The 57671-nt window shown below is 62.3% G+C and carries 44 protein-coding genes, 7 pseudogenes and 1 CRISPR repeat array (2 of these 52 cut by a window edge); of the genes and pseudogenes, 15 read left to right on the top strand and 36 right to left on the bottom strand.

Annotated elements, in window-relative coordinates; translation table 11 throughout:
- A CRISPR array of direct repeats spans window positions 1–5537; the repeat unit is 29 nt; unit sequence CGGTTCATCCCCGCGCCTGCGGGGAACAC (it extends 166 nt beyond the left edge of the window).
- A 49-nt stretch (window positions 5538–5586) separates the two neighbouring features.
- The 12 genes and pseudogenes from cas2e to APM_RS16600 form a co-directional block, all read right to left on the bottom strand.
- On the bottom strand, window positions 5587–5913 hold the full coding sequence (gene cas2e / locus APM_RS19915; protein ID WP_050807217.1) for a type I-E CRISPR-associated endoribonuclease Cas2e: 327 nt from the start codon (window positions 5911–5913) through the stop codon (window positions 5587–5589).
- Window positions 5894–6856, bottom strand: coding sequence for a type I-E CRISPR-associated endonuclease Cas1e (gene cas1e, locus APM_RS19910; protein WP_007424557.1), 963 nt, complete (start codon window positions 6854–6856; stop codon window positions 5894–5896). The genes cas2e and cas1e overlap by 20 nt, the downstream gene beginning before the upstream one ends.
- Window positions 6849–7526 (bottom strand): type I-E CRISPR-associated protein Cas6/Cse3/CasE, encoded by a 678-nt coding sequence (cas6e, locus tag APM_RS16650; RefSeq protein ID WP_007424556.1) that lies wholly within the window; start codon window positions 7524–7526, stop codon window positions 6849–6851. Before cas6e ends, cas1e begins: the two co-directional genes overlap by 8 nt.
- Before the next feature lie 5 nt (window positions 7527–7531).
- Window positions 7532–8281, bottom strand: a complete 750-nt coding sequence (cas5e, locus tag APM_RS16645) for a type I-E CRISPR-associated protein Cas5/CasD (protein WP_011942507.1) — start codon at window positions 8279–8281, stop codon at window positions 7532–7534.
- 1 nt (window position 8282) lies between these two features.
- Complete coding sequence (gene cas7e, locus APM_RS16640; RefSeq protein ID WP_007424554.1) at window positions 8283–9395, bottom strand: type I-E CRISPR-associated protein Cas7/Cse4/CasC; 1113 nt, start codon at window positions 9393–9395, stop codon at window positions 8283–8285.
- On the bottom strand, window positions 9395–9934 hold the full coding sequence (gene casB, locus APM_RS16635; protein WP_007424553.1) for a type I-E CRISPR-associated protein Cse2/CasB: 540 nt from the start codon (window positions 9932–9934) through the stop codon (window positions 9395–9397). Before casB ends, cas7e begins: the two co-directional genes overlap by 1 nt.
- A complete protein-coding gene (gene casA / locus APM_RS16630; RefSeq protein ID WP_007424552.1) occupies window positions 9931–11520 on the bottom strand; it encodes a type I-E CRISPR-associated protein Cse1/CasA in 1590 nt (529 codons plus the stop codon). The genes casB and casA overlap by 4 nt, the downstream gene beginning before the upstream one ends.
- 289 nt (window positions 11521–11809) lie before the next feature.
- Complete coding sequence (locus APM_RS16625; protein ID WP_007424551.1) at window positions 11810–14488, bottom strand: CRISPR-associated helicase/endonuclease Cas3; 2679 nt, start codon at window positions 14486–14488, stop codon at window positions 11810–11812.
- A 226-nt stretch (window positions 14489–14714) separates the two neighbouring features.
- Window positions 14715–15050: pseudogene (locus tag APM_RS16620) on the bottom strand (IS3 family transposase); the annotation flags it as partial.
- A gap of 141 nt (window positions 15051–15191) precedes the next feature.
- Window positions 15192–17180: an AAA family ATPase gene (locus APM_RS16615; protein ID WP_007424549.1), complete on the bottom strand. Its 1989-nt coding sequence runs from the start codon at window positions 17178–17180 to the stop codon at window positions 15192–15194.
- A gap of 4 nt (window positions 17181–17184) precedes the next feature.
- The gene (locus APM_RS16610; RefSeq protein WP_007424548.1) at window positions 17185–17898 is read right to left on the bottom strand and encodes a group I intron-associated PD-(D/E)XK endonuclease; all 714 of its coding nucleotides are present in this window, start codon (window positions 17896–17898) and stop codon (window positions 17185–17187) included.
- Between the two features lie 1873 nt (window positions 17899–19771).
- Window positions 19772–20098, bottom strand: coding sequence for an NIPSNAP family protein (locus APM_RS16600; protein ID WP_011942514.1), 327 nt, complete (start codon window positions 20096–20098; stop codon window positions 19772–19774).
- Between the two features lie 246 nt (window positions 20099–20344).
- Here APM_RS16600 and APM_RS16595 point away from each other — a divergent pair, with 246 nt between their 5' ends.
- The 3 genes from APM_RS16595 to APM_RS16585 all read left to right on the top strand — a co-directional run bounded on the left by APM_RS16595 (window position 20345) and on the right by APM_RS16585 (window position 24936).
- The gene (locus APM_RS16595) at window positions 20345–22150 is read left to right on the top strand and encodes a recombinase family protein (protein WP_050807216.1); all 1806 of its coding nucleotides are present in this window, start codon (window positions 20345–20347) and stop codon (window positions 22148–22150) included.
- 106 nt (window positions 22151–22256) lie between these two features.
- A complete protein-coding gene (locus tag APM_RS16590; protein ID WP_083818704.1) occupies window positions 22257–23549 on the top strand; it encodes an IS701 family transposase in 1293 nt (430 codons plus the stop codon).
- 136 nt (window positions 23550–23685) lie between these two features.
- On the top strand, window positions 23686–24936 hold the full coding sequence (locus tag APM_RS16585) for an IS701 family transposase (protein ID WP_007424543.1): 1251 nt from the start codon (window positions 23686–23688) through the stop codon (window positions 24934–24936).
- Window positions 24937–25064: 128 nt separating this feature from the next.
- On the opposite strand, the pseudogene APM_RS20730 reads toward APM_RS16585, so the two are convergent.
- The 16 genes and pseudogenes from APM_RS20730 to APM_RS20720 form a co-directional block, all read right to left on the bottom strand.
- Window positions 25065–25819 (bottom strand): annotated as a pseudogene (locus APM_RS20730) (IS5 family transposase).
- 416 nt (window positions 25820–26235) lie between these two features.
- Window positions 26236–27353: pseudogene (locus APM_RS20725) on the bottom strand (IS110 family transposase).
- Between the two features lie 111 nt (window positions 27354–27464).
- Window positions 27465–27773 carry a DUF2274 domain-containing protein gene (locus APM_RS16565; protein WP_007424538.1) on the bottom strand — a complete coding sequence of 103 codons (309 nt, stop codon included), beginning with the start codon at window positions 27771–27773 and terminating at the stop codon, window positions 27465–27467.
- 19 nt (window positions 27774–27792) lie between these two features.
- Entirely contained in the window at window positions 27793–29073 is a 1281-nt protein-coding gene (locus APM_RS16560) for a TrbI/VirB10 family protein (protein WP_039889036.1), read from the bottom strand.
- The gene (trbG, locus tag APM_RS16555) at window positions 29070–30050 is read right to left on the bottom strand and encodes a P-type conjugative transfer protein TrbG (RefSeq protein ID WP_007424536.1); all 981 of its coding nucleotides are present in this window, start codon (window positions 30048–30050) and stop codon (window positions 29070–29072) included. Before trbG ends, APM_RS16560 begins: the two co-directional genes overlap by 4 nt.
- On the bottom strand, window positions 30047–30757 hold the full coding sequence (gene trbF / locus APM_RS16550) for a conjugal transfer protein TrbF (RefSeq protein WP_007424535.1): 711 nt from the start codon (window positions 30755–30757) through the stop codon (window positions 30047–30049). The genes trbG and trbF overlap by 4 nt, the downstream gene beginning before the upstream one ends.
- Window positions 30754–32094: a P-type conjugative transfer protein TrbL gene (trbL, locus tag APM_RS16545; RefSeq protein WP_007424534.1), complete on the bottom strand. Its 1341-nt coding sequence runs from the start codon at window positions 32092–32094 to the stop codon at window positions 30754–30756. Before trbL ends, trbF begins: the two co-directional genes overlap by 4 nt.
- A complete protein-coding gene (gene trbK-alt / locus APM_RS16540; protein WP_007424533.1) occupies window positions 32087–32437 on the bottom strand; it encodes a putative entry exclusion protein TrbK-alt in 351 nt (116 codons plus the stop codon). Before trbK-alt ends, trbL begins: the two co-directional genes overlap by 8 nt.
- Window positions 32434–33213 carry a P-type conjugative transfer protein TrbJ gene (trbJ, locus tag APM_RS16535; RefSeq protein ID WP_007424532.1) on the bottom strand — a complete coding sequence of 260 codons (780 nt, stop codon included), beginning with the start codon at window positions 33211–33213 and terminating at the stop codon, window positions 32434–32436. Before trbJ ends, trbK-alt begins: the two co-directional genes overlap by 4 nt.
- Entirely contained in the window at window positions 33210–35912 is a 2703-nt protein-coding gene (gene trbE, locus APM_RS16530) for a conjugal transfer protein TrbE (protein WP_007424531.1), read from the bottom strand. The genes trbJ and trbE overlap by 4 nt, the downstream gene beginning before the upstream one ends.
- A gap of 18 nt (window positions 35913–35930) precedes the next feature.
- A complete protein-coding gene (locus APM_RS16525) occupies window positions 35931–36203 on the bottom strand; it encodes a VirB3 family type IV secretion system protein (RefSeq protein WP_007424530.1) in 273 nt (90 codons plus the stop codon).
- Entirely contained in the window at window positions 36200–36604 is a 405-nt protein-coding gene (locus tag APM_RS16520; RefSeq protein WP_007424529.1) for a TrbC/VirB2 family protein, read from the bottom strand. The genes APM_RS16525 and APM_RS16520 overlap by 4 nt, the downstream gene beginning before the upstream one ends.
- Window positions 36601–37608 carry a P-type conjugative transfer ATPase TrbB gene (gene trbB / locus APM_RS16515; RefSeq protein ID WP_007424528.1) on the bottom strand — a complete coding sequence of 336 codons (1008 nt, stop codon included), beginning with the start codon at window positions 37606–37608 and terminating at the stop codon, window positions 36601–36603. Before trbB ends, APM_RS16520 begins: the two co-directional genes overlap by 4 nt.
- Window positions 37595–38131, bottom strand: a complete 537-nt coding sequence (locus APM_RS16510; protein WP_007424527.1) for a hypothetical protein — start codon at window positions 38129–38131, stop codon at window positions 37595–37597. Before APM_RS16510 ends, trbB begins: the two co-directional genes overlap by 14 nt.
- 3 nt (window positions 38132–38134) lie before the next feature.
- Window positions 38135–40150, bottom strand: a complete 2016-nt coding sequence (locus APM_RS16505; protein ID WP_007424526.1) for a conjugal transfer protein TraG — start codon at window positions 40148–40150, stop codon at window positions 38135–38137.
- A 228-nt stretch (window positions 40151–40378) separates the two neighbouring features.
- Window positions 40379–41378, bottom strand: a pseudogene (locus APM_RS20720) (IS630 family transposase).
- Between the two features lie 190 nt (window positions 41379–41568).
- On the opposite strand from APM_RS20720, the pseudogene APM_RS20715 reads away from it, so the two are divergent.
- A pseudogene (locus tag APM_RS20715) lies at window positions 41569–42002 on the top strand (KUP/HAK/KT family potassium transporter); the annotation flags it as partial.
- Between the two features lies 1 nt (window position 42003).
- Here APM_RS20715 and APM_RS22770 read toward each other — a convergent pair.
- Both APM_RS22770 and APM_RS16485 read right to left on the bottom strand, forming a co-directional pair.
- Window positions 42004–42718 (bottom strand): annotated as a pseudogene (locus tag APM_RS22770) (IS481 family transposase); the annotation flags it as partial.
- Window positions 42719–42741: 23 nt separating this feature from the next.
- Window positions 42742–43287 (bottom strand): annotated as a pseudogene (locus APM_RS16485) (recombinase family protein).
- Between the two features lie 269 nt (window positions 43288–43556).
- On the opposite strand from APM_RS16485, the gene APM_RS16480 reads away from it, so the two are divergent.
- The 5 genes from APM_RS16480 to APM_RS16460 are packed head-to-tail and all read left to right on the top strand — an operon-like array spanning window position 43557 to window position 48685.
- Complete coding sequence (locus tag APM_RS16480; RefSeq protein ID WP_007424518.1) at window positions 43557–44042, top strand: MerR family DNA-binding protein; 486 nt, start codon at window positions 43557–43559, stop codon at window positions 44040–44042.
- Complete coding sequence (locus APM_RS16475; protein WP_007424517.1) at window positions 44039–44254, top strand: heavy-metal-associated domain-containing protein; 216 nt, start codon at window positions 44039–44041, stop codon at window positions 44252–44254. Before APM_RS16480 ends, APM_RS16475 begins: the two co-directional genes overlap by 4 nt.
- On the top strand, window positions 44251–44940 hold the full coding sequence (locus APM_RS16470) for a cytochrome c biogenesis CcdA family protein (protein WP_007424516.1): 690 nt from the start codon (window positions 44251–44253) through the stop codon (window positions 44938–44940). Before APM_RS16475 ends, APM_RS16470 begins: the two co-directional genes overlap by 4 nt.
- Window positions 44941–44964: 24 nt before the next feature.
- The gene (locus APM_RS16465) at window positions 44965–47415 is read left to right on the top strand and encodes a cation-translocating P-type ATPase (RefSeq protein ID WP_007424515.1); all 2451 of its coding nucleotides are present in this window, start codon (window positions 44965–44967) and stop codon (window positions 47413–47415) included.
- A gap of 10 nt (window positions 47416–47425) precedes the next feature.
- Window positions 47426–48685 carry an MFS transporter gene (locus tag APM_RS16460; RefSeq protein ID WP_039889068.1) on the top strand — a complete coding sequence of 420 codons (1260 nt, stop codon included), beginning with the start codon at window positions 47426–47428 and terminating at the stop codon, window positions 48683–48685.
- Between the two features lie 222 nt (window positions 48686–48907).
- Here the strand turns inward: APM_RS16460 and APM_RS16455 are convergent, their stop codons facing one another.
- The 3 genes from APM_RS16455 to APM_RS22085 all read right to left on the bottom strand — a co-directional run bounded on the left by APM_RS16455 (window position 48908) and on the right by APM_RS22085 (window position 50845).
- On the bottom strand, window positions 48908–49201 hold the full coding sequence (locus APM_RS16455) for a hypothetical protein (protein WP_007424513.1): 294 nt from the start codon (window positions 49199–49201) through the stop codon (window positions 48908–48910).
- A gap of 27 nt (window positions 49202–49228) precedes the next feature.
- On the bottom strand, window positions 49229–50602 hold the full coding sequence (locus APM_RS16450) for an NRAMP family divalent metal transporter (protein WP_007424512.1): 1374 nt from the start codon (window positions 50600–50602) through the stop codon (window positions 49229–49231).
- A gap of 69 nt (window positions 50603–50671) precedes the next feature.
- Window positions 50672–50845, bottom strand: a complete 174-nt coding sequence (locus tag APM_RS22085; protein WP_158005009.1) for a hypothetical protein — start codon at window positions 50843–50845, stop codon at window positions 50672–50674.
- 284 nt (window positions 50846–51129) lie between these two features.
- Between APM_RS22085 and APM_RS16445 the strand changes: the two genes are divergently transcribed.
- Window positions 51130–51405, top strand: a complete 276-nt coding sequence (locus APM_RS16445; RefSeq protein ID WP_007424511.1) for a metal/formaldehyde-sensitive transcriptional repressor — start codon at window positions 51130–51132, stop codon at window positions 51403–51405.
- A 186-nt stretch (window positions 51406–51591) separates the two neighbouring features.
- On the opposite strand, the gene APM_RS16440 is transcribed toward APM_RS16445, so the two are convergent.
- Together APM_RS16440 and APM_RS16435 are read right to left on the bottom strand one after the other, a co-directional pair.
- Complete coding sequence (locus tag APM_RS16440; RefSeq protein ID WP_007424510.1) at window positions 51592–53010, bottom strand: ATP-binding protein; 1419 nt, start codon at window positions 53008–53010, stop codon at window positions 51592–51594.
- Complete coding sequence (locus tag APM_RS16435) at window positions 53010–53735, bottom strand: response regulator (RefSeq protein WP_007424509.1); 726 nt, start codon at window positions 53733–53735, stop codon at window positions 53010–53012. The genes APM_RS16440 and APM_RS16435 overlap by 1 nt, the downstream gene beginning before the upstream one ends.
- Window positions 53736–53909: 174 nt before the next feature.
- On the opposite strand from APM_RS16435, the gene APM_RS22080 reads away from it, so the two are divergent.
- The 5 genes from APM_RS22080 (at window position 53910) to lgt (ending at window position 57238) form a co-directional block, all read left to right on the top strand.
- Complete coding sequence (locus APM_RS22080; RefSeq protein WP_158005008.1) at window positions 53910–54047, top strand: hypothetical protein; 138 nt, start codon at window positions 53910–53912, stop codon at window positions 54045–54047.
- Window positions 54048–54114: 67 nt separating this feature from the next.
- Complete coding sequence (locus APM_RS16430; protein ID WP_007424508.1) at window positions 54115–55038, top strand: MBL fold metallo-hydrolase; 924 nt, start codon at window positions 54115–54117, stop codon at window positions 55036–55038.
- Window positions 55039–55070: 32 nt separating this feature from the next.
- Window positions 55071–55634, top strand: coding sequence for a hypothetical protein (locus APM_RS16425; protein WP_007424507.1), 564 nt, complete (start codon window positions 55071–55073; stop codon window positions 55632–55634).
- A gap of 157 nt (window positions 55635–55791) precedes the next feature.
- Window positions 55792–56355, top strand: coding sequence for an OsmC family protein (locus tag APM_RS20710; RefSeq protein WP_083818703.1), 564 nt, complete (start codon window positions 55792–55794; stop codon window positions 56353–56355).
- 55 nt (window positions 56356–56410) lie between these two features.
- Window positions 56411–57238, top strand: a complete 828-nt coding sequence (lgt, locus tag APM_RS16415; RefSeq protein ID WP_039889030.1) for a prolipoprotein diacylglyceryl transferase — start codon at window positions 56411–56413, stop codon at window positions 57236–57238.
- 151 nt (window positions 57239–57389) lie between these two features.
- On the opposite strand, the gene APM_RS16410 is transcribed toward lgt, so the two are convergent.
- Window positions 57390–57671: the end of a cysteine synthase A gene (locus tag APM_RS16410; RefSeq protein ID WP_039889029.1), read on the bottom strand. Its footprint extends 708 nt past the window's final position; only the last 282 of its 990 coding nucleotides appear in the window; the start codon falls outside the window, past its right edge; the stop codon is at window positions 57390–57392.

The following is a 57671-nucleotide window of genomic DNA, read 5'->3' as shown; positions in this document are numbered from 1 at the left end:
CGAATTGGCCCTCCCGTCGGTTCATCCCCGCGCCTGCGGGGAACACGGGGATCGAAGAACTCGGCACACTCTCCAGAACGGTTCATCCCCGCGCCTGCGGGGAACACCTGACAGGCCCCGAAGTCGTTCCGACTCAGAACGGTTCATCCCCGCGCCTGCGGGGAACACCGCCTCGGGAAAGCCGGTAGCAGAAACGATGGCGGTTCATCCCCGCGCCTGCGGGGAACACATGGCGAGATCGCAATTGCGAGAGAATCAGACCGGTTCATCCCCGCGCCTGCGGGGAACACTTTGGGAATACGCATTCTTTGTGCTGCTGATCCGGTTCATCCCCGCGCCTGCGGGGAACACCCGTTCCCACTTGTGGCATACATCGCGTGCTACGGTTCATCCCCGCGCCTGCGGGGAACACAAGGCGGGCGGATGACCATATCCCGGTCTATCCGGTTCATCCCCGCGCCTGCGGGGAACACTTAACGGAACCTCATTCGACTACGGCACCGATCGGTTCATCCCCGCGCCTGCGGGGAACACCGATTGAAGGACCCTGATTTGACGGAAGGCCGCGGTTCATCCCCGCGCCTGCGGGGAACACCTTCTGGGGGTGCACTCCTGCTGGACGCTGGACGGTTCATCCCCGCGCCTGCGGGGAACACTTCTAAGTTCGCCGCTTCTCATGCAAATTCGTCGGTTCATCCCCGCGCCTGCGGGGAACACAAAAGGATGTCGCCAAAGGGGTCGATCTCGATCGGTTCATCCCCGCGCCTGCGGGGAACACTGCTGGAGATCCCGGCCAGCAGTGCGGAGATCCGGTTCATCCCCGCGCCTGCGGGGAACACGCGGGTGCGGGAACGGCCTCCGGCGCGTCCTCCGGTTCATCCCCGCGCCTGCGGGGAACACGAAATAGTCCTGAAGACCTTTGAAATTCTTGTCGGTTCATCCCCGCGCCTGCGGGGAACACCCACAAATAACGAGCCATTATCAGAAACCTCTCGGTTCATCCCCGCGCCTGCGGGGAACACAAATACCCAAAACACCGGCGTATTGATCATCTCGGTTCATCCCCGCGCCTGCGGGGAACACTCATGGGGCTATCACGCCGTGTGGTGCGACAGCGGTTCATCCCCGCGCCTGCGGGGAACACACGGTGGGAGATGGAATTGATCTGCACCGCGACGGTTCATCCCCGCGCCTGCGGGGAACACGGGCGCGAAGGAATGGTGGAAGAATCAAGAGGCGGTTCATCCCCGCGCCTGCGGGGAACACACACTGTTTCTGCTATTTCGCGCGATATTAATCGGTTCATCCCCGCGCCTGCGGGGAACACCCCCTGCGCGGGAATGAAAAGGCCGACGAGCTCGGTTCATCCCCGCGCCTGCGGGGAACACTGGCAGAATTCACCGCATTCGGATTCAGGCCGCGGTTCATCCCCGCGCCTGCGGGGAACACGAAATGAACGACAAGCAACGGGAAATACTCGTCGGTTCATCCCCGCGCCTGCGGGGAACACGCGACCGTCTGCCAGGCAACCGACACGGTCCGCGGTTCATCCCCGCGCCTGCGGGGAACACGCGAAGACTGGCGCCCGGTCCGATTTCGTATCCGGTTCATCCCCGCGCCTGCGGGGAACACGTGCCCCTGCGCTACCTGACTGCCCTCAAACCCGGTTCATCCCCGCGCCTGCGGGGAACACCGCGGATTGACTACCCCGCGCTTGTTGTGATGCGGTTCATCCCCGCGCCTGCGGGGAACACGCATGGTTTATACCCTACGATATCATTCGACACGGTTCATCCCCGCGCCTGCGGGGAACACATCTACATGGTAGACATTACCGTAAATTCTGACGGTTCATCCCCGCGCCTGCGGGGAACACCGAATGAGCAGAACTACGGGTTCAATCCTACGCGGTTCATCCCCGCGCCTGCGGGGAACACCCGAGGTCGAGGAACAGGAGCAGATTCTCGACCGGTTCATCCCCGCGCCTGCGGGGAACACTGAACGCGTGGACGAGCGCAGGCGGCAATCCGCGGTTCATCCCCGCGCCTGCGGGGAACACGCCCGCTTCACCGCCTCGACCGAGACGCCCAGCGGTTCATCCCCGCGCCTGCGGGGAACACCGCCGAAGCACGCCGCCGCCGCGCATCCTCGGCGGTTCATCCCCGCGCCTGCGGGGAACACATCGAGCGCCAGCCCCAGCGAAATATTTGTCGCGGTTCATCCCCGCGCCTGCGGGGAACACCTGGCAAGCACCGGGCGCGCCAGCCTCTCGACCGGTTCATCCCCGCGCCTGCGGGGAACACCTGGCCGCCCGCCGCGACGAACCGCGCTGCGACGGTTCATCCCCGCGCCTGCGGGGAACACTCAACCTCGCCACCGACACTTTCGTCATGACACGGTTCATCCCCGCGCCTGCGGGGAACACGCGTCCGCCAGCGTGATCGTGTTCGTGTTGGTCGGTTCATCCCCGCGCCTGCGGGGAACACGTCCAGTTCGCGATGTCCCCGGTCCAGATTGCCCGGTTCATCCCCGCGCCTGCGGGGAACACGGAAATGGGCACGGCTCGCGGTCCTGCGGGTGCGGTTCATCCCCGCGCCTGCGGGGAACACGCCCGGGTCGCCCTGCTGCAGCATTTTCAGGGCGGTTCATCCCCGCGCCTGCGGGGAACACGTGACCATGATGCCTGCGCCGTAGATGCGCGGCGGTTCATCCCCGCGCCTGCGGGGAACACGTCACCGAAGCCTACGCCGGCCAGAACGCGAAGGGTTCATCCCCGCGCCTGCGGGGAACACATAGCTTTGTATCGCGGCCCATCCGCTGCGGGCGGTTCATCCCCGCGCCTGCGGGGAACACTTCATGGCCGAGGCCATCGCCCGCTTCATTGTCGGTTCATCCCCGCGCCTGCGGGGAACACCGACTGCTCGGGTTCAGCAATCCGGCCGAATTCGGTTCATCCCCGCGCCTGCGGGGAACACACAAGCGGGCGCGGGAACTCGGCGAGCCTCCTCGGTTCATCCCCGCGCCTGCGGGGAACACTTCCTGCATGCGCAGGCCAAGAAGCCGCAGCCCGGTTCATCCCCGCGCCTGCGGGGAACACCGCCCGAAGCATGGCTCCGCGAATACCAGTCGCGGTTCATCCCCGCGCCTGCGGGGAACACATGCGTTTCTCGGCACCACGACCGCACTGACGCGGTTCATCCCCGCGCCTGCGGGGAACACATGCAGGCGCTCGCGTATGCGATCAACGCCTCCGGTTCATCCCCGCGCCTGCGGGGAACACCATCAGCGCCAGGTCGCCCGGCGCCCGCTGATCGGTTCATCCCCGCGCCTGCGGGGAACACTAGGGGCGCAGACGAATGCTCAAATATCGAGCCGGTTCATCCCCGCGCCTGCGGGGAACACACACAGTAGGGCATTTTAAATCTCCGTTTTTACGGTTCATCCCCGCGCCTGCGGGGAACACTCGTCATACGGACCGTCAGCCTGCCCCGTCAGCGGTTCATCCCCGCGCCTGCGGGGAACACCCGACGCCCAAAGTTGTCCGACTCCGCCTATACGGTTCATCCCCGCGCCTGCGGGGAACACTGTTCGCCCGTCTCCCATCGCCGGATGGTCCGCGGTTCATCCCCGCGCCTGCGGGGAACACAGGATGATGATGGAAACCCCTACGTTTTGAAACGGTTCATCCCCGCGCCTGCGGGGAACACGCACGTCTTTGCGTGCGACGCGGCTAAGCGACCGGTTCATCCCCGCGCCTGCGGGGAACACCGCCGCAGGCCCGGGCTCCGATCCGACATCGGCGGTTCATCCCCGCGCCTGCGGGGAACACTTGCGACGGGTTGTTGAGGCGCGTCGGCATCACGGTTCATCCCCGCGCCTGCGGGGAACACGACCGAGGCGGTCTCGAACCTGACCGAGGAGCCGGTTCATCCCCGCGCCTGCGGGGAACACCCTGGCGTCGCGCTGCAGCGAGCGGGCAAGCTCGGTTCATCCCCGCGCCTGCGGGGAACACTTGCGCCGGACCTCGAGCACCGTCCGGCTGTCCGGTTCATCCCCGCGCCTGCGGGGAACACGGATGCACGCCGCGCAGGCGAAGGAATTTCAGCGGTTCATCCCCGCGCCTGCGGGGAACACATCTGCTCCTGTTCCTCGACCTCGGCCGGTTCCGGTTCATCCCCGCGCCTGCGGGGAACACCTGCCGGACGGCCTCCACGTCGGCGGATCGCTCGGTTCATCCCCGCGCCTGCGGGGAACACCGGTGATGAGAACGGTCATTCGGCTTCCATTGCGGTTCATCCCCGCGCCTGCGGGGAACACGATTGTGAAACCGATCTTATCATCGGGGATTTCGGTTCATCCCCGCGCCTGCGGGGAACACCGGAGCGGTTTCCGGAGGCGGCGACCCGTGACCGGTTCATCCCCGCGCCTGCGGGGAACACTTGAGCGCCAACGTGGCAGAAAAGCCGAATTTCGGTTCATCCCCGCGCCTGCGGGGAACACTCGTGTGGAAACGTCACCGGGTCGGGCTGAGGCGGTTCATCCCCGCGCCTGCGGGGAACACACCAGCCATTTCCGCGCATCGACGCGAATGCGCGGTTCATCCCCGCGCCTGCGGGGAACACGTACGATGGAAGCGTCCACTCCCATTGTGAACCGGTTCATCCCCGCGCCTGCGGGGAACACTCACAGCCGAGCAGCACGGCGCATACATCCTGCGGTTCATCCCCGCGCCTGCGGGGAACACAGCGGGCGCAGCAATCGTAAGCGCCGCAGTGCCGGTTCATCCCCGCGCCTGCGGGGAACACATCCTTCCCAGACAAAAGCGCCCTTGTGGCGCCGGTTCATCCCCGCGCCTGCGGGGAACACGAGGAGCAGCGGCGCGACCACCGTGCTCATGCCGGTTCATCCCCGCGCCTGCGGGGAACACTTTGAAACAACCGCATTGATCGCGTTGATCGCAGGTTCATCCCCGCGCCTGCGGGGAACACAGTTCCTCCTCGTGTTTCCGGTCGCGTTCGGCCGGTTCATCCCCGCGCCTGCGGGGAACACATTATTTCACGTTCGAGGAAGCTGCCCCCAACCGGTTCATCCCCGCGCCTGCGGGGAACACGCATTGCGCCCGCATGATCTATGTCGGGCGATCGGTTCATCCCCGCGCCTGCGGGGAACACAGACCGCGCCGAGGGATGGGACGAAAATTGCGCGGTTCATCCCCGCGCCTGCGGGGAACACTGCGTGCCACTGTTGCCCTTGCGCTTGCGCGCCGGTTCATCCCCGCGCCTGCGGGGAACACACGACCGCGCAGGGCACCGTCATCGTGCTCAACGGTTCATCCCCGCGCCTGCGGGGAACACCTTCCGTTGAAAACAGAATCGCACTAATCGGCCGGTTCATCCCCGCGCCTGCGGGGAACACACGAATGGGACCGTCGCATCAGCGCGGCATGCCGGTTCATCCCCGCGCCTGCGGGGAACACCAGGTGCGGGCAACTTCCTTGAGTCCGTCAATCGGTTCATCCCCGCGCCTGCGGGGAACACTCTTCCTGTAAAGATCTGATTTAACTAATGAATTCACAATGTCAAAGAACTACCGACGGTGGCGGGGCTCGCCTGTGTGTAAGGGAGGAGCAGTTTCCGCCTCCTCCGTAAAGGCTACAAGGCGAAATCCATCGAGATCGACAGGCACTCGGCGGTTCTTGCCACAGGTGTCGAATTCGAACCCAGCATCGCTTGGAGAAGTCCAGGCGATAACGCCATTGCCGTCACCAATGGCGCCACGGACCTGTTCCCAAAGCATCTCGCGAACCTTGCGCCCATAGTTTCCTACATAAACGCCTGCTCGAACTTCCAAAAGCCAGACACCTAGTCGGCCTCGCAAACGCGGCGGCGCGTTCTCAACCACGATGACCAGCATCACCCGTCGGTTCCGGTGGTGGTATAGCAACGGGCATCGCTTCTTCGGGCGCCTCTGGCACTGCCAAGCCGCCGGCTGCCAACACATCCTCGATAGCGGGAATGATGCGTGCGAGTACATTTGTGCGGCGGAACGCATCGCGGCAGCGCCGCCGGACCGCGCCGACAGGTTCTCCGATCGCCATCCCATCAATCTGTCCACGTCCAGATTGCACTGCCGCCACTACCTTGAATGCCTCCGGCACGACCGTTTCGAACTTGAAGAGATCCGCAATGTCATAAACAAAGCTTTGCGGCTTGCCACTATGTAAAAAGCCGATCGCCGGCGCATACCCGGCGGCCAGGATTGCCGCCTCCGAGATCCCGTATAGGGCAGCTGTCGCAGCAGATAGACAACGATTGACAAGATCAGCACCACCCCAGTTCTGGGGGTCGTAACGCCGCCCGGCCCAGGAGACGCCATGGCGCTGGGCCATCAGCTTATAGAGCTCCCGCACGCGGACGCCCTCAATGCCGCGCAGTTGATCGACAGAGCGGCGCTGGGGCGGCTCTTCCTGGAAGCGGATAGAATACATTCTTCGGACGACACGGAGACGAGCCTCATCATCGAGCGCAAGTCGCGCCTGATAGAGTAGCCGGTCGGACCGCGCACCACCCGGCTGGCCGGCAGCGTAGAGGCGCACACCAGCCTCTCCAACCCAGATGAGTAATGTGCCCGCTCGTGCAGCTAGGCAAACAGCGGCATGGCTTACACGTGTGCCTGGCTCCAGCATCAGGCATGTAATGCCGCCGACCGGAATTACGGTCCGAATGCCACGCTGGTCGACGACAACAAAGCTCCCATCGATCACGTCGAGCTGTCCGCGCTCGAGAAACAGGATAGATGAGCGTTCACGAATTGGAATGGGTCGCGGCGGCGGCAGACCCGGCGCCTGATCAGACACGGCGGATCAGCATGAGGCCACAGCCAAAGGCCCGCGCCCGCCCGAAGCCATGGCCAATGGCAGCGATGAAGCGCGCTGGATCGGTGACGCTTAAAACTCCCGCGAAATCAATCTGGCTGAAGGTCAGAGGCTTCTCACCTCTTCCACGCAACACCCGGATTGCCTCGTAGCCATCGCAGGCCGGCTGGCCTTCGACTACGAAACCGTGACGTTCACCCTGGCGGACAAGCCAGGCCGCTCCGACCTCGGTGACCAGACCCAGGCGATGAGATGCACGCTCGCCCTTAGGATGATGACGAAGGACATCCATCACGACGTCATGACGCTTGCCCCGGCCGGAGCCGGGCTCTCCCCGGCTTACAACCGCGTTCGCACGCAGGGAAAAGCCAAGCCTGTCGCCGGCCGACAACGCCGGTGCGAATTCCTTGCTCTCGACCGTGCAGAGCCCACCCCCATCGCCTGGCCGGTCGGGGGAGAGGATAAGAAAATGGCCCGGACGCTCTTCACGCCACAGGAAGTCGCGCTTCCGATCCGCGTCTCCGGCAAAAAGTGACCAGACGAGATGATGCGTCGCCGCAACCCGGGCCGAGCCGTCTTCAGGCACCAGAACCGAAGCGAGGGCCGCGACCGCCTTCTGATCGTGGTTCAAGCGCGCCTTTGACAGCCACATCGTACTCATGACCGATTCTCCGTTGGAGAAAATGCCTCGATGACCTCTGTGCGCAGACCGAATTGCCATAGGGTGCGCGAGATCGGGGCATCCCGCCGCTCTTCGCTGCGGAGCAGGTTGTTCGCCCCCTCGTCTCCCACCCATCGGTCGCGCGCCACGAACAGGTCCTGGATCGTGCCGGCGAGCGATGGGCGGAATTCAGCCTCGGGGCCACTGGCCCATCGCCTGTCCAGGGCCGATGCCGGGCTGTCGGCATCGATGATCTGCGGCGCGAGGGGGAGGCCGAGCGGGCATGCGCGTCGCCCGAGGTAGGGTGTGAAGGCTGGCTGCTTCATCGCGTCGGCTAGATCCTCGAGCGCCCAGCGGGGATCCACCTCTGACCGTACCCAGAGTGCTGCAAGATGCCAGGCGCTCACACGGTAGTCACGCCGTGTGAGAATCGTGTCGACCGTATTCGAGTTAAGCTCCTCAGCCCGCGTGCGGAACGTCTGGCCACGGGCTGGGCGGCCGACCTGGAGCGTGTGAAAATCGGCAAGCGAGCCCCCTGACGTGCCGCAGAGCAAGGCAAAGCCAAACTCACGCTCGAGGGCAGCCTGCTCTTCCGCATCTTCCCGCTCAATCCCCAAGCATGCTCCCACAAGACCGAGCACGGCCGATCGTGCGGGGCGCGACCAGCTCTCGCGCCGCTCCCCCACGGCAATAGCGCCAAAAGAGGCGATGGGGGCAAAAAGGGTGAAAGTGAGGAAGCTCTTCACCTCACACTCCTTCGCGGGCGAAGACAATGATGTCAGCCAGAGAGCCCTCGCCACCAACACGCATGACCTTTGTCGCATCGGCCGTCGGCCCGTAAGCCTTGTCGATCGCTTCCCGGAATTCCTCGAGCCGGCCAATCGATGCGTCCATGATATCGCCCCCTTCGACGGGTTTGGCGAAGGCACCCGCAAGAGTTCGCGGCTGCGCCTTTCCGCGCTCGGCGAGGATGTATCCGGCCCGCCCGTGGGCGGCGAAGCTGTTCTGCTTGCCGCTCGGTGCGGTGGTGGCTGCCGCCTCGACAAGAGCAGCAATGGCGGTGGCAGCCAGGTCTCGTGCCTGATCACCGCCGCCCAGGTTCCGGATCAGGAGGTCGATATTGATCGACATGTATGTGTAGAAGACGCCACTGCCGAAGCCGGTCTCTCCGATGAACCCAGCGCCGGCGTCCTCGGACGGTCGCTTCAGATCATCGACAGCCGTGTAATAGTCGTCGTCCACGCTGATGCGATGGGTGGTGATGGCATGTGCCACCTGTGCGGCGGCTTCACGGTTGAAGGCCGGCTTGTCGGCCAGCATGCGGCCGAAGAGGGCAATGTCAGCTGCGGTATCGCTTTCGCGGAGCAGCAGGATTTCGGGCGCTTCCACCTCTTCCTCACTCTCGACCTTATTCGCCTTGCCCCTCTTGCCCTTGGCCTTTTCGGGAAGAGGAATCTCACCGGCGGCATATCGCCGGGCCAAGTCGAAGGCAGCCTTGCGCTCATCGGGCGAAATAAACGCAAGCTGCTGGATGCGCGCCGGTGTCTCGTCTTCGTTGAGCTTGCCGAACTGGCCAGCGACGGCGCGGGCGATGGCGAGCGCCTGGGCCTCGGAAACCCCCTCGGCGCGCAGGGCTTTGAGAATCTCCTCCCCAAGGCGCTGCGTGCGCTCTCCCATGTACCCCTTGAGGGCCTCGGAAAATATCGTGGACGTGCGCCAGGCGCGCTTGAGCGCCTGGGAGGACAGGCGAAGGCGCATTGCCCCGCCGACCATGGCGGTTTTCGGGCGCCCAGTGTCATCGCGGTTCATGTTCGAAGGCGGGAAGAAGGTCAGGAGATGGACCTGCAAAAACTGGGTCATCACACGGGCTCCTCGGGGGCATCGGTTGTAGGGGTGGAGGCGATTTCGCTTGCGTTCCAGTAATCGAACACCCAGCGGCGGCGGCGGGTTTCCGACCAGTCCAGCAGGGCGTCAGCCAGGTCACGAACAGGAAGAGACCCGCGTGCTATGGCTACCATCCGGCGAAAGGCGATCAGCTGCTCTTCCGGTTCGTCCGCAGCCAGCAGGCGCTTGAAGCGAAGCGGCGAGAGGATGGCCGTTGAAACGTCGTCTGCCTTTTGGGGCCCAAGAACGCGCGCAACCGACCGGGGGGCGTTGGGGCCGTCGGGCTCCTTGCTCACGCGGGCCAGTACGGCCGCGGCGAGTGCCACACGGGGAAGATCTTCAGCCGATGTCGCCCCGACGCGGCGGAAGAGCGCGATTGATGCTTCTTCCGTCATTGCTTCGCTGATGGTTGAAGCGCGGCGAAGCTTGGCGAGCGCAGCACGGTCACCGGGGTAGCCTGCGCGCGGAACGAGATCCCGCCACCAGTCATGGGCGGCCGATCGATAACGGATCATGAAGCCTTTCCTTTCGACTTTTTTTCCTGGGCTGGCAGGGGCATTTCCAGGATCTGGAAAAAGGACTGGCCGTCTTTGCCGTAGCCACTAAGGCCGAGCCCGAGGAAAAAGCGCGCTCTGACCTGCCGAGCATTGTTCCTGTCCAGTGGATCAATCGGCACGGTGTCGTCGAAGATGCGCAGCGCGAGACCTCTAAGGCGCACCTGCCATGCGACCCGTTCTGGCGCCGTATCGTCAAGGCTCATCGCGCGGTCCAAAGCACTGAAGAACGCGCTCTCCGTCTCCAGCCAAACGCGGTCCCCCAGAAGCGCGATCCCATGAGCCGTGGCTTTGACCTTCGCGCCTGGATGATAAAGTGCCTGTTGCACAGCCTTGCGGAGCTGGTAGCTGGCCCGCTCGCTGGCACGGACGAGCGATGTGGCTAGTGCGTCCAGACGTTCCTGCACCTCCTTCGAGCTCGCCAGGACCAGCGGGACCTCGGTCTCCATGAAACCTCGCGCCTTCATGTTGTCCGTGTCATAGCCGCCAGCGATCAGGCGGGCACCTTTGGCCTCTTCCGTGCCGCGGTAGCGGTCATTCCGCCAGGTAGAGACGATGGGTGCCGGCCGGCGCAGGCCGTCCGGGCTGCGGAGAACAAGACCAATCCAGTTTCGGTAACCGACTCCACCAGGGTTAGGGTGGACCGATAAAATCTCTTCTCCAGCCTTGTTCTGATAGGTTGGTGTGAGGGGATGTCTCGCTCCCCACCCGACATACTTTGGCCCGTGGGGGCGCTGCCGCCATCCGGTGACAACGCTCGAGTCCAAAGCACCTGTCAGGTCGCAGGGGGCAGGTGAAGGCAGCTGAACGAAGCTGAGCCTGATACGCCGCGGCATACCCCACCAGACTTGCAGGGGGTGGGCGACATCATCCGGCGTTACGACCTCATCGTTCACGGATGTGATCGTTGGCGAGAGCCAAGGAAAGATACGAGGAAAGTCTACCGGCTCGGGCTTTCGTCCGAGCGGCACATTGGCCCAGATGTGGTGCCAGAGAGATCGATGCCGGCCTGGCGCCACCATGGTGACCATCGGTCCCCCTCCCCGCAAGCCGGTACGGTTACCCCTCCCGCCGGAGGGCGACCATGATTGCAGCGTGTAAAGGGAGATTGCTGCCGCCGGCCTGCCCATCCGCTTGGTGCGTCCCGGATGAACGAGGGGACCGGAATTACCGGCCACCTCGATTAGCAGATTTTCCACGGGCTCTTCATCAGCGTCGAGATCCGCAAGATCTTGCATGAAGCGGGGCCCAGGGCCGTCGAAGCTGAATGCATGGGCCAATGGCGCGAAGGCACCGTCCAACTTTTCAGGCGAATGTGGAGCCTCCCAGGCGTCGAGCCAATCATCCTCATCTGCCGGAGGGCAGGCCGTGGCGATTAGGCCAACCAGCAATTCCATCGTGGCGAGACGAAAATCAGCGCGCGGCCAGTTGACGGCAATGACTGGGTTCGAGGAAATATCCTCCGTGATGTCCCGAGGAGCGATGACACTTTTCGTGCCGTCCTGACGGACAATGGGGAGCCATGGATTAGTCAAGAGGTTAAACATGAAAGCTTAGACCTCGCATTTTATTATACAGAAAGGCACGAATCTATTTTACGGCCGCAGGATCACGTCACTGAATATGCGGCGCTATCCGGTATCTGAGTCTCATTCTGCCGCTACGAAAATTAGCTATTATCCCTCCTTACACCACTCGGCTGCTTCGACGCAACGATAATGATAGATCTTCACGCTTTTGTTTTAATCGAACAGACGTTGGTTTTCGTCAAAAAAGCCGCCCCGCGCCTGCAGGGAACATCTCGGTGCGAAGACCAATGACAGGTCATCACGCGGGTCATCCCGCGGATGCGGGAAGCCACCTCAGGCCATCAGTGGCATCGTAGACAGCTGATACGGGATGGCCGTCCGGATTTTCTCCTTGCAGCATAAACCGGCCCTCCTGCTTCGTCACCTCGAGAATGGCGAGCAGTATATGGGGACTCTCGCGCTCCCAGCGGCCCCATTGGCTCCGCGCCTCGTTCACCGCTTCGGAGTATCCCGCCGGTGGTGGGCAGGCTGCTATCCGATACCGCTGGACCCTCACTTCGGATAGCGTCCACGCCTGCCGCAAGTCTCCCGCAAGCCCAGCATAGGGCACCACCTTTCCATCCTTGACGCGAGCCAGGCGAAGCGTGGCCTGCTCGCGCTCCTCAAGTCGGGTCGGTGTCCGGGTTTCCCTGTCCCAGGCACCGGATTGGAGCGTATACCCCTCGTCGAAATCCAGGACGGCGCCGGCCGCAAACGCACGGTGGCTCAGATGCTTTGCCCAGGCTCCGTCCGCCGCCATCTTGAGGCCCGGCGGCGTATCCTCCACGTCATCCACCGCCTCGATCAGGAGGCGCATATCATCGGGTGTAACGAGGTCGGATTTGGCGAATAGCGCCCGGGCGCTGCGCCACAGCAATGCCGGATTCTGGTAGACAGCGTTCGTCCTTGGCAGCAAGGAATCCAGCCAGCCCGGGCCTGACGCCATTGATGGGGTCGGCGAGAGGACAACCATCTCAGGACGCTCGATGACTCGCGGTCCGCGACTGTGGCGCCAGAGCCGCCCTGCCCTCTGGATGAGACTATCCACCGGCGCCAGGTCTGTCACAAGCAGATCAAAATCCAGATCCAGGGACTGCTCGACGACCTGCGTGGCGATCAGGACGCCGGCGCGCGCATGCCCGATACTGTCCTTGCCGAACCGGCGCAGCACCTCCTGTTCCACCGACTGCCGATCGATGTGCGCAAAACGAGCGTGGAAGACGATCGGGTCGATGTTCTCCATGCGCACCGCCGCGGCGGCTTCAAGCGCATCATCAACGCTGTTTCGGATCCAGACTACGGCAGCGCCAAGCCTTGCGGCATCCACAACCCTGGAAAGGGCGTCCACCTCAGTGTCTACCCGCGTAATGGTGACTGACCGAGGGAGGCCCGTCCGGACGCCCAACGGATACTCGGTCTGGGCTTCAGATCCCTCGATCGTGGCGAGCGGGTAGTGTGTCGATGTAACCTGGCGAGGGGCTTCCTGGCCGGCGCCACGGCGGAACGCGTCAGTCAGCGATTGCCGCATCCTCAGCGGGAGAGTGGCGGAAAGCAGTATCGCGGACCCACCCAGTGCGGCATGAAACTCGAGCAGCGCCTGCAATTCGCGCTCCATATAGGAATCGAATGCATGTACCTCGTCCACGACAAGAACCTTGCCCTGCAAGCCATGCAGCCGGAGCGGCGCGTGGCGTACGGGCAAGACGGCGAGGAGAGCCTGATCGATGGTGCCTATGCCGACATCGGCAAAGAGGGAACGCCTCCGATCTTCCGCGAGCCAGGCTTTGCACTCCGCTTCTGACGGAATCGCCTCCCCCTCCCGTGGCTCTGAAGCCGAGGAGGGGGAGGCTGATATCAGCGCACGGAAACGAGGATCCAGACCGGCCTTCCCGTGCGTCAGTGCGATCGATGGCCGCGAGCCCTCTTCAAACAGGCGCAGGTAGGTATCGGTCAGCCTCTGGAACATGGAATTGGCGGTCGCCATGCTCGGCAGGGCAAAGAAGACACCCCTTGCCTCTCCCGATGCCATTATACGGCTGGCAAGCGTAAGGGCCGCCTCGGTTTTCCCACTGCCGGTCAGGTCTTCGATGATTGCGAGCACTGCCCCCTCCGGCAGCGGCACTGTCTCGGCCCATGATTGTGCCGGAGACGGTGTGTCGACCTTCGGGAACAGTGCGGAGAAACCAGTGAAAGTGCGCGCCTTGGAGGGGGTCAGTCCGGCGTCCGCACCAGCTTGGGCGGCGCGCGGCAGCGCTACTTCTCGGAAATAATCGTGCGGATCGAGATCGCTGTGGGTCCCATCGCGCGGGAACCAGATTTCGTTTGATCCAATCCAATCAGCAAGAGTGAGAAAGCCGGCAATCTGCCATTGCATCCGTGCACTGGCCCGCCGGCTTTGAGGTGGCGGCAAGGGAGACGGCTGGAAAAGATCGAGCATCGCCTGCACGAACTCCCGCGCGGCGTCCAGGCATTGGCGGCAAACCGCGGGCTCCAGGTGGTCAGGCACATCGATGGGGCGCCCATGATGCCCGGCAATCGTTCGAATGAGACCAGATCGCTTGCTGGGGTGCCACCCGCTCCCTCGCCGACCAAGTGGGAATACCGGGTCAAGCAAACCTTCGTCCGCGAACACCTCAAGGAGTGCCGCAGTCAGTGTATCGTGTCGCGGGCCCGCAACACGACCGGGCCATGGCCCCAGAACCCGGCTCGGCCAAAGATCGGATTCCTGAGCCTGGAACGGGCGGGAGAATTTGCCGATATCGTGGAGCGACAGCAGGAAGTAAACCGTGTGCTTATCGAATTCCTTTAATGGCATTGGCAGGCGTGAACCTGCCGCAGCAACATCAAGTGAGTGTGCCACAATCGGGTAGGCAAATATCTCATCCTCATGAGTGTATGATTTGCCCCAAAATGCCAATACGTTTCGCCAACTATTAGGGAGTGACACTGCTTCATTTACCCGAGAAAATATATCACAATTCCAAAATAGCTAATATTCTGCTTGGGCTCCAGCGTCACTCCCACCTTTTTCGCCCACCCAACGCCGGCACCCTCTGTGACTCCGGCCGCGCCTCGACCTGGAGACGCAGAGCGGCCGGCACGACTGGCTCAGACGCGGCACACTTCGAGAAGCTTGAACCGCGCCGGGTTTGCCGAAGGCTATTTTGTTTGACTCAGGCGACCATAGCCAGCTTGTTCAGTTTCTCATAGTACTGCGCCTCGGCCTCGGCAGATGGGATATCGCGATCGGCTCGAGGAAGAGGCGGTTGTTGATCCAGTCCACCCATTCGAGCGCGGCGAATTCCACCACTTCTGCGTTCCGCCAAGGGCCACGACGGTGGATTACCTCGGCCTTGAATTGGCCGTTGATGGTTTCAGAGAGGGCATTGTCATAGGAATCGCCGACGCTGCCGACGGAAGGCTCGATCCCTGCTTCGGCCAGGCGTTCAGTGTAGTGGAGCGAGACGTATTGGGCGGCCCTAGTCACTATGATGGACGAGGTCATCCCGGCGTATCAACCACCTCACATTCGTGCCAGCAGTGAATTCTTTTCAAGCAGGGCGCGGATTCCGGCATGCGTCAGCATCCCGGCTTTCGCGTCAATCAGCATCCCGGCTTTCGCGTCAATCTGAATTCGTATGGTTTTCGGGCTATAAGGCGCAAGCAAGCGGGCCAATGGCCTCGGAACCGGCCTTACCCGCAAGATCCATAACTTCCTTGGCGGACAAAACCTTGCGGGCCAGCAACCGTTCCGCCAGGAGGTCGAGGGTGGGCTTTCTCGCCTCGATCAACTCTCTTGCCTTGGTATAGGCCGTATCAAGGCGCCGCCGCACCGCATGCTCGATGTCAGGGCGCTGCCCAAAAAGCTGAACGAGCCTGTCGCCCGAGACCTTCGGGTACCAGATCAGCCCTTCGGAGCGCATGCCCAGCGACAGCTCCGCGATGACCGCCATCTGCGTCGCGCGGGCGAGATCGGAGTTGTCACCACCGCCCGAGCCGGCAGTGATATCGCCGAAGGCCAATTCCTCTGCGGCCCGACCGCCCATCAGAGCGGCAAGCATTGCGTCAAGGTCTGCCGGGCTCAGGGTACCAGCGCGCGCCATGGACACTGCGGCATGCCCAGCCGTCTTTTCCCGGCTGACGAGGGACAAGCCTCCCACCCGCAGGGCAGAATGCGCCATCGCGACAATCGCGTGACCAGCTTCATGAACAGCGACGCGCCACAGATCTTGGGGATCAACGACGCCGTCAACGCCAATGGCCGCAATCAAATCTTCGGTGGTCACCAACCTGGCCTCGTGGCGCGCGCGGCGGTTGGCCGTCTTGCATATCCGGATAACATCGGCGCCCGTCGCTCCCTCGCTCATCCACGCGATGCGTTGAAGGTCGACGCCGGCTTCCATCCGTCCCGCTAGATGCTGCGCGTATATGCACGCAAGGGCTTTCACATCAGGTGGTCCGACATCGATCCGGTCCTCCAATCGCCCCGCGCGCAGGATCGCCGAATCGATCAGTTCCGGATGATTGCTGGCGCCAACCATGACAACCCCCTCGTTACTGGCAACACCGTCCATCTGCTCGAGCAGGGCATTGATGATCGCGCGCCACCAGTCATCGCGCTGCTCCCGACCACCCCGGCTGCCGAGCGTATCCAGTTCGTCGATGAACAGAACGCTCGGTGCGAGAAGCCGCGCCTGAGCAAAGGCAGCGTTCATCGCCTTCAAGACTTCCCCGAGATGGCCGGCCCCACTGGTCTGCCACGTCGCATAGCTCGTTGGGACAAAGGCAATCCCGGCATGATCCGCTATCGCGCCGGCAAATGAGGTCTTACCGGTCCCGGGAGGCCCCGCCAAAAGAAGCCCCCGGGGGAGATCATGCCAGCTTATCTTGCCCTGGCGCCACAACTGCAGATCGAGCTTGAGTGCTGACGCCCATTCCTTCGCCTTGTCGATGCCATGGAGGGAATCGAAACGGCTGGCCTTTCCTTTTGACCCTTGGGTCAGGGCTTTCAGACGCCGCAGGTAAGACGTGGCTGTCGTTCCAGGCCGGTAGGCCAGCCGCAAGGTGACAGGCGTGACTGCATTGAGATTGAGGCCCCTCAAGCTCGTTCGCCGTGCAACCGGGTCAACCGCCTTGAGAACGGCGGCCAGGCATTCGCGATCCGGCGCTGTCACGTAAATGGTACTATCTGCTGCAGCACCGAGCTCGGGCGGCACAACAGCCCGGCTTCCGGTCAGAAGAATAACTATCCGCCCTTCACGCAGACCGGACTCCACGCTGGCACGGATTTCATTGCCCTTTTTCGCGTCGCCGCCCGCATCCCATTCATGGACCAGAAACGACGGAGCTGACCGCGCCACTCCCGGCCGTCGCGGCCCACGACAAGGATAGCCCAGAATCACTTTTGCCACGATTGCGCGCATCGTCGATACCCAGTGGTCACCGGGCGCCACAACGACATACAGACCCGGACGCCGCTGTTTCGAGATCTTACCCAGTGCTCGTCCAAGTAGATTCCAGGCGCCAACCATGGCGCAATCGATTGAGTTGACATCATCGACCACGTCGGCCTGATCAGTCGGAGGATCGTTGAGATCGGATGACTCGTGATCGAGAAAGAGATCTTCGTCGTCGTGCATGGCATCAACCTCCGATGCCAAAATCGAACTCAGCCTGTCGGGGAACTTGATTATGTTCGCACAAATCGATCCCTGCATCGACTGGAACTGACTCGGCCTGCATCGAGGCCAGCCAGGCCGACCTGTCATTGTAGCGGCACCGGCGGATCGTTTTGATGGAGAGATCGAGACTTTCACGATCAATCCCGGGAAGGCGGAACCACGGCGTGCTGAGGCTGATCCGCTCCACGGGACCGGCATAAAAGAAGACAGCCGGGAGAGACAGGCAGACGAAGGCGGCGAGGTCAAAATCGCCGGGTGCATAGGAGAAAATCCCTGACCGCGACCGTTGGTGCCCACGCTGCATCGTGAAGATGCAACGCTTACCGTTTGGCCGACTGCGGGTCTTCACTTGGATCCGGACCATGTCGAAGCCTGGGATATCGGCGATCAGATCGTAGGGCAGCCCGGCCATCGCCGGTTGTGCTGCGATTCCCCATGACTGGAGCCGAGAGAGAATCAGATTCGCGCCGGCTTCGCCGATCAGCGTCGTCGACGGTAGCCTTGGACAATGCGTCTCGGGACGAGCGTGGAGGCGTTTGATCCGCGGGGCCATGCGCTGGGCAGTCAGATTGGCCTGCTCTTCCCGCCCAACCTCGGGCTTTAGATCCTCGACAGGCGAACGCCGAGGCTGGCGGCGAAACCGATCAGATGCGATATGGGAGGCAACCTGTGTCATGTGAGGTCCTTTCTCACTGTTGCGGGCTAGGCTGGGTCGTGTGCTGCAACACGCGGCTCAGCCGTTTGAAGAAGATTTTGACGAACCGGCAATTTCGGATACGCATTCGTCAGGATAGAACTAGTCATATTATTTGCAAAAACAAACATTTTGTTCATATTCAAATATTAAATGATTGTAATCCTAGAAGTGCAACGGTTAGCTAAGAGACGGGACTAGCGACTATAATTGGAGCAGAAATGATCACCGGAGGACAAATTCGCGCAGCAAGAGCGTATGCCAAGATTTCAGCTGTTCAGCTCGCGGAAATGGCAGGCGTTGCGCGGACAACGGTTGTCAAGGCAGAATCGGTCAATGGCCCTCCACAATTGACAGTTAGCAACCTAAATTCCCTGCAGAACGCACTTGAGAAAATAGGTGTGACCTTCGGAGCCGACGGCAGTGTCAATTATCGGCCATCCACTTAAGGGACGAAAAATTATCGGTTTTTTGATGAACTTATTAAGTTCTAGGAAACCAATTTTTACTGAGCTATCCCCCTACTATGACCTAAAGATATAAATTTGAGATATTTTTTCACTCCGACTTTATTCGAGTGGCCTTGATTAACTGTAAAGATAATATCATTTTAGATATATAACTAATATTTTTGAGATATGTTTTTTGTAAAATTTCAGGCAATCCGATTTCGATTTTTTCATATCCTGATGCAGAACTCCGGGAGAGCCGGACGAGGCACTGCAATTTGTAGACAAGACTGGCGCGGCCGATCTTCGCTTTCACCCGGGGCCATACGGATGGTCCGAACGACCAGGCACATTGGCCCCTTCTGCTGGACAAAGACATACACGATCGCCGATCGCACCAGCAATTTCGCTTCGTTGGCCTGACCGGCGTGATGTCGATCACCATCGAGGTGCGGATCAAACCCTGCCAGTGGCCGATCGCAGCGGCATTATCATGATAGCCAAAAACCGGCGGGAGCAAGATCACGCGCCGACACTGTGCCGACCCGCCCCGGCTTCGCCTTGGTGACCTTCGCTGTTCTGCGCACGTCGGCACGCATCTTCCCGTACATCGAGAGGCAGTTGCTCCCGTTCACTCGCGTCTCGAAACATACAAGCAGCTTTGCGATCTCGAACGTGCGGCTTCAGGCCGATATAGGGGCACGGCCAGCTCTCGCCGGTTTGGCCTTGAACTTATCGACCGAACCCACCCAGAAGTTTCCACCGCCCATACAGCGGAATATCCTTTCATCTTCCGTATAAAACAACGCATATTTTGCGATCTATCGCCAACTTTTATCAGCATTAATGGTGCGCAATCAGAATTTTTTTCAATATCAATGCATTTTTAAAAGCGATTTTTCTTGGTGTCTTGCAGCCTTGATCTGTAGAATTTGAGCATGACCAGACATGAATGCCATGCAAACGGAGGGGCCAATGCGGATGACGCTGCCGCCAATCGCGTTTGCGGCAATCATGTTTGCCAATCGGAACAGGAGGCAATTGTTCTTGACGCACTGCGACAACTCGCCAATCTGCTGGGCCGCAGGGCCGCGATTTCAGTCCGACCCCGCGGACGCACAGAAAAATTAGACCCATTATCGAAGCAGCGATGATGGAACTCACCATTTCGGTGCGGCAGATGTCCGTCTGAGATCGCGCTCAGGACTTGACATGGCTTTGATTCCGCAGCGGGAGTGACGAGCCAGCAACCGGTTCAGCTATCGTCCCGCGCTGAGATTACGCCTTTACCGCTGATGTCGTGCCGGTTTCGGTGCTTCTATCGCAGGCTAACAGCTATGGGGACTGATGGGACCTCCCTCCAGCCTGCACCGACATGATTTTGAAGTCCTTGCAGCCGCAGGACGTCAGCGTACTGCCGAGAATGCCGTAGGCACGAGGATCTGATTGGTGATGCTGGCCACGATCTGACCATTCTTCTCGGTTTCGGCGCGCTTGGCCAGCCATTCTGGGTCAGCCTGGAAAGCGGTCCATTTGCTCTCGCGCTCAGCGAGGGATTCCCACGCCAGCAGATAGGTGAGATCCATGTTGGACTCTCCGACGAGCGTCGTCCAGAACCCTGCCTGTCGAATGCCGTGTTTATCCCACAATCCGAGTGTCACGGTCTCGAACCGCCTCAGAAGATCCGGAAGTCGACCCGGCATACAGTGATAGATGCGGAGTTCGTGGATCATGTTTTTTATTCCTGAAGATATATCGACGCGGAGGATGCTAGCCCCGGTCCCCCACCCCAGCAAGCCGGAAGGATTGGTTCATCCGGCGTTGTGATCGGCGGCCGGAGCCGTGAACGGCGACTTCATTGCGGTGTTGGACCTTGGGTGGGCGACCTGCGGTTGGAATTGATTGGTCTGGATTCCGGCGTGCAATCCGCGGAAAGCTTGACATTGGGTGCCGTGGTCCCAAACGATAGGTGCTCACTCATGACCAGAGCCAGAGCGATGACCAACGCCCGAGTTGCATTGTACGCCCGCTTTTCGAGTGACCTTCAGAGTGCGGCGTCGATCGAGGACCAGCTGCGTGTGTGCCGGGAGCATGCGGGGCGGCAGGGCTGGCGGGTGGTGGACAGCTACGCCGACCGGGCGATTTCAGGGGCGTCGCTGCTCCGGCCTGGCATCCAGGAACTGATGGCCGACGCGGGCCGCGGCCGGTTCGACATCGTGCTGGCCGAGGCAATGGACCGGTTGTCGCGCGACCAGGAGGACATTGCCGCGCTGTTCAAGCGCCTGCGCTTTGCCGGCGTCTCGATCGTGACCCTTGCCGAAGGCGAGATCGGTGAGATGCATATCGGGCTGAAGGGCACGATGAACGCGCTGTTCCTGAAGGACCTCGCCGACAAGACGCGCCGGGGCCTGAGAGGCAGGGTCGAAGCAGGACGCTCCGGCGGTGGCAATTCATATGGATACGACGTGGTCCGCCAGTTCGGCGCCGATGGCGCGGCGAAGACCGGCGAGCGGACGATCAACGGAGCACAAGCCGAGGTCGTGCGCCGGATCTTCCGAGAGTTTTCTCATGGCAAATCACCACGCGCGATCGCCGTCCAGCTCAACAAGGAGAAGATTCCGGGGCCGCGCGGTGAAGGCTGGAGCCAGAGCACGATCAACGGCAACGCCGAACGCGGCACCGGCATCCTGAACAACGAACTCTACATCGGCCGGATGGTGTGGAACCGGCTGCATTACATAAAGGATCCGGCCACCGGGAAGCGGGTTTCACGGCTGAACGATCCCGGCAAATGGGTGATCACCGAGATCCCCGCGCTGAGGATCATCGACGACGAGCTCTGGGCCGCGGTCAAGGAGCGACAGGGCAACATGCGCAAGGCGACCCGTCCGGACATGGCCACGGAACCAAGTGCCCGCCGCAACTCATCGGGGGCAGAATTCTGGCGCCACCAGCGGCCCAAACACCTTCTCACCGGCCTGATGCGGTGCGGTGTATGCGGTGGCGCCTACAGCAAGATCAGCGCGACATTGTTCGGTTGCGCGGCGGCGCGGAACAAGGGCACCTGCGACAACCGGCTGAACATCCGCGGCGACCGGCTCGAAGCCATTGTGCTGGACGGGCTGCGCCACCGGCTGATGGACCCGGCGCTGTTCAGGGAATTCACCGAGGCGTTCGTCGCCGAGCAGAATACCGCCAGCGCGCAGAGGCGGGCGCATTTTTCGGGGATGCGGGAGGAGCTCAAACGCATCGAACACCGCAAGGCCCGGATCATCGATGCGATCGCCGAGGGCATGCCGGCGTCCAGCCTTCGCGACGAGATGATCCGGATCGAGGCGCGGAAGGAGGAACTTTTGATCCTGCTCGCCCGCGAGACCGCGCCCGAACCTTCGCTTCATCCGGCGATGGCCGAACTCTACCGCGAGGCGGTCGCCAACCTGCACGAGGCGCTGCAGGATCCGACCACGAAGGACGAGGCATTCAGTATCATCCGCACGCTGATCGAGGCGGTGATCCTGGTGCCGGAGGGCGCGGAACTGAAGGTTGAACTCCGGGGCGCGCTGGCGGGGATACTGCGTCTTGCGTCTGGGGGCGGGAACGACAAAAGCCCCGGCGCGTGTGCATCGGGGCTTGGTTCCATTTCTGTTCTGGAGGCGCAAATCAAGATGGTTGCGGGGAACCGCAACCGTCATGACTTGCGTGAGCTCCAGGTGCTTGCGCAGGAGATCAAAGTGGTTGCCGGCGCAGATTTCCAGCAGGATTTACTTTTTCGGGCAGCAGCTTGATTCATGGAGGTTCAAGTGCGGACGCAAACCGAGCATGCAATCTAGCACTACTTTGGCAGATTTTTGAGTGGTTTGTCGGTTTTTGGGTTCTCAAAATGGGTTTTGCGTGATTCATGGGAGGTCGGCTTGCGGAGGGTCGACCATGGACGAGAGCTGGAAGTCTGATCTGGAACGCTGGCTGGCGCCGTTCGTGAACGCTTTCCGGCACAAGACGCGAGCGCGGATGTGCCCGGCCTATGTCGCGGGGTTGATCGGCGCGGGAGATCGCAAGAGCGTCCAGCCCATGGCGGCGCGCGACGGCGACGTCGGGTACGACCAGCTTCATCATTTCATCGCGAGCGGCGCGTGGGACGCGGCGCCGCTTGAGAAGGCGCTGCTCGCCGAGGCCGACCGAATGGTCGGCGGGGACAACGCGTGGCTGATCGTCGACGACACGGCGTTGCCGAAGAAGGGAGAGCATTCGGTCGGCGTCGCGCCGCAATATGCTTCTGCGTTGGGCAAGACGGCGAATTGTCAGTCGTTGGTCTCGCTGACGCTCGCGTCGCGAGAGGTCCCGGTGATGGCGGGCCTGCGGCTGTTCCTGCCAGAAGAGTGGACGAGCGACCCCGAGCGTATGGCGCGGGCTCGCGTGCCGGAGGAGCGAAAGGTCGCGCTGACAAAACCGGAAATTGCCATCGAGGAGATCGATCGCATCATCGCCTCTGGCGTGCGTTTCGGCTGCGTTCTCGCCGATTCCGGTTACGGGTCCAGCGGGCCGTTCCGTCAGGCTCTGAGCGAGCGCGGTCTCAAATGGGCGATGGGGCTGTCGCGGCGCCAAAACGTTTATCCCGCAGACGTCGCCTTGATCTTCCCGGTCGCCAATGCCGGAAGGCCGCGCAAATACAGCATTCCGGATCGGCCGCCGGTCTCCGCCGAAGCGGCCTTGATTGAAGAGAAGTGGCGAAGGATCAACTGGCGACGAGGCACGAAGGGCCGGCTGACATGTCTGTTCGCGGCCCGTCGCGTTCGCGTCGCGGACGGCCACAAGCACCGCATGGCCGACGATCGCGTGCAATGCATGCCGGGCGACGAGGTCTGGCTCGTTGGTGAGCGCCGGTCGACGGGCGAGCAGAAATACTATGTGTCGAACCTTCCAGCTGATACCAGCCTCAGGTTGCTCGCCGCGACAATCAAAGCCAGATGGGTGTGCGAGCAGGCGCATCAGCAGCTGAAGGAGGAACTCGGCCTCGACCACTTCGAAGGCAGATCCTGGATCGGGTTACACCGGCACGCCTTGATGACCATGATCGCCTACGCCTTCCTCCAGTCCCGCCGCCTCAAGGCCGCGGGACGGAAAAAAAAGAATCGGAGGACCGCCGCCACAACCGAGCCTGCCGGCCATCAGGCAAGCCATCCTTGACCTCTTCGTGCGACCTCCGCCCAGGAGATGCCCGCACTGCGCGAAACTCCTCGGCGAGGCCGCCCAGTATAATCTGCCAAAGTAGTGCTAGCACTACAGTTGCAATTTTGGGAGGTTTCTGAATCTATGGGCAACCATGATTCAGGACATGATGATCGGCGGTGCGTCGGTTGAGGATACATTGGCGCTGTGGGCGGCGTCGCTGCGTGATGCCAAGCGTCGCATGCGGCCGTTGTTCACGCAGGAACGTGTGGCGGCTTCGGCTGGACGGTTCCTGGACGTGCTGCTCGGCAACGAGCCACGCAAGACCGGCTGGATGCGGGCTGAGGCGGCAGGTGATGACGGCCCGTGGCGACAGCAAGCGCTGCTGGGTCGCGGGCGGTGGGATGCCGACGCCCTGCGCGACATCGTCCGGGACTACGTCATCGAGCATCTGGGCGACGACGATGCTGTTTTGGTGATCGACGAGACCGGGTTTCTCAAGCAGGGCAAGGCATCGTGCGGGGTCGGTCGTCAATACACGGGTTCAGCGGGGAAGATCACAAACTGTCAGATCGGTGTGTTTGCCGCCTATGTCTCGACCAAAGGGCACGCCTTCATCGACCGTGCGCTCTACCTGCCGAAAGCCTGGACATCCGATCCGGCCCGCATGAAAGCGGCTTATGTGCCGGTGGGCGTGACATTCGCGACCAAGCCGGCACAGGCGGCTTCCATGGTAACCCGTGCCCTTGCCGCCGATGTTCCGTTCGCTTGGGTTGCAGCCGATAGCGTCTACGGCGTGGGCGAGATTGAAATGACACTCCGTCGCGCCGGCAAGGGCTACGTGCTTGGCGTCAACGCCAATCACCGGTTCAATTCCTGGAGTTCGGACATCGCCATCGCCGGCGAGGCGCAGGAGATTGCGAAAGATTTGCCGACCGGCTTCTGGACGCGCCTGTCGGCGGGCCACGGCACCAAAGGCGAGCGGTTCTACGATTGGGCGTACTGCCCGCTCGCCGATCTCGATGCCAAAGAATATGATGCGCCGGTTTGCGGCGTCTGGACTCGCGGCCTGTTGATCCGGCGCAGCATCGCCGATGGCGAACTCGCCTATTTCACCACCTGGTGTCCGAAGGACACCGCCATCGAAACCCTGGTCCGGGTCGAAGGCACACGCTGGCGCATCGAAGAAAGCTTCGAGACCGCCAAGAATGAATTCGGTCTCGACCACAACGAGACCCGCTCTTGGCATGGCTGGCACAGACATGTGTCCCTGGTCATGCTCGCCTGCGCCATGATGGGTGCCGTTCGATATCAGGCAAATGCCATGACGCCGAAAAAAACGCCGTCGAAGCCACGGCAAAGCTCATCCGCTGGTCGATCCAGGAAATCCGGCGCCTCGCCCTGAAACTGGCGCAGCGCCGCATCCCGATCGCTCATAGCCTCGCCTGGTCCATCTTCCGACGAGCACACCAGGCCACAGCCCGACAGTCATACCTCAATTCAAAATTGCAACTGTAGTGCTAGGGCGCGGACTCATTGCAGCCAATAGGTGACTGTGGCGGCGAGACAGACGCCGGCCAGGAAGTTGGCGGCCTTCTTATCGTAGCGAGTTGCGATGCCGCGCCAATCCTTGAGACGATTGAAGGAGCGCTCGATGATGTTGCGCATCTTGTAGGCGATGGGGTCGTGTGGCCTTGGTTCTTTGCGGTTGGCCTTGGATGGTATGACGGCTTCGCTGCCGTCTGCGGCCAGATAGTCTCTGATGTCGTCTGCGTCATAGGCTTTGTCGCCGAGAAAGCGCGCGGGTGTGGCAACGCGCGCCAGCAGAGCACGAGCACCCCAGATATCGTGAACCTGGCCGCCCGTCAGCATCAAGGCGTAGAGCCGGCCGAGTTGGTCGCACAGCGCATGGATTTTGGTAGTGGGGCCGCCGCGCGAGCGGCCGATCGCTTGCTTCTGCGTCCCCCTTTTGCGCCGGCGGCCGAACGATGCGCACGAACCGCTGTGCTATCCACCATTGCGAGGAGCGGCGGGTCTGCGCATCCCGCAAGAGCCGCAAAGAGCTGCTGCCATAACCCGCGCTGGCTCCAACGATTGAACCGATTAAACACCGTTGTGCGCGGGCCATACGCGTCAGGAAGTGCGCGCCAGCGCAGGCCCTCGCGGAAACGGTGTAGGATGCCGCTAATGATCCGACGATCATCCACCCGTGGCTTGCCGCCCCAGTGTGGCAGCAACGGCTCAATAGCCCCCCATTGCACCTCGTTCAGCCAAAACAATTCCGCCATGATCCAAGCCCTCCTGTGCAGCTTGAATCAGACAACTCGTGGTCGCGGCAATGGGTATAGACCCTAGGTTTGGTTGCAAGATTCTTCGCAACGAGCCTGCTCTCATGTTCGCTGTCAAGGATGAATGCGCGCTTCGCCTGCCGGCAGCAACCGGAGCAAGTTTCGTTCTGGCGGTGCCCAAGGCAGGAGGCAGGACCTAAAGACGCCGGTTTAACAAGCTCTCATGCGCGGGTTGGCTACCGCATTTCCGGAGTTTCGTCTCGGGGCTGCCTCGCTCTAAACGCGAGCGTCGGTCGGAGGATCGGCTCATAACAGGCACGAGGGTTCCCCACCTGGCCCTGCCTCCAACCTTGGGCGCCTGTAGAATGATCGCGGTGTTCTTTGTCCTCCTGTTCGTGGCGTGATCGTGCTTCTGACTACGCTAACTGCGGCTCGACCTGGCGGGCGATCGCCCAGATGAAACCGATCATCTCGCGTGCGATTGCGGTGGTGACAACGACTGTCTTCTTGCCTGCGGCGACCAGGCGACGATATCGCGCGCAGAGACGCAACTGCGCCTTCCAAGCAGTATCCCGAATGCCCTTTGGCAGGCCTTCGATACGATCGTGCAGCTTTCGGCTGATCCTCGCTTGCATGCGGTAGCTCCAGGCTCCCTCAATCAGTGCCCGGCGAGCCTGACTATTCCCGGCTTTCGTGATGCCGTGCCGTCCCGTCGCACACTGTCGCCGCTTGAATGCTCCGACGGCACAAGCCCCACATAGGCCATCAATTGGCGGGGATTCGTGAACCGCGCAAAATCGCCGATCTCAGCGACGATGGTGACCGCGTTGATGAACGCCACTCCCCGCATCGCCTGGATCGCCGTCACCACGGGTGCCATCGACCACTGCTCGAGTAGCAGCTCGATCTGCTCGACCAGCCTGGCGATCCGCGTCTCCGCATCCTCAACCGCATTGACATAGTCCTGCAGAACGATCTGCTGGGCGGGATGGGCAAACCGCACCGTCGTCAGCCAACGCCGGTACGCCACCGTCTACGCGCGGGGGCCGGCATAGATCTTGCCGTGCCGCAACAGAAATCCGGTGAGGTGCTGCCTCGCCTTGGTCAGACCACGCGCGGCGGTCGCCCGGGCACGAACAAGATCACGAATGGCTTCGTGCGTCGCATCGGGAACCCAGACCGCGGTCAGCTCTCCGGCCCGATGCAACCTGGCCAACATCGTCGCGTCGCGCCGGTTGGTCTTCACCCGGTCGCCCGGCTTCTTCGGAATCAACGATGGCGCAACCACCGTGCAGTCGTGGCCGAGCCCGCTCAGCAGCCGGTGCAGGCCATATCCACAGGGACCTGCTTCATAGCAGAAATGCAGCCGTTGCCCGCGCCGGCTCAGCCGCTCCGCCAGTTTGATCAGAAGGTCGGCGCGGTTCTCGACCACACCGTGATTTCTGACCTCGCCGCCTCGCCCCTCGTCGGCGACCGTAACTGATATCGTCGACTTGTGCACATCCAGCCCAACGTAGCTCGTGCTAGATTTCATCTGGCTCGTCTCCCATGCATGAGGCTCTGAACCGTCTTCCCGACGGCTTAACCCTCGGAGATTGCATGTCGTGAGGCGAGCCGCCTACAGTTCACGGCGCGAACATAAGGTCTAAATTGCCGGACGATCTTTTACACTCGTATCGCCGCGTGTCTCGCCACCCTTCAAACCGGACCGATTTTCCGCCTTTGACGCGCTCATCTCTTTCTCATTCCGACTCCGAAACCCCCTGTCGGTGGTGATGAAGCGCTCGACGATCGCGGGCACCAGTTTCTCGGCCAGCGGGGCATCCGCCAGACCGTCCTGGACGGCGATTGCTGCGGCGTAGTCGCGCAGCAGATTATTCTGCGCAGCGGTGAACGTAATGGTCCGCTTCACCGGCCGGTCGTCTGGCAGTGCACCGATACGAAGTTTTGCCATTTTTTTGCTCCCTTCCCTCTCACGACCCTGTGTAGGGTCGGAATACGATGTCACGGCTGACCATCACGTCGAACGGGAACCCCGGGCGGACGGTCAGGGTCGGCTGGACGCCGAGGTCATGCGAGATGATTTGCTGGCCCGCCTGATTGGTGGCCTGATCGCCGCTTTGGCCGAGCGAGATGATCAGATTGCCGGAGCTGTTGCCGCCGACGACGTTGTTGGTTGCGAGCGCGCTGGAGACGCCGAGGAGGGATGACAGCGCGACGCCGCGCAGCAGCTTCCAGAAATGATAATCCACGCCGTCCTTGAGCCCCGCATAGCCTTGCGTGTCGGCTGCGGGCAGATTGTCGAGCACGATCGAACTGCCATCCGGCATGATGAGCCGCGTCCAGATTAGCAGCACGCGCGACTGGCCGTAGGCGACGACGCTGTCATATTTGCCGATCAGCTTGGCGCCCTGCGGAACCAGGAGATAGTGACCGGTGACGCTGTCGTAGACGTCCTGCGTCACCTGGGCGATCACCGGGCCGGGCAGATCGGAATTCAGGCCGGTGATCAGCGCGGCCGGAATGACGCTCCCGGCCATCAGCTCGTAGGGACTGACGGGGTTTTGCAGGCGGTCCGGCGAATAGACCGAGCGAGCGACCGGGTTGTTCAGGAAGGCTTGTTTCTCGCCCTGCTCGCCGGGATCGGTGTGATGGTCCGTCAGGGTTTCGCCGGGAAGATCGGCCCCCTCCGGGTGTGCTGTTCGTGATAGGTTCGCCTGTCTGCTGGCCGCTGCGTATCGAGCGCGGTCGCCTCCACCGCCAGGACTCCGGGTCATGGTGAAGAACACCCCGGCGAGGGCAGCCTGGGCACGAAGCCGGGCCGCCGCTTGTTCTGATGGGTTGGTCGGCGCCAGCGCGAGGTCGGGCGACGCGGCCTGACCGAATGTCGGCGATCCGAGATCGCCTTGCAGTGGCGGTCCCAGTTGGGGAACCTTCGGAGGAGCGGGTGTTGGCATTGGCTTCGGCTTGGTCAGGCCGGCATAGCCTTTCGGCAGGCCGTTCATCGCCTGGGCCGACGGCCGGACATCGGTGTTGTAGAGTTGCTTGCCGGTGGTGATCCGAAAGCTGTGCAGCGCGAATGCCCACCAGACGGCGCCACCGATGCAGAGCGCGAGGCCACCGGCGGCGATGATCAGTGCCCGGCGCGACAGCCGGGTCACGGCGCGTGGCTGCGCACGGATCGCGAATGACGCCGGATCGGCTTTGGGCGACGGTGCCGATGAGGGTACCTGGCTGTTGTCCGGGCCGGTCAACTGGTGCCATCCGTTCGGGTGATGCGCACGATCTGCTGCGGTCCGGCACCGAGGCGGAGCTCGGCGGCTGCGAACAGCCGATCGACGATCATCGTATTGCCGCGCACCCGATAGTTGACGATCTCGGCCTTGCCGCCGGATGCGCCAAGGATGAACAGCGGCGGCATGTCGCCCTGGGCGATGCCGGACGGGAACTGGATGTAGACTTTTGAGCCGTCATCGAAGGCCTGCACGGGGCGCCAGGGTGGATGATCGCCGCTGATCCGATACCGGAAATTCAGTGCCGCGAGATTGACGTCGCTTGCTGCGACGGTGTCGGTATAGTTGGTGGCGGCGGCGTTCTGCGCCTTGAGTGCCAGCAGATCGTCCTGCGGATAATTCCAGGAGACCGCGGCCATGTAGGTGCGTTTGGTCGGGTGGATCTCGAGGTGATAGGCGCGCCGGTTGGTCATGATGACGATGTTGTTCATCGGCAGGTCGGCCGAGATCGGCTTGACCAGGACATGGACCTGCGTGCTCGGCCCGGATCCGCTGGTGGTGTTACCGATCTTCCATTGCACGGTATCGCCGGCGGCGATCGAGATCAGGCGCTCGCCGGGCTGCAGCGCGATATCGGTGACGTGCAGCGGTGAGGCGTAGATTTCATAGAGGGCGCCGGTCGACCAGGGAAACACCTGCATCGCGTTGATGTAGCCGTCGCGCGTCGGGTCGATCCGCGCGGCTGCATTGGCGGCAGCTACGCGCGCGACCGGGTTCGCTGGCTGCGGCGGTTGCCGATACGCCGTGGCCGGGGGGAGTTTCTTCAACTGACCCGGCAAGGGCAGCGGTTCCGGCAGCTTCACTACGCGAACGGGCGGCGGGGGCGGTGCAATCAGATGGGCCGGTTGCGGATCGTCATAGGCAATTTTCGGCACTTGCTGCGCGCAGGCGGAGAGTGCCAAGGCGCCGGCGACCGGGAGCAGGAGCAAACATCTCATGGGGTGGATCCTTCGGTCTGGATGGTGTTGACCTCGCGGGCCCAGCTGATCGCGTCGATGTAGATACCGAGCGGGTTCTGGCGCAGTGCCGCTTCGGTGTGCGGGGTCTGAATCACCACGGTGAGAATGGCGGTCCAGCGCTGGGGCGGCAGGGCGGTGCCATCCTGGTAGGGATGCTCGACCCAGGCGACGCGGAAGGAACGCGGACTTGCGCGGACGACGCTGGTGACATCGACGGTGATGGCGCGCTTGCCGATCCGTCCGAACGGATCGGCTTTGCGGGCATAGGCATCGAGCATCGGTTTGGCGTGGCTGGTGATCTGTGCATAGGCATCGAGCCAGGCCTTGCGGACGACGACGGGATCGACCGACAGGCCGCGCACCCGCTCGATGAACTGCGCCAGAAAATACGCGATCTCGGTGGCGGTGGGCTGTACTTCGGTCTGGGCCGGCGCGACCGCCTGCACCGCGCCCAGGTGGTTCACTTCGACAACGAACGGCGTGACCATCGCGCGGGAATGGGTGCGGATATCGTCGGCGGTGACCGCTGCAGAGAGGGTAAGGCAGCCGAAGGCCATCAGCCGCCAGTTCGCGGCCTGGACCCTGGCCGAGCCGATCCGCTGGTCCCAAAGCTGTCCGGCGCGTTGGTAGGGTGTGGCCAGGATTTCGGTCTCGGAGAGGCGGGCGGAGGATCGGCGCCATCTCATGACCGGTCTCCTCGCAGATTGGGCCGTATGCCGCCGCCACCGGCTTCGCCCTCACGGACGATTCGCTCTGCTGTTCGTTGGGCTTCGCGCCGCCGGAGATTTTCGGCCCAGGCTGGCGCGCCCGAGCGAGCGGGAGTCCTGGCGGCGCCCGGCGGTACCGATGCGGGGTCTGCACCGCCGGAACTGCCGGAACCGCCATCACCGGAGCCACTACCGCCGGTCGCAGCCCAGCCGGCGCGCTGGCCGGCAGCAAAGCGGTCGCGCAATCCCGAGGTGGCGCTCCGGGCGATGCCGCGTAATCTGCTGCCAGCCGCGCCAGCGGCACCTCGGGCGACGCCGCCAAGGCCGGCGGAGACGGAGCCGCCACCGCTGACGCTCCCGGAGGCGTAGGCGCCGCTGGCGCCGCCGGCGAGGGAAGTTGCGGCACCGACGCCGGAGGCCGCTGCGCGGACCGCCGCGATCCCGCCCGTGCCGGCCAATGTCACGACACCAGCAGCGGCACCGCCCGCTGCGGCGGCACTGCCAAGGCCAAGCTGCGGCGCACCGGAGGTGATGCCGGCCGCGAGGCGGTTCGCGGAGAACGCAAGACCGGCAATGGTCATGGATGCAAGCAGGATGGTGAGCGCGTCCTGCAGCGACAGTACCGCCGACGGATTGCTCGGCAGGATCTGACTGAACAACTGGGTGCCGATGCCAGTCACCACGGCAAACACCAGAACGCGGACGCCGGAGGTGACGATCTGGCCGAGCACCGGCTCGGCGATGAAGGCGGTGCCACGCCAGAGGGCGAACGGGACGAGAATGAAGCCTTTCAGAGTCGTGAGCTTGAATTCGATGATCGCCAGAAACAGCAGGATTGCCAGCACGAAGAAGCCGAGCAGCGTGACGATCCAGGAGAGGCCCATGACCAGGATCTCGCCGAGGTTCCAGAAAATGTTCGGAAACCCGGCGAGGCGCTGGATCTGCGAGAGCAGCACGTCGGCACCTTGCACGCCGGCTTGGGCGAGCAGGCCGGGATGGAGGAAGTCGGCATAGGACAGAGTGGAGCCGGTGGCTTTGAGGCCGAGTCCAGCGAAGCTCTCAAAAACAATTGCCGTTAGGGACTGCCACTGGTTGAGTATGAATGCGAAGAATCCGACATACAAAATCTTCTTCGCGAAGGCCTGAATGACATTGTCATCGCCAAGAGCCCAGGCCAGACCAGCCAGAGTGGCATCGATACCAATCAGAACGGTGACGAGAAATCCAACGTCCGGTGATATCAAACCGAAGCCGCTATCGATGTAACGGCTGAAGACATTCAGGAAATGGTCAATGATGGATGTGTTGCTACCCATTTGGGGGCGCCCCTGGCGAGGGCTTGCCGAATGTCGATTTTTTCTGCCCCGGTGTCACGGGTGATACATAAGCAGGTGTGCCCGGGAAAATGTTCACTGGCTTCTTGGTGTAGGTCGGCGCCTTCCCAAAGAACTGCTTGCTCTGCGCCTGCCACGCAGTATGGCAGCGCGCATCGTCATTGGCCGCCATGCCGAGTTGCTTGCAACGATCGAGCTCGGCCGTGAGCATTTTTGGGTTGGCGACCAATTGATCGATCGTCGGGACGCTGGCCCGTGCCGGCGCAGATGTGCCGACAACGTCGATGACGATAAATGAAATGGCGACAAGGGATTTGGTGTTCATGGTGCTGATCCTCCGAACAGATTGACCGGAGCAAAAGTATAGCCGACGCCGTTGCCATAAAAGCGTTGCCATTCCGCCTGCGCGGCCGACTGGACCTCCGCGTTTTGCATGGCATTCGCGGCCTGGGCGCGTGCATCGGCGGCGATCAGATCTTGCGTCGCGGAAAGCTGGCGCGATTGCAGGGCGAGCAGCTGATTGCTGGATTGGATCGCCTGTAGAGCACCAACCGCGCCCTGGCTTTCGGTGACCAAGGATGAAAGATCGGCTTGATCGGTGGGGATCGCGGCGACGATCTGGCTTTGTACGTCCATCGTGTGCTGAAAGGTATTGATCGAGGCCTGCCAGCGCGCATTGGCATCGGCCAGCAGGCCGGCCTGGGTAACATTGCCCTGGAAACCGGATGACTGGTAGTCCGGATAGAGGGTGCGGAACTGCTGCTGCACCTGCTGGACGGTGTAGGCAAGACTTTGGGCCTGCCCCATCAGCTGGTTGATCTGCCCCATCGAGGATTGCAGCTGGGAAAGCACGGAGAACGGCAACGATGTGAGATTACGCGCCTGGTTCTCCAACATCGAAATGCCCTGCTGGAGCTGGGTAACCTGGTTGTTGACCTCGTCCAGCGTCCGCGCGGCGGTTAGCACGTTCTGGGTCAGGTTTGAGAAATCGATCACCGGGATGTCGGCTTGCGTCGAGATCGGGGCGGCGATCGCCAACAATCCGATCAAGGCCATGCCGATGATTTTCTGTTGGTGTTCGAGGTGGGTTAAGCGATTCATGATGGTACCTCCGTCGGGGGACCGGCGCGCGTTTTGGATGGGTGCTGCACTTCGACACCGTCGCTGAACGGGAGCTGCGGGTGCTGCAGGGTAGGCTCGACGCCGGCATCCAGTCGCAATCGATAGCGGGCTTTTGTACTGGGTTCGGATTGATCCAAAGCCACGGCGTGTGAGGGTGGTAGAAGCTCCGCAGCCCAAGCGAGACCGCGCTCACGCAGCCAACCCCCCGGAAAATCATCAGGTCCGTGGGTGGCCATTACCCGGTCGATCGCGGCGAGGTCTTCCGCCCGGCTGGCGCCGCAGAACGCCAGCGCGATGTCGCCGAGGCCGAGTTCGAACAGCCGGCAACCGGCGGCCGACTGGAACCAGTATTCGCGTTTGGGGACCGCGCGCGCGATGGTCTCGATCTGCCGGTCATTGAGGCCGAGACGCGCATAGGCATCCCGGCTCTCCGGCTCGATTGCGCGTGCATTTGGCAGGAAGATGCGCGACAGGCAGCTTTCGATCACCGCAGGGGCGACCGGCGAGCGCGTGATATCGGCAAGGCTCTGGGTCGAGAACAGCACCGAGGCATTCTTGCGCCGGAGCGTCTTGAGCCATTCACGCAGTTTTGGCGCAAAGACCGGATCATCGAGGGCGAACCACGCCTCGTCGACCGCGATCAGGGTCGGCCGGCCGTCGAGCCCGGCTTCAATCCGGTGGAACAGATAGGTTAGCACGGCGCGCGCCGCGTGTTTTGCGCCGAGCAGATCCTCGGTCTCGAAGGCGAGTACGTCGGTGGTGCCGATGCTCTCCTGCTCGGCATCGAGCAGCCGGCCGAACGGCCCGGCGATCGTATAGGGCTCCAGCGCCGCCTTGAGCCGGTTCGCCTGCAACAACGCGGCAAAACCCGACAAGGTGCGCTCCGGCCATGGCGCCGTCGCCAGCGAACCGAGCGCTGACCAGATGGCACCGCGAACCTCGGGCGTGAGTTCGATGCTCTCCTGGACGAACAGGGTGGCGATCCAGTCCGCTGCCCAGGCCCGCTCGGCGGCATCATCGATCCGCGCCAGCGGCTGGAAGGCGACGGCGTGATCATGCTGGTGCGAGACATCACCGCCAAGCGCGAGATCGTGGAATGCCCCGCCCATGCCAAGCACGGTCGCCTTCGAGGATCGTCCCTTGTCGAAGATCACCGCACGCGCACCGGGATAGCGGCGGAATTGCAGCGCGATCAGCGCCAGAAGTACGCTCTTGCCGGCCCCGGTGGGGCCGACGATCAGCGCGTGGCCGACATCGCCCTGGTGCAGCACGAGGCGGAATGGCGTCGATCCGGCGGTATGGGCGATCAGCAGCGGCGGGCCATTAAGATGGGCATTGCGCTCCGGGCCGGCCCAGACCGCCGAGAGCGGCAGCAGGTGGACGAGGTTGAGCGAGGAGACCAGCGGCTGGCGGATATTGGCGTAGCACTGGCCGGGCAGGCTGCCGAGCCAGGCTTCCACCGCGTTCAGGGTTTCTTCGACGGCGACGAAACCCTGCGATCGGACCGCGCGGCCGATCTGGCGGATTTTATCGGCGACGGTCGCTTCGTCAGTATCCCAGACCGTCACCGTGGCGGTGAAATAGCCGAAGCTGACCGCATCGGAGCCGAGTTCCTGGAGTGCGAGATCGGCATCGAGCGATTGGTTCTCGGCGTCGGTATCGACCAGCCGGGTCTCCTGCTGCCAGATCACCTCGCGCAGCAGGGCGGCGATGCCCTTGCGTTTAGCCCACCAGTGCCGGCGCTTCTTGCCCAGCTCTTTCTGCGCCTCGGGTTTTTCCAAGGGAAGCCAGCGCGCGACCCAGCGATATTCGAGGGGTAGGCGATTGAGGTCATCGAGCAATCCCGGCCAGGTCCGGTCCGGCAGGCCGCGTAGCGTGATCGTGCGGAGATGGCAGCGCCCCAGCATCGGCGCGACGCCGGGCGTCAAATCGCAGTCCGGCAACAGCCCGTCGAGATAGAACGGCACCTCCGGCACCGTGACCGGATGATGCCCATTGGTCGAGATCGTGTCATGTAGATAGGCCAATGTCTCGGCGTCATCCAGCCAGGCGCAATCCGGCATGAGGGAGGCCAGCAGGTCGAGCACACGGTCGGATTCGGCGACGAACCCGTCCAGAATGCCGCGCCAGTCGATCTCGCTGGACTCGCCCTGGCCTCGCCTGGGGCCGTGTGCCTCGTCTTGGTTTTGATCTTGGTCTTGCCTTTGCGCTCGGCTTCGGGGGCGTCGTTGTCGCTGATCGGGTCGATGGCCCCGCTCGTAGAGCAGTCGGTTGGTCCGCTCGGCGCGTTCCGGCGGCGCGAGATAGCAGAACGTCAGATAATACCGGCTCTCGAAATGTGCCCCTTCCTCCTCGAAGCCGTGCCGGCGTTCCTCGTCGACCAGCCACGACACCGGATCGGGGAACGGGCTCGCCGGATAGCCCGGAGCGGCGGATCTTGCAGCCTCGACGAAGATCGCCCAGCCCTCACCCAGGCGCTTGAGGGCATTGTTGACCCGCGCGGTCACCGCGATCAATTCGGCCGCGGTGCTGGAATCGAGATCAGGCCCGCGGAATTGCGCGGTGCGCTGGAGCGCACCGTCCTTGTTCAGCACGATGCCCGGACCGACCAGCCCCGCCCAGGGCAGAAAATCGGCAAGCTCCCGGCGCCTGGTACGATATTCCCGAAGATCGAGCATCTTCCGTTCCGCTCCTGATCAAATGTCGAGATGATGGCGGGCGGCACGCAGATGCCGCGCGAACACCGGCCCGAATTGCGGGTCTTGCCGGGTCAGGAACAACGCTGCCGTATGGCCGATCAGATAGATCGCGATCCCGGCCAGCCAGAGTTGCAGCCCGAGGCCGATCGCTGCCGCCAGCGTGCCGAGCGCGATCGCCATGCCGCGCGGGATGCCCGCGAGCAGGATCGGCTCGGTGAGGCTTCGATGCAGCGGCACCGACCAGCCGGGGATGTCTGCCAGGTTGCTCATCCGACCAGCGCTCCGCCGGAGAAGTTGAAGAAGGTCAGGAAGAAGCTTGCGGCGGCAAAAGCGATCGACAGGCCGAACACGATCTGGATCAGCCGGCGCATGCCGCCGGAGCTTTCGCCGAAGGCGAGGCCGAGGCCGGTGCCGATGATGATCAGCACGGCGATGATCTTTGCCACCGGCCCCTCGATCGAATTCAGGATCTGTTGGAGCGGCTGCTCCCATGGCATGTTGGACCCGGCCGCCAGGGCGGAAGCCGGCCACAGCATCGCGCCCGCCAGAATGGCGACCAGCTTCGGCTGCCAGGGATAAACAGGAGTCTCCAGGCGCTTTGAAGGTCTGGGCGATTTCGGCATCTTGAGCGGTTCAGACGTTTCGAGCGTCTTGTGCGACTTGCGTGTCATGGTTGGCTTCCGGTTTGGAGGAGAAAAACATTGGAGTCGGGTACGGACCCGATCTCGGTGAGCACGTAGTCGCCGGCGGTGAGCGTCTTGGCGACCTGCCAGATGCCGGCGAGACGGCGGTGCCGGCCGCGTCCCTGCAGAACGGCGATCAGATCGATGGTTTCGGCGATCAGCGGGCGCGGCACGTTGACCACCGCCTCCTGGATGAGCTGTTCCAGCCGGCGCAGCGCGCCGAGCGCCGAGCCGGCGTGAATCGTACCGATCCCGCCGGGATGGCCGGTACCCCAGGCCTTCAGCAGGTCGAGCGCCTCTGCTCCGCGGACTTCGCCGATCGGAATCCGATCGGGCCGCAGACGCAGGCTGGAACGGACCAGATCGGCGAGCGAACAGACGCCATCCTTGGTCCGGAGCGACACCAGGTTCGGCGCTTCGACCTGGAGTTCGCGCGTGTCCTCGATGATCACGACACGATCACCGGTGGCAGCGACCTCCCTGAGCAGCGCGTTGGCGAGCGTGGTCTTGCCGGTCGAGGTGCCTCCAGTGACCAGAATGTTCCAGCGTTCGGTGATAGCGGTGCGCAGCAGGGCTGCCTGACTGGGCAACATGATCCCGGCTGCGACATAATCGTCGAGCGAGAATACCGCGATCGCTGGTTTGCGGATGGCGAAGGCGGGACCGGTCACGATCGGCGGCAACAGACCCTCGAAGCGTTCGCCGGTCTCGGGCAGTTCAGCCGAGATGCGCGGGTTACGGGCATGGGCCTCGAGCCCGACATGATGGGCCACCAGGCGGAGGATCCGCTCGCCATCGGAGGGCTGCATGATCAGGCCGGTATCGGCGAGGCCGGCACCGAGCCGGTCCACCCAGAGCTTGCCGTCCGGATTGAGCATCACCTCGACGATCTCCGGGTCCGCCAACAGCGCAGCAATGGCCGGACCCAGAGCGGTCCGCAGCATCCGCACCGAGCGGGAAAGCAGGACCCCTGCCCCGTCAGGTGCCAACATTTTTATCCTCCATCCCGGCGAGGGTCGCGTCATGTGCTAATACCGCGTCGTCCATGTCGCTGCCGCCGGCGCTGGCACCGGTGCTGGTGTCGGCCGCGGCGTTGTCCCGTCCGTTGAATTCGGGAGTAATTTCTTTGCTGATCTCGCGGACCAGGGAGTCCCCGCGCTGGAGCCGCCGGCCCAGGGTCTCGATAAACCCTTTGTAGCGGCTCGAACCACGGGCCTTAGCGGCATCCTGCTGGTCCGGCGGGATCGGTGGCGAGGCTGACAGCCAGAACCGCACGAACTGCGCCTGCACCTCGATGGCGATGGTCAGATCGCGCTCGATCCGCTCCAGCTGTCGCGACAGGCGATCCAGCCGGCGGACAAAGGCGGCTTCGCGGCGATCCAGCGCATCGGGGGAGAGAAACGCCATGACCGCCGCCTCAACCAGTTGCGAACGATGGATGCCCTGGCGCAGCGCAAAACTGGTGAGCTGGTCGGCGAGTTTGGGATCGAAGTAGCAGTTCAGGCGGCTCTTCATGATCTACATGCTCAGTCCCAGGCCGTCGTCCTGATCCATCGCGGCGGCACGCACGGTCTGGCGCTGCATCGCTGCAAGGGTCCGCTGGCGCTGCGGTTCGTCATCCGGGTCATCTTCCGGGAAATCGAATTCGTGCGCCGGCGCGCGTGTCGGCACGACGGATTCATGCTCCGGGAGCTCGGGTTCCTGGCGGATGCCGCCATTGGCGGGATCGGCAGGTGGTTCGTCGGCATTGCTGCATTCGATACCGGGGGTTCCGATCGCAGCAATACCGGTCCAGTCGTCGCCGTGCGCTGGCGGGCAATCACCATATCCGTCTGCCGACAGCACCGGCGCGGGCAGCATCCGGTCCCGAAAGCACCTCTCCTCGTAGTAGCGCAGCTTCTTGGCCCGGATCGGCGGCAGGCCGGCGATCATGATGATCTCGTCGGTCGGCGGGAGCTGCATCACCTCACCCGGCGTCAATAGTGGGCGGGCGGTCTCCTGGCGGCTGACCATCAGATGCGACAGCCACGGCGCCAGCCGATGGCCGGCATAGTTCTTCATCGCCCGAAGTTCGGTGGCGGTGCCGAGCGCGTCGGAAACACGTTTGGCGGTGCGCTCGTCGTTGGTCGCAAAGCAGACCCGGACATGGCAATTGTCCAGGATCGCATCGTGCTCGCCATAGGCTTTCTGGATCTGGTTAAGCGACTGCGCGATCAGAAAGGCACGAATCCCGTAACCGGCCATGAAGGCGAGCGTGGATTCGAAGAAGTCCAACCGTCCCAGCGCCGGGAATTCGTCGAGCATCAACAGCAACCGCGATGAGTTTGCAGCGGTGGCGCGACGAACAGAATCATCCAGCGTCTCGGTGAGGCGACGGCCGATCTGGTTGAGCACGAGCCGGATCAGTGGCTTGGTGCGCGAGATATCCGAGGGTGGCACGACGAGGTAGAGCGAGACCGGCCGATCCGCCGAAGCCAGATCGGCAATTCGCCAATCGGAATGCGAGGTGACCTTCGCCACCACCGGATCGCGGTAGAGGCCGAGGAACGACATCGCCGTGCTCAGCACGCCCGAGCGCTCGTTCTCGGATTTGTTCAGGAGTTCGCGGGCCGATTGCGCAATGACCGGATGAACGCCGGATGCACCGAGATGACGCGTGGTCATCATCGCGCGCAGGGTGCGCTCGATCGGCCGCGTCGGGTCGGAGAGGAAGGTGGCGACACCGGCCAGGGTCTTGTCCGGCTCGGCGTAGAGCACGTGCAGGATCGCACCGACCAGCAGCGAATGACTGGTCTTCTCCCAGTGGTTGCGCCGTTCCAGCGCGCCTTCGGGGTCGACCAGCACATCGGCGATATTCTGGACGTCGCGCACCTCCCACTCGCTACGGCGGACTTCGAGCAGCGGGTTGTAGGCGGCGGAATGCGGGTTGGTCGGGTCGAATAGCAGGCAATGGCTGAACTGGGCGCGCCAGCCGGCGGTCAGGGTCCAGTTCTCGCCCTTGATATCGTGAACGATGACGCTCCCGGTCCATGACAGCAGCGTCGGCACCACGAGGCCGACGCCTTTGCCCGAACGCGTCGGCGCAAAACACAGCACGTGCTCCGGCCCATCGTGGCGCAGGGCATCGGGGCCAATCCGCCCGAGTTGGACGCCGGTGCCCCCGAACAACCCGGCGGCGGCAATGTCGCGCTTGGTCGCCCAGCGCGCGGAGCCATAGGTGGTGACGCGGTGGGATTGCCGAGCGCGGAGCAGCGATGCCCCGATCGCTAGCAACGCTGCACCTAAACCGCCCACGGACGCGATGACCGCGCCTTTGGCGAAAACCCCGGGCGCATAGGCGTCAAAATGATACCACCAGGCGAAGAACAGTTGCGGCTGGTAGAGCCGGATGGACCCGAGACTGGCCCACGTTGGGCCGAGCGCCGGCTGGAAGCCAAGCTGCCAGGCGGTCCACTCCGTCGCCGCCCAACAGCCGAGCAGCACCATCGCGAGTGCGCCCAGCATCTGGCCCCAGAGAATTTTTGTCCCGCTCATCAATCCCGCTCACGAATAAGAACGGGCATAGATAGAGAACCTAAAAATCAGCCACGCAACAAGAAAGTTACGTCATCGTAGAGGATCGAAGGAATAGAAATGTTCGGCGGCCACAATCGAGAATGGCCACATGTCCTTCGATGGAACTGCGCGCACTTGTGCCCATCGTACTGGCCCGTCGGCGTCCGATTCCTCTTTCGGTTGCGATGCCGCTAGAGCAGAATCCCATCATTCTGGATCGTATCCTTCCGCGGCGAACATGTTGGCGCACTCTGCGGGTGTGATGAGGTCAACGAGGCGTCCGATGGCGGACCATAATGTATCGACGGTGCGGGCGGCTTCCTTGCGCAGCAGCGTTTTGAGCTTGGCGAAGGCGTTTTCGATCGGGTTGAAGTCTGGGCTGTAGGGCGGCAGATATCGTAACTCGGCACCGGCGGCCTGGATCAGAGCCTTCACGCGCGGCCCCTTGTGGCTGGACAGGTTGTCCATGACCACGACGTCGCCCACGCGAAGCTCGGGAATGAGGACGTACTCAACCCAGGTCTCGAAGACGTCGCGGTCGACGGCGCCGTCGATCACGAACGGGGCGACGATACCGCTGTTGCGCAGACCGGTGATTACGGTGGTGGTTTTCCAATGGCCGTGCGGCACGCTCATCCGCAAACGCTCGCCGCGTGGACAGCGGCCGTAGCGCCGCGCCATGTTGGTGCTGCCCTCCGCAGCAATTCCACGCGCTTCGCACGCGGAACCTTGCGCTGCTCCGCCCAGGTTTCATCGACGAAGACCAACCGATCGGGATCGAGGTCGATCTGCGCATCGAACCAGACCTCGCGCGCGCTCAGCACATCGGGACGGGCCTGCTCGGCGGCATGGGCGGTCTTTTTTTGCGCGTCAGCCCGTGCCGGGCAAAGAAGCGCCACAGCGTGCCGTAGCCGAAACGCAGTCCCTGCTCAGCAAGTACGCCCCGCAACTCCTCGATCGCCATGTCCCGGCGGGCCTCGAAGGTGCGCAGAATCATGCCAGCATGTGCTTCGATCGCCGCGCTACGCCGGTCGCCTCCCAACGGCCCGGGCCGAAGATCGCCGGATTGCCGCTCCAGCGCACGCCAGCGGCTGATGCTGGCGGCACTCACCTTGAAACGCGCCGCCGCCACGCGGTGGCTCAATCCCTCATCCCTCACGGCAGCTATCACCCGTTGCCGCAAATCCAGCGAAAGCGCTTTCGACATTTCTGCCGGCCTCCCGCTCCGGCAGAAAGCTTGAATCAGAAAACAACTGATTCGGGAATCATCCGCGATTCGCTCAGTTCGGATAGCGTTCTAGGCCATACGAAGCGATTGAGAGGAATTAAGCATGGCGATACCGGACAGTCAGACCGAGCACGGCGCAGCCTCTGCTTCGCGCAGGACCACCCCAGTCGCGGCACTCGCGGCACTCGGCATCGTCTATGGCGATCTGGGTACCAGCCCGCTTTATACGATGCAGACCGTGATCAGCGATGCGGGTGGTCCGTCGATCCGAAACTGGCGCTCGGCGTTCTGTCACTGATTTTCTGGACGCTGATCATCACGATTTCGATCAAATATTGTGTCTTCGTAATGCGGGCCGATAATCATGGCGAAGGCGGCATTCTGGCGCTGATGTCGCTGATCGGCCGCAACAATACCGAACGCGGGCGCATCCTGGTGATTTGCGGCCTGTTCGGTGCTGCGCTGATCTATGGCGACGGTATCATCACGCCTGCAATCTCAGTGCTCAGCGCGCTTGAAGGGGTCGATGTCGCGACTGCTGCGCTAAAACCCTACATCATGCCGCTGGCGGTGATTATCCTGCTGGCGCTGTTTGCCTCTCAGCATTGTCGGCATAGATCGCCTCTGGAATGCCTTGCAGCACCAGGCCGCTTTCGTCGGATTTCGCGGTCATTACATTGAACAGGAAGCGCAGCGCGGCTTCGACATCCTCGCCATAAACGCAGCGATATTCCTGATAGACGACACCAGACCGGTCATCGACGATGCTGTAGAGCATCAGCGTCGGTGCGCCCCGACCCGCCTCCGCCCAGAGCGGCCGCGGCACATGCTTAAGATCGGACGGGCTGAGGTCGAACTGCCAGAGATCATTCGACCGCTCAGCCTGGAAACGCACGGCGACCGGCCCTCGGCTGATGCGGGCCTGATCGTAACCCCATTGCCGCAGGTAACGGTCAGCCGTGGGGCGCGACAGAGTTTTGGTCGGCAGCCGGATCAATCCGTCCGGTGTCTCAGCGCCGTATTCCTCCAGAAGTTGGATGGCCCGGCCGGTCGAGAGATGATGCCCCTATCTTGTTGGTGGTGTGCAGCTTGAGCGCGGCAATGATTTCGCACCAGCGTTCCAACTCGGCGATCGGCACCTTGCGGGGCCGGCCGCGATCAGCGCGGCGAATGGGACGCGGGCGATGCAGGGTGCGCAACTGGCGATACAGCGTGGTTGTCGACACGCCGTAGAGTGCCGCGGCCTGCTTGATCACGTCCGCCCGATCAGGCATCGTGTCGAGCCGGCGTCGCAGACCGACCAGGCTCTCTGGCGGCACCGAAAGGCGACCGCCGGTTACCATCATCCGGCTTCCAGCGCCCGATAGACGGAAGCCCGCCCGATGCCGAGCTTGCGGGCGATCGCCGTGGGTCCAAGACCAAATTCCTTCAGCCGCTTGACCTCAGCGACATCGATGCTGGGCTTGCGTCCCCGATAGACGCCCCGCGCCTTGGCCGCCGATATGCCCTCCAACTGCCGCTCGCGACGCAGATTGGTCTCGAACTCGGCGAATACGCCGAGCATGTCCAGAAATGCCTTACCGGCCGCCGTGCCGGTATCCACGGGCTGTTCAGTGGCGCGTAGCGCGACCCCTTTGGCCTTCAGCTCGTGAACGATATCCTGAAGGTCCTTCATCGACCGCGCCAGTCGATCGATCCGAGTCACCACCAGCGTATCGCCGGCGTTAAGGAAGTCGAGCAGAAGGGCGAGTTCCGTACGGCCGTCACGGCGCGAACCGCTCGCTTTCTCGGCGCGGATCACCTGGCAGCCCGCCGCACGCAGGGCGCGCTACTGAATCGTGAGATCCTGGTCAATCGTGCTGACGCGGGCATAGCCATAAGCGGTCATGAAGTGTCTCGCGAGGCTCCAGACGGCTTCACGTTATCGTATCAAAATGCTGGAAATAATCCTATTGATGCTGAAAAACTGTCTCAGATGGTAGTGTCGCTGGGGTTTACCCGAAAACGACACCTCAACTGCCTGATGCATCTCCTGGATTTAGCTAGGTCGGCTGATACTGCCGAAACTCACGTCGGATTTTTCGTTGCACGATATCGAATTACCCCTCTTGACTCCGTACCACTGTACGGACGCCATATTGGCCGCGAGGTGGAAAGATGAGAGCAAACCTGACCATTGGAAACGCCGCACGTGAGGCGGGCGTCGGAGTCGAGACGATCCGGTTCTACGAGCGGCAGCATCTTGTTCGACAACCGCCGAAGCCGGCTGGTTCAGGGATGCGGCACTATCCTGCCGAGACGATCGAACGCATCCGGTTCATCAAGGAAGCCCAAGAGCTCGGGTTTTCGCTACGAGAGATCCACGAACTTCTGGCGTTGCGAGCCGATCCCGACACCGATTGCGCCGAAGTCCAGAAGCAGGCCACCACGAAGCTCGCCGAAGTGCAGCGGAAAATCCAGCGGCTCCATGACATCGGCGCTGCGTTGGAGCGTCTGATTGCGGCTTGCCCTGGGCAGGGTGGTTTGCAGGGGTGCTCGATCATGGCCGCGCTGACACCGCCTTGCTGTGGCGGTCGTTCGGAGAACAAGGCGTCGCCCGCCACCAACAGGACCGCCCTCAACAAGGAAAGAGAAGACCAATGAAGAACACGATTTTCAAGATCGAGGGGCTGCGCTGCGACGGGTGCGCCAGCACCGTCAAAGCCCTGGTGGAAAAGGAACCGGGCGTTAAGGTGGCTACCGCCTCGTTCAAGGATGGCGAAGCGCGGATCCTGTATGATCCGGAGACTGTTACGGAAGATCGGCTTGCGGCGATCATCGAACGCCCCGGTTACCGAGTAACTGCACGGCTATGAGCCCTGATTTCGTCACCGCGACGATTCTTCTGCCGATCGGTCTCGGGCTGTTTGGCTTTATCGAGCCCTGCACGCTGGGCACCACGCTGGTCTTCATCGGATTTCTGGAAAACAAAAGCCCCAGAAACAAGCTTGTCCAAACGGTCGGGTTTGCCTTGTCGCGCGCCGTGACGATCGGCTTGTTCGGCCTGCTTGCAGCGTTCCTGGGAAGTCTGTTCCTGGGTGTGCAAAAGGACATCTGGATTGCCCTGGGCAGCCTTTATGCCATCCTCGGCTTGCTTGTTCTAACCGGCTACGCCGGCCGTCTGATGGTCTCAGTCGGTCCCAGCTTCTCCCGTCTGTCCAACATGCGCGGATCGGCTGGTCTGGGCGTACTGTTCGGTTTCAATATCCCTGCCTGCGCCGCCCCTCTTATCCTGGCGCTTCTGGGTACCGCCGCAGCGAGCAGTGCGGACGGCAGACCGCTTGTCAAAGGATTTCTCTCACTCGCACTGTTCGGCTTGGCGTTGTCATTGCCGCTTGTCGTCGCGGTTCTGTTTGCGCCGGCGCGCCGGGCGATCGACTGGCTTGGCCGTTTTTCGCGCCGGATGCCGACGATCGCGGGGTTGGTGCTGATTGCCCTTGGCCTCTGGTCGATCCGTTACGGTTTGTTCGTTTCGATCCACCAACCAATGCCGGGCATGTGAATGCCGAGAATGAAAGGATAGACCATGTCCGAAACAATTGCCGCTGAAGCGTTCTGGACCGAAGAACCGTCCAACCGGCCGGATCGGCGCAAAATCCGCGCCCGCATCGGTGGACTGCACTGCTCGCTCTGCACTGGCACCATCGAGAAGGCGCTTGGGCGACAGCCGGGCGTCGATAAGGTCGCGGTCAGCCTTACCCACGAGCAGGCCCTCATCGAATATGATCCAAGCATCGCCAGGCCCGGCCAACTGCTCCAGATATTGCGCGACATCGGCTACACGATTTCGGACCCGCGCAAATTGCGTCCGTTCGATGACGAGGAGCGCGATCTGGTCCGCGAAAGCCGGCGTTTCGTGATGGCGGCGGCCTTGAGCGTGGCCGCCATCCCGATCATCGCGAATCCCGCAAGCGGTTGGCTCGGCGCGCTCCCCGCTCTGGTCTGCCTCAGTCTTGGCGGACTCGTATTCCTCGTCCTCCGATCGAACGGCCTATGGGCAGCGATCGGCGGAGCCGGTAGCCTCGCCGTCATGGCGCTGACTTTGCTTTATCTCAATCTGGAAGGCTACCTCACGCGAGCCGGACCATGGATCGTCGGCACTCTGGCCCTGACCCTGGTGTTCGGCGTGGCTAGGCATATCCTGCTGATGGCCTTCCAGGCATTGCGGCGCGGCATTCTCAATCAGCATGTCCTGCTCGAAATCGGCGCCTTTGCGGGCATGGCCGGGGGCATCATCGGCATGGTCCTGAACCGGCCGGGCTATCCCACCGCGCAGTTTTTCGCCGTGGCGGTGATGGTCACGACCTACCATATCTTCTCCGAGTGGCTGTCGCTCATCGTCAAGACGCGTAGTTCGCAGGCGGTCAAGAAGCTGCTCAACCTCCAACCCGAAACCGCCCGCATCGTGCGCGGTGGCATCGAAATGGACGTTCCGCTCGCGGACGTGAAGGTCGGTGACCGGGTCCGGGTCCGCCCTGGCGAGCGTGTGCCGGTGGATGGTGTTGTCGTGAGCGGCCGGTCTGGGGTTGACCAGTCACTGGTGACCGGCGAGGCGATCCCTGTCGAGATGACAGAGGGTGCCGCGGTCATCGGCGGCTCGATCAATGGCACCGGTACGCTGCTGGTGGCGGTCACGGCGGTCGGCGACGGTAGCTTTCTGCAAAGGATCGTCCGTGAGGTGGAAGACGCACGCGCGCTGAAACCCGGCATCCTCCACCTCGTTGACCGGGTCCTGCGCGTCTACACGCCAACCGTGCTGCTGATCGCCACGCTCGCCGTCATTTTCTGGCTGGTTGGCTCATGGCTCGCCACCGGGCATGTCGATATCGAGCGTGCGGTGTTCGCGGGTCTCAGCGTGCTGGTGATGGGGTATCCGTGCGCGCTCGGTATTTCGGCACCGCTCTCCATTGTTCGTGGAGCCGGGGATGCTGCTGGGCGGGGCATTCTGATGCGCACCGGCGAAGCGTTCCAGGGTTATCGGCTGGCGACCAAAATCGTGCTCGACAAGACCGGCACCCTCACGGCAGGTCGTCCGGTCCTGCGGGAGGTCGAAGTGATCGAAGAGCGAGAGGACAACCTTCTTGCCCTGGCCGCGGCGGCCGAAGCGTCATCCGAGCATCCGCTTGCCCAAGCCGTGGTGAACGCAGCGTTCGAGCATGGCGTCGTCCCGCCCGAGGTCGAATCTTTCGAGGCGATCCCCGGCAAGGGCGTGATCGCGCGGATCAAAGGCGATGACGTTCTGGTGGGCAGCCCGCGCTTTCTGAGCGAGCACGGCGTTGATCTGTCCCGTCTCGCCGAACGGATCGACGCCCTGGAAGCGGTAGGGCGAACCGTGATCGCGGTGAGCCGGAACGGCCGCGCGCTGGGGGCGCTGGCCCTGGGTGACACACTGCGTCCCGATGCGGCCCGCGCGGTCGCTTCCTTGCGCAAAGCGGGGATGGTGCCCGTCATGGTCACCGGCGATAATGAACGCGCGGCACGGCATGTCGCCCTGGAAGTGGGGATCGATGAGGTGCGTGCTGGTGTCCTGCCCCATGAGAAAGCGGAAATCGTGCGCAGCCTTCAGGCCGACGGCAGCCGGGTTGCAATGGTCGGCGACGGGATCAACGACGCGCCCGCGCTGATGCAAGCCGACATTGGCATCGCGATGGGCGGGGGCACCGACATCGCCATCGAGTCCGCCGACATCATCATCCTGTCGAACCGCCTGGGCGCGCTCCCGGTGGCGCGGGAGATCAGCCGCCACAGCTATGGCAAGCTGCTACAGAACGTCGCCCTTGCCTTCGTCTTCAACGGTGCCGGCATCCCGCTGGCCGCGACCGGCCTTGTCCAGCCGGTGTGGGCGATGGTCGCGATGGCGGTGAGCGTGACTGCGATCTTCGTCAACTCGCTCGGAGGAAACCCGAGGCTGTTCTTCGACGCGGTCGCGAGCGTCGGCCATTCCGCGGAAACCGCGGTCGCGCCGAGTGCGGCGTGAGCAGGACAGGATGAACAGAACATCCCCAGGTGCGGTGTCCGAGGTCCATTTGGGCGCACAAATCGAGCGTGAGCACCTCCTGCGAGTGCTCGCGCTGGCAACCTTCATCATCTTCTTCCAGGCGTTCATGGTGGCGCCGATCATTCCGCAGCTTGGCCTTGCTTTCGGCGCGTCTGTCAGAACCGTCGGCCTGATCGTGCCCGCCTACCTGATCCCCTATGGAATCGCGACGTTGGCCTACGGCCTGCTCGCGGACCGGCTCGGCATCCGCTCCCTCATGTTCACGTCGCTCGCCGCCTTCGCGGTGCTCACGGTTCTGACCGCGACCGCGCATTCCGTCGCGGCGCTGGCGACATGGCGCGTGCTGACCGGTCTCGGTGCGAGCGGGGTTGTGCCGCTCGCGCTCGTTCTCGTCGGTGGTATGTTCCCCTACGAGCAAAGAGGCCGGCCGCTTGGCTGGCTGTTCGGCGCCATGGCTGGAGGTATGGCCTTCGGCTCGACTTTTGGTGCTGTGCTGGAGCCATATGTCGGATGGCGGGGGTTGTTTCTCCTCGTCGCTATCACCGGCGCGGGCGTCCTGCTCCTGCTGCTGCGCTACCGCGGCGTCATCGGGGCGCACCCACGTCAGGCGCTCGCGACCGTGGGCGATCTCTTCCGGGGCTACCGTGATCTGCTCAGCACTCCCCGAGGCCGCCGCACCTATGGCTATGTCCTGCTCAACTCCGTGTTCCAGTCCGGCGTATTCACCTGGCTCGGGGTGTACTTCCAACGCCGTTACCACCTCGGCCCGATCGGCATTGGTCTGGCACTGCTAGGCTACGGCGTTCCGGGCTTCTTGTTCGGCCCGGTGATCGGGCGGCTCGCAGATCGGCTGGGGCGTGGCCGCCTCATCCCGATCGGGCTCGCGCTTGGTGCCCTCGCAGCGGTAGCGCTAATCCTCGACCTGCCCCTCCTTGCCGCCGCCATTGCGGTCACGATCCTGTCGCTTGGCTACGACATGACGCAGCCGCTGTTTGCTGGCATCGTCACGTCGCTTGACAGCAAGCGTCCGGGGCAAGCCATGGGCCTCAACGTATTCTTTCTGTTTACTGGCTTTGGCCTTGGCAGCCTCCTTTTTGGCGAAATGCTCCACCTCGGCTTCGGGCCTACGCTGGAGGCCTTTGCCGCGGTAGAGGCGGTCGCAGCCTGGGCATCGAATGCGCTCTTCGGATCAGAGGTTCCGTCCGGCACGGCCAGAAATCTGAGCCAGAAGCCGCAAATCACGAAATGAGATCGATAAGGGCAACAGGCGCGTGCTCGCTGCCAATGAATGTGAGCGCCAACCTCTGATGTTGATCGCCGATCATTCAATTCGAGCATAGAAACAGATAATTTGAGCACAAAGGGGCGCCGACGATCACATAATTTGAGCAAAAATCAGCGATGAATTCGAGCATGGCTCTGGATGAAAGCGAGCAGCTACATCTATGGTTCGTTGCGAGACAGCAGCCGCCTATCCCCCTGCGACGTGGAAAAATCCCCAGCCCATGATGATCAGCATGACGCCGATATAGAGGCGCAGACCCCAGAACACGGCTTGCTGCCAGGGACGGAGGGCAACCCGCTCGATCGACATGAGCGGCATCAGCCACCCTTCGGTGTGCGCGATTGCGGCAATGTCGGCGCTGTCATGGACGGTGCAGTCGAGGTCGCGCTGGCTGGCCCTGGCCGTGCGCGGCACCGGTATCCGGCTAACGCTTTTCGAACGACGTGTTTCATTGGCGTTAAAACGATTGTCCTGGATCATGATGTGATGCTCCTGAGCGACGAAGTTTCAAAGGGCATAGGGAAACACGGTGGCGATGCCATAGAGGCCATTGCACGCGATCAGCATCACCATGACGCTGACCGAAAGGATGTTGCGGATCGGTGAATTCACGTGCTCGCCCAGCAATTCCCGATCGTTGAGCAGCATCAGCAGGAACAGCATGGCGGCCGGCATGAACACCGTCGCGACCACCTGGACGGTCAGGTTCAGGAACCCGACCGGCACGTGCGGCAGCATCAGAACCCCAGCAGCAATCGCGGTGCCGAGGATCGCCGGCGCGTAGAAATACAGCGACCGGCGTGGCGATATGTTGACCGAGCGGGGCACGTCGAGCGCCTCGCCGATCGCCCAGGCGGTGCTGGCGGTGATCACGATCGAGGCGATCAGGCCAGCTTCGAGCAGCCCGAGGGCGAAGACGGTCATGGCGCCATGACCGAGTTTTGATCCGATACCGGCGAGCACCGAATGATCACCCAGTGCTGCGGCGTTGGGCATGCCGTGCAGATACTGTCCCGAAATCACGATGATCGAGGTGGCGACAACGACCATGCCGATCACGCCGAGCATCAGATCACGCCTGCTCGCCCTGATGTCCTGCGGCAGAATGCCCTTATCGACCACACAGGATTGCTGGAAGAACAACTGCCAGGGCGCGATCGTGGTGCCGATATTCGCCGAAACCAGGATCAGGAATCCAGCCGAGAGCAACCCGCCCGGCAGCGCCCAACCGGTGCCGGCGAAGGTGCGGCCGATCGCACCCCAGTCCGGATGGGAGAACAGGGCGAGCGGCACGAACACCAAGTTGAACGCCGCGACGAACAAGGAAATGCGTTCCCAGGTATAGTATTTCAGGAACAACAGAATGCTCACAATAAAGGCGAAAGCGACGGGGATCGTCACCAGGTAGGGGACATGAAAAATCTCGCTCGCAACCCGGATGCCGATGAACTCGGTCATCAGCGTCAGAATGTTTGCGACCACGAGATCGATCAGGGAAAACGCGCCCCAAAAAGCCCCGTAGCGCTTCCAGATCATCTCGGCATGACCGCGGCGGGTCACGGCGCCGAGCCGGATCGTCATTTCCTGGACCAGATAGGCGATGAAGCCCAGCGGGATCATCAGCGGGATGAACAGGCTGAACCCGTAGGTGGCACCGGTTTGCGCATAGGTGATGACGCCACCGGCATCATTGTCGCCAAGCATGACCAGAAGGCCAGGGCCGACAAGCGCGAGGCCAAGGGCGATGCGGTTGCCCAGGCTGTGCTTGCCGGTGCGCAAACGCTGGATGCGCAGGCGATCGCGCAATCGCGCTTCCAGGCCATCGGGAAAGGTGATGCGGGCGGTTTCGGGTGAGACCAGAATATCGGTTTCGGCGGACATGGCATGTCTCCGTGATCGGCAAATGAGAGGCGGGAACGATGCGAAAGCTGACGGCAACCCGGACCGATGTCAGCCGGCCGGTTCGCCGCGTTCCTCGACCACCTTCCAATAGATCACGAGCTGCCCCGAACCATCGGGACGCCAGCAGGCGACAAGCCGACGGCGCGGTAATGCCCCGTCATTCGGCGCGGCGCTCCCGATCTGCGAAGACGGCCGATCCAATCGTTTTTTGCGGAAGATCATATCGATCCCTCCTCCTGGTCAGCATTGGCTGGAACCCGGGAGGGATGGGCTGGGTTCAACGCGTCGCGCGCATCACTCCAGCCGCGTATCCGGCCCGGGCAATCCTCCATCCCACGGTGAACCTGACAGCAAGCGAAAAGCGCTTACTATCGTCCTCCGAAGGCTGGCTGGTCGATCGCGGTTTCATGGGGTCCTTGGAAAAATAGGTTGATCAAAACCGCCGGAATTCGCGTTCCGCAGCTCGACGTGCCATATACCCCCTCGCAGTATATGGTCAAGAGGCGATGCAATACACTGACAAAGAAAAACGCAAGCTGGTAAACCGGCTCAGCCGCATCCGTGGCCAGGTGGAAGCCATGCAGACGGCGTTGGAGGATGATGCCCGATGCACGGCGCTGTTGCAGCAGGCGACGGCGTGCCGTGGCGCGCTGGAAGGGTTCATTGGCACGGTGATAGAGCATCACATCCGCCAGCACATCGTCGACCCGAGACAGGCGGAGACTGATCGCGCCCAGGCGGCCGAAGAACTAATCGGCGTGGTTCATTCCTACCTGACATGAGCCAGATCTCCGGCCCGTTGAAATGGGGGACAAATTTGCTACCTTTCATTGTATTATTGGATGGCGTTATCAATTTCTGTTGTGGTGATCAGCGATAAAATCATCCCATACACCGTATTTTCTGCACAAAACCTTTCTTTGCGTCTTATCAAATACAGAAATTCAGAAAATGCGAAGAATTCGGTACTATCGTGGAAAAGTAACCTTTGCTGAGAGACCGCCACTTGGGGAGTTCGATAGTTTGATGGTGCCGCCATGCGCCGTGATCACCGCCAGCGCGATGGCCAGCCCGAGACCGCTGCCGCCGGTCTCGCGGCTGCGTGACTGTTCGATCCGGTAGAATGGCTCGAAAACCTTAGCAAGCTCGAGCTCCGGGATGCCTGGTCCCGCGTCATCAATCGTCACTGTAGCGGTTTGCTGGTTGGTCCTGATCGTCACCGTCGCCGAGCCACCGTATTTAACAGCGTTATCGAGCAGATTGACCAACGCGCGTCGCAGCGCGGCAGGCTGGCAGCTGACGGCAACCGACGGCGACGGCTCCATGGATACTTTGAGGTCAGCGTCGGCCAGATCATCCACGATTGCGACCAGCAGAGCCGTCAGATCGAGGCGCCGGAACGGTTCGACCGCGGCGGCGTCGCGGGCGAAAGCCAGGGTCGCTTCGATCATCTGGTTCATTCCGGCGATGATCGCCAGCATGCGGTCGCGCTCGTCCGCCTGCGGTACATCCTCCACGCGCAGTTGCAACAAGGTAAGCGGGGTACGCAGATCGTGCGAGAGCGCCGCCAGCATGCGGGTGCGGCTTTCGACTAGGTGGCGCAGACGGGACTGCATCACATTGAACGCATGTGCCGCCAGACGCGTTTCGGTGGTTCCGGTTTCGGCAAGCGGCGAGGCCGCGACATCACGACCAAGCCGTTCGGCGGCGGCTGCCAATGTGCGCAGCGGTGCCGTGACCCGACGCACCGCCCAGATCGAGGCCGTAATCACGATCAGACCCATGGCGATCAGGGCGATCAGGAATGGCCAGGCGAGGCCGAAGCCGGTCGAGGGCAGGGCGACGGTGAAGATGAGCCATCGTCCGCCCGGAAGCATCACCGCTGCCCGCAGGGCGCGCCACGCGGACATACCCCCCATGCCGCAACAATCCCGCATCGGCCTATTCGACAGTGCATGCTGGTTCATCATCGGCATCATGCTGCGCTGTGCTGTCGGCACACGGTGAGACACGCTTCCGACTTGGACAGACAAGGAATTCGCGAGGTTCGCCGGCAACTGGCGCGACAGGAACGCCCGGATCGTCCGCGCGTCCGCCCCGATTGCGCGATGCTTCGCCCAATCGGGCCTATGCGGCACTATCGCGATCCGCAACGTCTCGCTGCTGGCCGCCTTGACGAGGGGACTTCGCCAGTTTTGCGGCAATTTGTCGATCAGCAATGTGAGGTTGACGATACGCTGGCTGGCCGCGTAGGCGCCCATCGCGCGCACCACGGCGGCTTGGTTGAAGGCCAGGATCGCGAAGCCTAGCAGTGCCGAAATCACCAGACTGGCCAGCGATACGACGACAGTCTGGCCGAACAAGGTGGCGGGCGCAAAACGTCGCATCAATCGCCGTGCAGCAGCGGTTCGACCGTCGGCGTGAACATATAGCCGCTGCCCCAGATGGTCTTGATCAGTTGTGGATCGGAAGCGTCCCGTTCGATCTTGCGGCGCAACCTGCTGATCTGGGTGTCGATGCTGCGGTCGAGCGGGGCCGCGTTGCGGCCACGCGCCAGATCGAGCAATTGCTCGCGGCTCAGCGAACGGCCTGATCGTTCCACCAGCACGACGAGCAGATCGAACTCGCCTGAACTCAGCGGCACGGCGATGCCGTCTTCGCCGAGCACTTCACGGCGTTCGATATCCAGCACCCAGCGATCGAAGCGGTATCGCAGGGTTCGCCGCGCCGCCGTGACGGCAAACGGGGCGCGGCGCAGAACCGCCCTGATCCGCGCGATCAGCTCGCGGCTGCCGAACGGCTTAGCCAGATAGTCATCAGCACCCATTTCCAGGCCGATCACCCGATCGACCTCGTCACCCTTGGCGGTGAGCATGATGATCGGCACTGGGCTGTCCGCGCGCACAGCGCGGCAGAGTGAAAGGCCATCCTCACCGGGCAGCATGAGGTCGAGCAGGATCAGGTCGATCCGCTGGTCGGCCAGCACCTTGCGCATGGCGCGCCCCTCAGCCGCGAGACTGACCCGGAAGCCCTCGCGTTGCAGCACGCGCTGCACCAGGTCACGGATTTCGCGATGGTCTTCGACGAGCAGGATATGCGGGGTGTCATTCACGCCGATGCTCTAGCCGGGTATGGTCGATCGCGCCGCAACAAAGATGTGTCAGCTTGTGCCAGATGGCGGGATCGACATGAATTGGCACAGCTTTGCCTCACGCGGACAATCTCCGGAGACATGTGATCCCTATATAGAGGCTGACCTAGTAACGGCTTGGAGTACGATATAATGATGGATTCTACCATGATGAATGGCTGGGGATGGGGCGTGATGGGCGGCTTCGGCCTGGTCATGATCCTGATCGTGATCCTCCTCGTGCTGGGAATCGTGGCACTTTTGAAATATCTCACCGCCGGCAGACGCGGCTGATTTGCCATGTCAGTTTCATTTGCCGGCATGCTCGATAACCGAACCGACTCACGATTTTGGAGGCACCATGATCGAAGCCCGTCCCTCGATTCAGGCATTTTTCGACGAGCCGACCCATACGGTGAGTTATCTGATTGCCGATCCGGCAACCCATCGTGCGGCGGTGATCGATCCGGTGCTCGACTATGATCCGGGATCGGGCGAGGTCGATACCAGCTCGGTCGAAGCGATCTTGCACGCCGCCGAGACCGCTGGGCTGATCATCGAGCGCGTGCTGGAAACGCATGCCCATGCCGATCATCTCTCGGGTGCGCCGTTCATCAAGCGGCGTACCGGCGCGTTGATCGGCATCGGCGAGCATATCCGCGACGTGCAGCGCATTTTCCGCCCGGTTTTCAATGCCGCCGACGTGAAAGCCGACGGCGGCGATTTCGATTGTTTATACCGCGATGGCGAACGCTTCACCATTGGCGGCCTGGAGGTGGAGGTGCTGCATGTGCCGGGGCATACGCCGGCCGACATTGCCTACAAGATTGGCGATGCCGTGTTCGTGGGCGACAGCCTGTTCATGCCCGACTATGGTACGGCCCGCGCCGATTTTCCGGGTGGCGATGCGCATCAGCTCTACCGCTCGATCCACCGCCTGCTGGCACTGCCGCCCGCGACGCGGCTGTTCATGTGCCACGACTACAAGGCGCCGGGACGCGACCACTACGCCTGGGAATCCACGGTCGCCGCCCAGCACGCCACAAACAAGCATATCCACGACGGTATCACCGAAGACGAATTCGTCGCGATGCGCGATGCGCGCGATGCGACCCTCGCCGCACCGGCGCTGCTGCTGCCCTCGATCCAGGTTAATATCCGCGCCGGGCGCTTTCCCCCGGCAGAGTCGAACGGGGTGCGTTATCTGCTGATCCCGGTGAAAACCAAGGGCGAGTCTGGGGCGGCATCTGCGCAGTCGGATCACGGCACGTTTGACAAGAGCTGAAATTCACACAAACGAGGTCAAGGACGAGAACCATGAAACGTCGTAGCGTTACCGCCGCCATCGGCGGTTTGCTTTCGGGTGGGCTTGCACTTGCCGGGTTTGGCCGCAAGGAGGCGCTGGCCGAGGTGCCCCAGAGTGGGGTGGGCGGCGGCATGATGGGCGGCAACGGCATGAGCGACATGATGTCCCGCGGCAACATGATGGGCCCGATGAAACTGGGCATGGAACTGTTCGAGCGCCATGCCGAAATCCAGCGCGCCACGGAATATCTGCCGAACGGCATCATCGATGCGACGGTTTCCAGCAACCCGAAAACCGCTGGCATCATCCAGGCTCATGTGATCGAAATGTATGACCGGATGGCCGCCAACCGGCCGTTCAATTACATGATGAGCCCAAGTGCCAGCACGATGCTGCAGAACGCCACCAAATATCAGCGCTCATACCGGCTGTTGCCGTCCGGCATTGAGGTGACAGAGACCTCGGACGATCCGGAAATGGTCAAGGTGATCTACGCCCATGCCAAAGAGCTCGACCGTTTTGCCAAAGAAGGCATGCCGGCGATGATGCGCGGTATGATGGGCAACAAAATGTAGCAATCGGGGAGTGACAGAATGTTGGTGGGCAGGACGACTGAAACCAAAGGATGACTAACCACACCGGCTTGTTCTGGATCGTATTAGAAATAGACGCATCTATGATTGTCGGTAACCGATCAAAATTACATCACATCGCTAAACGAGGGAGCAGACCATGACTAACCACGAGATCAAAATTAACGGCGTCGATGTCGATAAACTTGTTAAAACTGTTGACGCCATCAAAGCAGAACCAAACCTTTCTGACTTCAAATTCCGTGCAGAAACGGCATGGAAGAGCGGTGGACAGAGCCGTACAACAATCCAGAGTTTTTATGGTGTGGGTGGAGAAGATACCAGTCGAAGTAAACCCTTTGTGATAGAAAGCGACGAGCCGCCGGTGTTACTGGGCGGCAATGCCGGGCCTAACGCAGTCGAGATCGTGCTCGCTGGCCTCGCGTCCTGCTTGGCCGTGGGCTTTGCCTATAATGCGGCAGCTCAGAGCATTCATTTGGACGAAGTAACCCTTCGGTTGGAGGGAGACGTCGACCTACAAGGTTTCTTGGGCTTATCGGAAACGGTCCGTCCCGGCTATAAGAACATCAGGGTGACTTGCCACCTGAAGAGTGACGCGTCGCGAGAGAAACTATTGGCGTTGAGCGAGTACGTGCAGAGGACGTCGCCGGTACTCGATATCATTCGCAATCCTGTCGCCGTTTCGATTGCTCTCGGGACGTGATGGGCGAATCGAAGCCTAAATCCAATATCGGGTGGGATATTTCCCGGAGCTATCGATGAACCATGTGTATGTCTGGCCGCATTTTGACCCGATCCTGGTAAAATTCGGCCCGTTCGCCATTCATTATTATGCACTCGCCTACATCACGGCACTGGTCGTCGGTTGGCGGCTGATGCGCCGCCTGGTGCGCGAAAAGCCGACGGTCGCGACTCATGAGCAGGTTGACGATTTTCTGTCATGGGCAACGCTGGGCGTCGTTCTCGGCGGACGGATCGGCTATATTCTGTTCTATCAGCCGGTCTATTTTCTCCACCATCTCGACCGCACCTACGCCGTATGGGACGGGGGGATGAGCTTTCACGGCGGACTGATCGGCGTTGCGGTCGCGATCCTGATTTATTGTCATCGGCGAGGTCTCGATCCGTGGCAGTTTGCCGATCGGGTTGCTGTGCCGGTACCGATCGGGCTGTTTCTGGGCAGGATCGCCAATTTCATCAATGGCGAGCTATGGGGGCGCCCGGCGCCCGCCTGGTTTCCGTTTCGCATGATCTATCCGCAATCCGGGTCTGACGTGCCGCGCTATCCGTCGGAACTGATCGAAGCGACTTTGGAAGGACTCGCTCTGTTCGTCGTACTTTATACGGTATCGCGCAGCGAGCGAATACGCAGCCAGCCCGGGTATCTCGCAGGGCTATTCGTGATGGGCTACGGGATTGCGCGAACCACGGCGGAGTTTTTCCGCCAGCCTGACTGGTTTCTCGGCTATCTGATGTTCGGCTTGACCATGGGCCAACTGCTGTCGATTCCGATGATCGTGATCGGCGCGGTCATGATCTGGCGAGCGCGCCGTGCCGCCCGAACTCAGACAGCATTAGCAGCGTGATTGGGCCTGAAGGTTGCCGCTTGTCCAGATACGACGTGAAGAATGGCCCCGCACTGACGGTCATACCGATGTGAGGCACGGGTGGCATCATGGGGGAACGTCCTTTAACGTTGTGCTCCGATCATCAGTAGTACTATCGGTGGATAGCGAATCAAAGCCACGGAGGAACTGGGAGGTTCTTGCCGCGCAGGAATTCTGGATTGAACAATTTGGTCTGATAGCGCGCGCCGCCATCGCACAGGATCGTGACCACGGTATGCCCGGGACCGAGATCGCGGGCGATGCGGATCGCCGCGGCAACGTTGATGCCCGTGGACCCGCCGACTGAAAGCCCCTCGTGGATCATGAGGTCGAAAACCTGTTCCAATGCTTCCATGTCGGGAATTTTCAACGCATCGTCGACCGGCGCGCCGTCCAGATTGGCGGTGACGCG

The organism is Acidiphilium sp. PM, from assembly GCF_000219295.1.
GTDB classification, from domain to species: domain Bacteria; phylum Pseudomonadota; class Alphaproteobacteria; order Acetobacterales; family Acetobacteraceae; genus Acidiphilium; species Acidiphilium multivorum.
The sequence above is the reverse complement of the archived record's forward strand: the minus strand, read 5'-3'. Positions and strand labels throughout refer to the sequence as shown.

What these genes read in the sequence shown, in the direction of transcription:
- cas2e (WP_050807217.1), bottom strand. Translation starts at nt 5,913, where the DNA reads ATGCTGGTCATCGTGGTTGAGAACGCGCCGCCGCGTTTGCGAGGCCGA.
- cas6e (WP_007424556.1), bottom strand. Translation starts at nt 7,526, where the DNA reads ATGTGGCTGTCAAAGGCGCGCTTGAACCACGATCAGAAGGCGGTCGCG.
- cas7e (WP_007424554.1), bottom strand. Translation starts at nt 9,395, where the DNA reads ATGACCCAGTTTTTGCAGGTCCATCTCCTGACCTTCTTCCCGCCTTCG.
- casB (WP_007424553.1), bottom strand. Translation starts at nt 9,934, where the DNA reads ATGATCCGTTATCGATCGGCCGCCCATGACTGGTGGCGGGATCTCGTT.
- casA (WP_007424552.1), bottom strand. Translation starts at nt 11,520, where the DNA reads ATGTTTAACCTCTTGACTAATCCATGGCTCCCCATTGTCCGTCAGGAC.
- APM_RS16615 (WP_007424549.1), bottom strand. Translation starts at nt 17,180, where the DNA reads ATGCACGACGACGAAGATCTCTTTCTCGATCACGAGTCATCCGATCTC.
- APM_RS16610 (WP_007424548.1), bottom strand. Translation starts at nt 17,898, where the DNA reads ATGACACAGGTTGCCTCCCATATCGCATCTGATCGGTTTCGCCGCCAG.
- APM_RS16600 (WP_011942514.1), bottom strand. Translation starts at nt 20,098, where the DNA reads ATGATCCACGAACTCCGCATCTATCACTGTATGCCGGGTCGACTTCCG.
- APM_RS16595 (WP_050807216.1), top strand. Translation starts at nt 20,345, where the DNA reads ATGACCAGAGCCAGAGCGATGACCAACGCCCGAGTTGCATTGTACGCC.
- APM_RS16585 (WP_007424543.1), top strand. Translation starts at nt 23,686, where the DNA reads ATGATTCAGGACATGATGATCGGCGGTGCGTCGGTTGAGGATACATTG.
- APM_RS16565 (WP_007424538.1), bottom strand. Translation starts at nt 27,773, where the DNA reads ATGGCAAAACTTCGTATCGGTGCACTGCCAGACGACCGGCCGGTGAAG.
- trbG (WP_007424536.1), bottom strand. Translation starts at nt 30,050, where the DNA reads ATGAGATGTTTGCTCCTGCTCCCGGTCGCCGGCGCCTTGGCACTCTCC.
- trbF (WP_007424535.1), bottom strand. Translation starts at nt 30,757, where the DNA reads ATGAGATGGCGCCGATCCTCCGCCCGCCTCTCCGAGACCGAAATCCTG.
- trbL (WP_007424534.1), bottom strand. Translation starts at nt 32,094, where the DNA reads ATGGGTAGCAACACATCCATCATTGACCATTTCCTGAATGTCTTCAGC.
- trbK-alt (WP_007424533.1), bottom strand. Translation starts at nt 32,437, where the DNA reads ATGAACACCAAATCCCTTGTCGCCATTTCATTTATCGTCATCGACGTT.
- trbJ (WP_007424532.1), bottom strand. Translation starts at nt 33,213, where the DNA reads ATGAATCGCTTAACCCACCTCGAACACCAACAGAAAATCATCGGCATG.
- trbE (WP_007424531.1), bottom strand. Translation starts at nt 35,912, where the DNA reads ATGCTCGATCTTCGGGAATATCGTACCAGGCGCCGGGAGCTTGCCGAT.
- APM_RS16525 (WP_007424530.1), bottom strand. Translation starts at nt 36,203, where the DNA reads ATGAGCAACCTGGCAGACATCCCCGGCTGGTCGGTGCCGCTGCATCGA.
- APM_RS16520 (WP_007424529.1), bottom strand. Translation starts at nt 36,604, where the DNA reads ATGACACGCAAGTCGCACAAGACGCTCGAAACGTCTGAACCGCTCAAG.
- trbB (WP_007424528.1), bottom strand. Translation starts at nt 37,608, where the DNA reads ATGTTGGCACCTGACGGGGCAGGGGTCCTGCTTTCCCGCTCGGTGCGG.
- APM_RS16510 (WP_007424527.1), bottom strand. Translation starts at nt 38,131, where the DNA reads ATGAAGAGCCGCCTGAACTGCTACTTCGATCCCAAACTCGCCGACCAG.
- APM_RS16505 (WP_007424526.1), bottom strand. Translation starts at nt 40,150, where the DNA reads ATGAGCGGGACAAAAATTCTCTGGGGCCAGATGCTGGGCGCACTCGCG.
- APM_RS16480 (WP_007424518.1), top strand. Translation starts at nt 43,557, where the DNA reads ATGAGAGCAAACCTGACCATTGGAAACGCCGCACGTGAGGCGGGCGTC.
- APM_RS16475 (WP_007424517.1), top strand. Translation starts at nt 44,039, where the DNA reads ATGAAGAACACGATTTTCAAGATCGAGGGGCTGCGCTGCGACGGGTGC.
- APM_RS16470 (WP_007424516.1), top strand. Translation starts at nt 44,251, where the DNA reads ATGAGCCCTGATTTCGTCACCGCGACGATTCTTCTGCCGATCGGTCTC.
- APM_RS16465 (WP_007424515.1), top strand. Translation starts at nt 44,965, where the DNA reads ATGTCCGAAACAATTGCCGCTGAAGCGTTCTGGACCGAAGAACCGTCC.
- APM_RS16460 (WP_039889068.1), top strand. Translation starts at nt 47,426, where the DNA reads ATGAACAGAACATCCCCAGGTGCGGTGTCCGAGGTCCATTTGGGCGCA.
- APM_RS16455 (WP_007424513.1), bottom strand. Translation starts at nt 49,201, where the DNA reads ATGATCCAGGACAATCGTTTTAACGCCAATGAAACACGTCGTTCGAAA.
- APM_RS16450 (WP_007424512.1), bottom strand. Translation starts at nt 50,602, where the DNA reads ATGTCCGCCGAAACCGATATTCTGGTCTCACCCGAAACCGCCCGCATC.
- APM_RS22085 (WP_158005009.1), bottom strand. Translation starts at nt 50,845, where the DNA reads ATGATCTTCCGCAAAAAACGATTGGATCGGCCGTCTTCGCAGATCGGG.
- APM_RS16445 (WP_007424511.1), top strand. Translation starts at nt 51,130, where the DNA reads ATGCAATACACTGACAAAGAAAAACGCAAGCTGGTAAACCGGCTCAGC.
- APM_RS16440 (WP_007424510.1), bottom strand. Translation starts at nt 53,010, where the DNA reads ATGCGACGTTTTGCGCCCGCCACCTTGTTCGGCCAGACTGTCGTCGTA.
- APM_RS22080 (WP_158005008.1), top strand. Translation starts at nt 53,910, where the DNA reads ATGGATTCTACCATGATGAATGGCTGGGGATGGGGCGTGATGGGCGGC.
- APM_RS16430 (WP_007424508.1), top strand. Translation starts at nt 54,115, where the DNA reads ATGATCGAAGCCCGTCCCTCGATTCAGGCATTTTTCGACGAGCCGACC.
- APM_RS16425 (WP_007424507.1), top strand. Translation starts at nt 55,071, where the DNA reads ATGAAACGTCGTAGCGTTACCGCCGCCATCGGCGGTTTGCTTTCGGGT.
- APM_RS20710 (WP_083818703.1), top strand. Translation starts at nt 55,792, where the DNA reads ATGACTAACCACGAGATCAAAATTAACGGCGTCGATGTCGATAAACTT.
- lgt (WP_039889030.1), top strand. Translation starts at nt 56,411, where the DNA reads ATGAACCATGTGTATGTCTGGCCGCATTTTGACCCGATCCTGGTAAAA.